Annotated in this window: 61 protein-coding genes (2 of these 61 running past the window's edge); all 61 read left to right on the top strand. The window is 48.4% G+C overall.

What is annotated here, in order from left to right; all coding sequences use genetic code 11:
* On the top strand, positions 1 to 554 hold the end of the coding sequence (trmFO, locus tag M2277_RS00840) for an FADH(2)-oxidizing methylenetetrahydrofolate--tRNA-(uracil(54)-C(5))-methyltransferase TrmFO (protein ID WP_370511096.1). Its footprint begins 781 nt before the window's first position; 554 of the gene's 1,335 nt are visible here — the last part of the coding sequence; its start codon lies beyond the left edge, outside the window; its stop codon occupies positions 552 to 554.
* A gap of 27 nt (positions 555 to 581) precedes the next feature.
* Entirely contained in the window at positions 582 to 1,124 is a 543-nt protein-coding gene (gene hslV, locus M2277_RS00835) for an ATP-dependent protease subunit HslV (protein ID WP_006211334.1), read from the top strand.
* 48 nt (positions 1,125 to 1,172) lie between these two features.
* Positions 1,173 to 2,579 (top strand): ATP-dependent protease ATPase subunit HslU, encoded by a 1,407-nt coding sequence (hslU, locus tag M2277_RS00830; protein WP_076150442.1) that lies wholly within the window; start codon positions 1,173 to 1,175, stop codon positions 2,577 to 2,579.
* A 458-nt stretch (positions 2,580 to 3,037) separates the two neighbouring features.
* The gene (gene flgB, locus M2277_RS00825) at positions 3,038 to 3,445 is read left to right on the top strand and encodes a flagellar basal body rod protein FlgB (protein WP_036642060.1); all 408 of its coding nucleotides are present in this window, start codon (positions 3,038 to 3,040) and stop codon (positions 3,443 to 3,445) included.
* Positions 3,446 to 3,450: 5 nt separating this feature from the next.
* Positions 3,451 to 3,900 (top strand): flagellar basal body rod protein FlgC, encoded by a 450-nt coding sequence (flgC, locus tag M2277_RS00820; RefSeq protein WP_006211331.1) that lies wholly within the window; start codon positions 3,451 to 3,453, stop codon positions 3,898 to 3,900.
* Between the two features lie 42 nt (positions 3,901 to 3,942).
* Positions 3,943 to 4,251, top strand: coding sequence for a flagellar hook-basal body complex protein FliE (gene fliE, locus M2277_RS00815; protein WP_006211330.1), 309 nt, complete (start codon positions 3,943 to 3,945; stop codon positions 4,249 to 4,251).
* A gap of 34 nt (positions 4,252 to 4,285) precedes the next feature.
* Positions 4,286 to 5,866, top strand: a complete 1,581-nt coding sequence (fliF, locus tag M2277_RS00810) for a flagellar basal-body MS-ring/collar protein FliF (protein ID WP_036642061.1) — start codon at positions 4,286 to 4,288, stop codon at positions 5,864 to 5,866.
* Positions 5,867 to 5,877: 11 nt separating this feature from the next.
* Positions 5,878 to 6,894: a flagellar motor switch protein FliG gene (fliG, locus tag M2277_RS00805; RefSeq protein ID WP_036642439.1), complete on the top strand. Its 1,017-nt coding sequence runs from the start codon at positions 5,878 to 5,880 to the stop codon at positions 6,892 to 6,894.
* Positions 6,887 to 7,741 carry a FliH/SctL family protein gene (locus M2277_RS00800; protein ID WP_006211328.1) on the top strand — a complete coding sequence of 285 codons (855 nt, stop codon included), beginning with the start codon at positions 6,887 to 6,889 and terminating at the stop codon, positions 7,739 to 7,741. The genes fliG and M2277_RS00800 overlap by 8 nt, the downstream gene beginning before the upstream one ends.
* On the top strand, positions 7,725 to 9,044 hold the full coding sequence (fliI, locus tag M2277_RS00795; protein ID WP_280753932.1) for a flagellar protein export ATPase FliI: 1,320 nt from the start codon (positions 7,725 to 7,727) through the stop codon (positions 9,042 to 9,044). The genes M2277_RS00800 and fliI overlap by 17 nt, the downstream gene beginning before the upstream one ends.
* 9 nt (positions 9,045 to 9,053) lie before the next feature.
* Positions 9,054 to 9,497, top strand: a complete 444-nt coding sequence (fliJ, locus tag M2277_RS00790; RefSeq protein ID WP_006211326.1) for a flagellar export protein FliJ — start codon at positions 9,054 to 9,056, stop codon at positions 9,495 to 9,497.
* A gap of 39 nt (positions 9,498 to 9,536) precedes the next feature.
* Complete coding sequence (locus M2277_RS00785) at positions 9,537 to 10,469, top strand: MotE family protein (protein WP_040680752.1); 933 nt, start codon at positions 9,537 to 9,539, stop codon at positions 10,467 to 10,469.
* 47 nt (positions 10,470 to 10,516) lie between these two features.
* Positions 10,517 to 11,860, top strand: a complete 1,344-nt coding sequence (locus M2277_RS00780) for a flagellar hook-length control protein FliK (RefSeq protein ID WP_148246923.1) — start codon at positions 10,517 to 10,519, stop codon at positions 11,858 to 11,860.
* A 20-nt stretch (positions 11,861 to 11,880) separates the two neighbouring features.
* Positions 11,881 to 12,447 (top strand): flagellar hook capping FlgD N-terminal domain-containing protein, encoded by a 567-nt coding sequence (locus M2277_RS00775; RefSeq protein WP_006211323.1) that lies wholly within the window; start codon positions 11,881 to 11,883, stop codon positions 12,445 to 12,447.
* A complete protein-coding gene (locus M2277_RS00770; protein ID WP_006211322.1) occupies positions 12,444 to 12,833 on the top strand; it encodes a TIGR02530 family flagellar biosynthesis protein in 390 nt (129 codons plus the stop codon). Before M2277_RS00775 ends, M2277_RS00770 begins: the two co-directional genes overlap by 4 nt.
* Positions 12,834 to 12,911: 78 nt before the next feature.
* The gene (locus M2277_RS00765) at positions 12,912 to 13,736 is read left to right on the top strand and encodes a flagellar hook-basal body complex protein (RefSeq protein ID WP_006211321.1); all 825 of its coding nucleotides are present in this window, start codon (positions 12,912 to 12,914) and stop codon (positions 13,734 to 13,736) included.
* A gap of 51 nt (positions 13,737 to 13,787) precedes the next feature.
* Complete coding sequence (locus tag M2277_RS00760; protein ID WP_006211320.1) at positions 13,788 to 14,012, top strand: flagellar FlbD family protein; 225 nt, start codon at positions 13,788 to 13,790, stop codon at positions 14,010 to 14,012.
* Positions 14,009 to 14,473, top strand: coding sequence for a flagellar basal body-associated FliL family protein (locus M2277_RS00755; protein WP_006211319.1), 465 nt, complete (start codon positions 14,009 to 14,011; stop codon positions 14,471 to 14,473). Before M2277_RS00760 ends, M2277_RS00755 begins: the two co-directional genes overlap by 4 nt.
* A 35-nt stretch (positions 14,474 to 14,508) precedes the next feature.
* Complete coding sequence (gene fliM / locus M2277_RS00750; protein WP_036642066.1) at positions 14,509 to 15,507, top strand: flagellar motor switch protein FliM; 999 nt, start codon at positions 14,509 to 14,511, stop codon at positions 15,505 to 15,507.
* The gene (fliY, locus tag M2277_RS00745) at positions 15,497 to 16,756 is read left to right on the top strand and encodes a flagellar motor switch phosphatase FliY (RefSeq protein WP_006211318.1); all 1,260 of its coding nucleotides are present in this window, start codon (positions 15,497 to 15,499) and stop codon (positions 16,754 to 16,756) included. The genes fliM and fliY overlap by 11 nt, the downstream gene beginning before the upstream one ends.
* 29 nt (positions 16,757 to 16,785) lie before the next feature.
* A complete protein-coding gene (locus tag M2277_RS00740) occupies positions 16,786 to 17,151 on the top strand; it encodes a response regulator (protein ID WP_006211317.1) in 366 nt (121 codons plus the stop codon).
* Positions 17,152 to 17,162: 11 nt separating this feature from the next.
* Positions 17,163 to 17,687, top strand: a complete 525-nt coding sequence (locus M2277_RS00735) for a FliO/MopB family protein (protein WP_006211316.1) — start codon at positions 17,163 to 17,165, stop codon at positions 17,685 to 17,687.
* A complete protein-coding gene (gene fliP / locus M2277_RS00730; protein WP_006211315.1) occupies positions 17,684 to 18,436 on the top strand; it encodes a flagellar type III secretion system pore protein FliP in 753 nt (250 codons plus the stop codon). The genes M2277_RS00735 and fliP overlap by 4 nt, the downstream gene beginning before the upstream one ends.
* 40 nt (positions 18,437 to 18,476) lie before the next feature.
* On the top strand, positions 18,477 to 18,746 hold the full coding sequence (gene fliQ, locus M2277_RS00725; protein ID WP_006211314.1) for a flagellar biosynthesis protein FliQ: 270 nt from the start codon (positions 18,477 to 18,479) through the stop codon (positions 18,744 to 18,746).
* Between the two features lie 11 nt (positions 18,747 to 18,757).
* The gene (gene fliR, locus M2277_RS00720) at positions 18,758 to 19,546 is read left to right on the top strand and encodes a flagellar biosynthetic protein FliR (RefSeq protein ID WP_006211313.1); all 789 of its coding nucleotides are present in this window, start codon (positions 18,758 to 18,760) and stop codon (positions 19,544 to 19,546) included.
* A 20-nt stretch (positions 19,547 to 19,566) separates the two neighbouring features.
* Positions 19,567 to 20,655 (top strand): flagellar biosynthesis protein FlhB, encoded by a 1,089-nt coding sequence (flhB, locus tag M2277_RS00715; RefSeq protein ID WP_036642441.1) that lies wholly within the window; start codon positions 19,567 to 19,569, stop codon positions 20,653 to 20,655.
* A gap of 24 nt (positions 20,656 to 20,679) precedes the next feature.
* On the top strand, positions 20,680 to 22,713 hold the full coding sequence (gene flhA / locus M2277_RS00710) for a flagellar biosynthesis protein FlhA (RefSeq protein WP_006211311.1): 2,034 nt from the start codon (positions 20,680 to 20,682) through the stop codon (positions 22,711 to 22,713).
* Positions 22,710 to 24,149 carry a flagellar biosynthesis GTPase FlhF gene (gene flhF, locus M2277_RS00705; protein ID WP_280753931.1) on the top strand — a complete coding sequence of 480 codons (1,440 nt, stop codon included), beginning with the start codon at positions 22,710 to 22,712 and terminating at the stop codon, positions 24,147 to 24,149. The genes flhA and flhF overlap by 4 nt, the downstream gene beginning before the upstream one ends.
* Positions 24,146 to 25,036: a MinD/ParA family protein gene (locus tag M2277_RS00700; protein ID WP_006211309.1), complete on the top strand. Its 891-nt coding sequence runs from the start codon at positions 24,146 to 24,148 to the stop codon at positions 25,034 to 25,036. Before flhF ends, M2277_RS00700 begins: the two co-directional genes overlap by 4 nt.
* Before the next feature lie 37 nt (positions 25,037 to 25,073).
* Positions 25,074 to 26,408: a protein-glutamate methylesterase/protein-glutamine glutaminase gene (locus M2277_RS00695; RefSeq protein WP_036642076.1), complete on the top strand. Its 1,335-nt coding sequence runs from the start codon at positions 25,074 to 25,076 to the stop codon at positions 26,406 to 26,408.
* Positions 26,409 to 26,431: 23 nt separating this feature from the next.
* On the top strand, positions 26,432 to 28,501 hold the full coding sequence (locus tag M2277_RS00690) for a chemotaxis protein CheA (RefSeq protein ID WP_148246926.1): 2,070 nt from the start codon (positions 26,432 to 26,434) through the stop codon (positions 28,499 to 28,501).
* A 51-nt stretch (positions 28,502 to 28,552) separates the two neighbouring features.
* The gene (locus tag M2277_RS00685; protein ID WP_006211307.1) at positions 28,553 to 29,014 is read left to right on the top strand and encodes a chemotaxis protein CheW; all 462 of its coding nucleotides are present in this window, start codon (positions 28,553 to 28,555) and stop codon (positions 29,012 to 29,014) included.
* 36 nt (positions 29,015 to 29,050) lie between these two features.
* The gene (locus M2277_RS00680; protein WP_152826462.1) at positions 29,051 to 29,644 is read left to right on the top strand and encodes a chemotaxis protein CheC; all 594 of its coding nucleotides are present in this window, start codon (positions 29,051 to 29,053) and stop codon (positions 29,642 to 29,644) included.
* Positions 29,637 to 30,134: a chemotaxis protein CheD gene (locus M2277_RS00675; protein WP_006211305.1), complete on the top strand. Its 498-nt coding sequence runs from the start codon at positions 29,637 to 29,639 to the stop codon at positions 30,132 to 30,134. Before M2277_RS00680 ends, M2277_RS00675 begins: the two co-directional genes overlap by 8 nt.
* A gap of 2 nt (positions 30,135 to 30,136) precedes the next feature.
* On the top strand, positions 30,137 to 30,547 hold the full coding sequence (locus M2277_RS00670) for a hypothetical protein (protein ID WP_036642078.1): 411 nt from the start codon (positions 30,137 to 30,139) through the stop codon (positions 30,545 to 30,547).
* A gap of 15 nt (positions 30,548 to 30,562) precedes the next feature.
* Positions 30,563 to 31,351, top strand: a complete 789-nt coding sequence (locus M2277_RS00665) for a FliA/WhiG family RNA polymerase sigma factor (protein ID WP_006211303.1) — start codon at positions 30,563 to 30,565, stop codon at positions 31,349 to 31,351.
* Between the two features lie 30 nt (positions 31,352 to 31,381).
* Entirely contained in the window at positions 31,382 to 32,791 is a 1,410-nt protein-coding gene (locus M2277_RS00660; protein ID WP_280753930.1) for a DUF342 domain-containing protein, read from the top strand.
* Positions 32,792 to 32,848: 57 nt separating this feature from the next.
* Positions 32,849 to 33,157 (top strand): hypothetical protein, encoded by a 309-nt coding sequence (locus M2277_RS00655; protein WP_006211301.1) that lies wholly within the window; start codon positions 32,849 to 32,851, stop codon positions 33,155 to 33,157.
* 25 nt (positions 33,158 to 33,182) lie between these two features.
* Positions 33,183 to 33,719, top strand: coding sequence for a hypothetical protein (locus M2277_RS00650; RefSeq protein WP_040680748.1), 537 nt, complete (start codon positions 33,183 to 33,185; stop codon positions 33,717 to 33,719).
* Entirely contained in the window at positions 33,716 to 34,315 is a 600-nt protein-coding gene (locus M2277_RS00645; RefSeq protein ID WP_063480021.1) for an endolytic transglycosylase MltG, read from the top strand. Before M2277_RS00650 ends, M2277_RS00645 begins: the two co-directional genes overlap by 4 nt.
* A gap of 237 nt (positions 34,316 to 34,552) precedes the next feature.
* A complete protein-coding gene (rpsB, locus tag M2277_RS00640) occupies positions 34,553 to 35,251 on the top strand; it encodes a 30S ribosomal protein S2 (protein WP_036642081.1) in 699 nt (232 codons plus the stop codon).
* Positions 35,252 to 35,485: 234 nt separating this feature from the next.
* Entirely contained in the window at positions 35,486 to 36,136 is a 651-nt protein-coding gene (gene tsf / locus M2277_RS00635) for a translation elongation factor Ts (protein ID WP_006211298.1), read from the top strand.
* 297 nt (positions 36,137 to 36,433) lie between these two features.
* The gene (pyrH, locus tag M2277_RS00630; RefSeq protein WP_006211297.1) at positions 36,434 to 37,162 is read left to right on the top strand and encodes a UMP kinase; all 729 of its coding nucleotides are present in this window, start codon (positions 36,434 to 36,436) and stop codon (positions 37,160 to 37,162) included.
* Positions 37,162 to 37,716, top strand: coding sequence for a ribosome recycling factor (gene frr, locus M2277_RS00625; protein WP_006211296.1), 555 nt, complete (start codon positions 37,162 to 37,164; stop codon positions 37,714 to 37,716). Before pyrH ends, frr begins: the two co-directional genes overlap by 1 nt.
* Before the next feature lie 73 nt (positions 37,717 to 37,789).
* Positions 37,790 to 38,557, top strand: a complete 768-nt coding sequence (locus tag M2277_RS00620) for an isoprenyl transferase (RefSeq protein ID WP_036642083.1) — start codon at positions 37,790 to 37,792, stop codon at positions 38,555 to 38,557.
* A gap of 20 nt (positions 38,558 to 38,577) precedes the next feature.
* Positions 38,578 to 39,378, top strand: a complete 801-nt coding sequence (locus M2277_RS00615) for a phosphatidate cytidylyltransferase (RefSeq protein ID WP_280753929.1) — start codon at positions 38,578 to 38,580, stop codon at positions 39,376 to 39,378.
* A gap of 17 nt (positions 39,379 to 39,395) precedes the next feature.
* Complete coding sequence (locus tag M2277_RS00610; protein WP_280753928.1) at positions 39,396 to 40,535, top strand: 1-deoxy-D-xylulose-5-phosphate reductoisomerase; 1,140 nt, start codon at positions 39,396 to 39,398, stop codon at positions 40,533 to 40,535.
* A gap of 137 nt (positions 40,536 to 40,672) precedes the next feature.
* Positions 40,673 to 41,941, top strand: coding sequence for an RIP metalloprotease RseP (rseP, locus tag M2277_RS00605; RefSeq protein WP_370511098.1), 1,269 nt, complete (start codon positions 40,673 to 40,675; stop codon positions 41,939 to 41,941).
* Between the two features lie 210 nt (positions 41,942 to 42,151).
* A complete protein-coding gene (gene proS / locus M2277_RS00600) occupies positions 42,152 to 43,609 on the top strand; it encodes a proline--tRNA ligase (RefSeq protein WP_006211292.1) in 1,458 nt (485 codons plus the stop codon).
* Between the two features lie 230 nt (positions 43,610 to 43,839).
* On the top strand, positions 43,840 to 48,156 hold the full coding sequence (locus tag M2277_RS00595) for a PolC-type DNA polymerase III (RefSeq protein WP_280753927.1): 4,317 nt from the start codon (positions 43,840 to 43,842) through the stop codon (positions 48,154 to 48,156).
* A 179-nt stretch (positions 48,157 to 48,335) separates the two neighbouring features.
* Positions 48,336 to 48,797 (top strand): ribosome maturation factor RimP, encoded by a 462-nt coding sequence (gene rimP / locus M2277_RS00590; RefSeq protein ID WP_006211291.1) that lies wholly within the window; start codon positions 48,336 to 48,338, stop codon positions 48,795 to 48,797.
* Between the two features lie 32 nt (positions 48,798 to 48,829).
* Positions 48,830 to 49,927, top strand: a complete 1,098-nt coding sequence (gene nusA, locus M2277_RS00585; protein ID WP_006211290.1) for a transcription termination factor NusA — start codon at positions 48,830 to 48,832, stop codon at positions 49,925 to 49,927.
* Positions 49,928 to 49,952: 25 nt separating this feature from the next.
* Positions 49,953 to 50,264, top strand: a complete 312-nt coding sequence (rnpM, locus tag M2277_RS00580; protein ID WP_006211289.1) for an RNase P modulator RnpM — start codon at positions 49,953 to 49,955, stop codon at positions 50,262 to 50,264.
* Positions 50,257 to 50,580 (top strand): L7Ae/L30e/S12e/Gadd45 family ribosomal protein, encoded by a 324-nt coding sequence (locus M2277_RS00575; protein WP_172964039.1) that lies wholly within the window; start codon positions 50,257 to 50,259, stop codon positions 50,578 to 50,580. Before rnpM ends, M2277_RS00575 begins: the two co-directional genes overlap by 8 nt.
* Positions 50,573 to 53,239, top strand: coding sequence for a translation initiation factor IF-2 (gene infB / locus M2277_RS00570; RefSeq protein WP_036642094.1), 2,667 nt, complete (start codon positions 50,573 to 50,575; stop codon positions 53,237 to 53,239). Before M2277_RS00575 ends, infB begins: the two co-directional genes overlap by 8 nt.
* An 18-nt stretch (positions 53,240 to 53,257) precedes the next feature.
* Positions 53,258 to 53,611, top strand: coding sequence for a 30S ribosome-binding factor RbfA (rbfA, locus tag M2277_RS00565; RefSeq protein ID WP_006211285.1), 354 nt, complete (start codon positions 53,258 to 53,260; stop codon positions 53,609 to 53,611).
* Between the two features lie 83 nt (positions 53,612 to 53,694).
* Complete coding sequence (locus M2277_RS00560) at positions 53,695 to 54,672, top strand: DHH family phosphoesterase (RefSeq protein ID WP_036642095.1); 978 nt, start codon at positions 53,695 to 53,697, stop codon at positions 54,670 to 54,672.
* Complete coding sequence (gene truB, locus M2277_RS00555) at positions 54,669 to 55,580, top strand: tRNA pseudouridine(55) synthase TruB (protein ID WP_006211283.1); 912 nt, start codon at positions 54,669 to 54,671, stop codon at positions 55,578 to 55,580. Before M2277_RS00560 ends, truB begins: the two co-directional genes overlap by 4 nt.
* A gap of 35 nt (positions 55,581 to 55,615) precedes the next feature.
* Positions 55,616 to 56,569, top strand: a complete 954-nt coding sequence (locus tag M2277_RS00550; protein WP_006211282.1) for a bifunctional riboflavin kinase/FAD synthetase — start codon at positions 55,616 to 55,618, stop codon at positions 56,567 to 56,569.
* 164 nt (positions 56,570 to 56,733) lie between these two features.
* On the top strand, positions 56,734 to 57,003 hold the full coding sequence (rpsO, locus tag M2277_RS00545; protein WP_006211281.1) for a 30S ribosomal protein S15: 270 nt from the start codon (positions 56,734 to 56,736) through the stop codon (positions 57,001 to 57,003).
* 405 nt (positions 57,004 to 57,408) lie between these two features.
* Positions 57,409 to 57,671, top strand: partial view of a polyribonucleotide nucleotidyltransferase gene (gene pnp, locus M2277_RS00540; protein ID WP_006211280.1) — the beginning only. It continues 1,843 nt past the right edge of the window; the window shows 263 of its 2,106 coding nt (coding positions 1-263); it begins with the start codon at positions 57,409 to 57,411; its stop codon lies off the right edge, out of view.

The following is a 57,671-nucleotide window of genomic DNA, read 5'->3' as shown; positions in this document are numbered from 1 at the left end:
AGCTTCCGCACGCGGTTGTGCAGCTGCGTCAGGATAATGCAGCGGGAACTCTGTATAATCTTGTTGGCTTCCAGACCCATCTGAAGTGGGGCGAGCAGAAGCGGGTCCTTTCCATGATTCCGGGACTAGAGAACGCTGAAATCGTACGATATGGCGTTATGCACCGGAATACGTTTGTTAATTCGCCTAAGCTGCTCGAACAGACCTATCAGGTAAAGACCAGACCTAATCTGTATCTGGCAGGACAAATGACAGGCGTTGAGGGCTATGTGGAATCAGCAGCATCCGGCTTGATTGCAGGAATTAATGCAGCAAGAGCAGCACAAGGGCAGGAGGGTGTCGTTTTCCCTCAGGAATCAGCTATCGGCAGCATGGCATACTACATAACCCATGCAGATCCTGATAATTTCCAACCGATGAATGCGAACTTCGGTCTTCTTCCGAATCTGGAGAAACGCATACGTAACAAAAAGGAAAAAAATGACGCTCTTGCTAACCGTGCTCTTGACGGAATTCGTGTATTTATTAATGCTAAAGAACTAAATACGATGTAACTTATTTCTAAGGGAGGTCCTGCCATCATGGAAATGACTTTTCACGCCACAACGATTTGTGCTGTTCGGCATAATGGCACAGCTGCCATTGCCGGTGATGGTCAAGTCACATTCGGTGAAAGTGTAGTCATGAAGCAGACCGCCAAGAAAGTGCGCCGTCTTTACCGGGGACAAGTTGTCGCCGGTTTTGCCGGTTCTGTGGCGGATGCTATTACGTTGTTTGAGAAATTCGAGGGCAAGCTGGAGGAGCATCATGGCAACTTGCAGCGTGCCGCTGTCGAACTTGCGAAGGATTGGCGTCAAGACCGAGTGCTTCGCAAGCTTGAAGCTTTGATGATTGTTATGGATAAAACGGGGATGCTGCTGATCTCTGGCGGCGGAGAAATTATCGAGCCGGATGATGATGTGCTGGCCATTGGCTCAGGGGGCAATTTTGCATTGTCGGCGGGACGTGCGCTTAAGCGCCATGCGGGGCATATGGAAGCAAAAGACATAGCCAGAGAAGCGCTTCAAATCGCTTCAGAGGTGTGCGTCTATACTAACAGCAATATTATTGTCGAAGAGCTGTAAGAATGCCATATAGCAACAAATAGCCATATCAGGGTGGAGGTATTCGCGATGAGTAAAGAATCGATGACGCCTAGACAGATTGTATCCGAACTGGATAAATACATCGTAGGCCAGAAGGAAGCTAAAAAATCAGTCGCCGTTGCACTTCGCAATCGTTATCGCCGCAGTTTGCTTACCGATGACGAGCGGGATGAGATCGTACCGAAAAACATTCTGATGATCGGACCTACCGGCGTGGGTAAAACGGAGATTGCTAGAAGACTCGCGAAGCTCGTCCATGCGCCTTTTGTGAAGGTCGAGGCCACAAAGTTCACGGAGGTTGGCTATGTTGGCCGTGACGTGGAGTCAATGGTACGGGACCTTGTGGAAACTGCCATACGCATGGTGAAGCTGGAGCGCACGGAGCAGGTGAAGGACAAAGCCGAAGAATTGGCAAATGAGCGGATCGTACAGCTGCTGGCGCCATCAACCAAGGGGCAGAAGAGTCAGCGTAATCCATTCGAAATGCTGTTTGGCGGAAACAATAATGATACACAGGCGGAAGAAGAGGATTCGGCAGATAAGGACGTAAGTCTCAAGGAGAAACGCAGGCAGGTCCGGTTTAATCTCCTGTCGGGCAAACTTGAGGATGACACGGTAGAGATTGATGTGGAGGATGCTGCTCCCAACATGTTTGATATGTTTGCCGGCCAAGGGAATGACCAGATGGGCATGAACATGCAGGAGATGTTTGGCAACCTCATGCCGAAGCGGACCAAGCGACGCAAACTATCCGTCAAGGAAGCAAGGAAAGTACTCACACAAGAGGAAGCAGGTAAATTGATTGATATGGATGACGTCATCCAGGAATCAATACGCCGGGCTGAACAATCGGGTATTATCTTTATTGATGAGATCGATAAGGTTGCGAGTCAAGGCAGACAATCGGGACCGGATGTCTCCAGAGAAGGCGTTCAGCGCGATATTTTGCCGATTGTAGAGGGTTCAACGATCATGACGAAGTACGGTCCGGTAAAAACGGATTTCGTGCTGTTTATCGCTGCAGGCGCATTTCACATTGCCAAACCATCGGATTTGATTCCGGAGCTACAGGGACGTTTTCCGATCCGGGTAGAGCTGAGCAGTTTGACTTTGGACGATTTTGTGTCGATTTTGACAGAACCGAAAAATGCGTTAACGAAACAATATGTCAATCTGCTGCGAACGGAGGATCTTGAAGTGGAGTTTTCTCCTGAGGCGATTCGGGAAATTGCCCAGATTGCTGCATCAGTGAATCAGAACACGGAGAATATCGGTGCACGCAGACTTCATACCATATTGGAGAAACTGCTTGAAGACCTCTCGTTTGAGGCACCTGAGCTTACGCTGGACCGTATGGTGATTACGCCGGAATATGTCCGGGAAAAGCTCGCAGGTATCGCCCAGGATCGGGATTTAAGCCAATATATCCTGTAGTTGCAGCCATATAGGCCTATTAGCCGAGTAAACGCACGGAGATAATTGTCGATATTCATCGTGAAACCTCGCAGCAAGTTGTCGAAGAGCTTTCGCATGTTGGAAGGTGCCGGGACGGTTTTCGCAATTTTTTGTGAATTTCTCTAAATGTTCCGGGACCTATCGTTTGGGGAAAAACGATTAAAATTTACAGAATTAGTGGTACGATTTGCAATAATATAGAAAAAAACCGAATAAAAATGAATACAAAGCCCTTCTTTTTGGTAAAAGATAGGGCTTTTTTCTTATTGTAAAAAGTCCCAATCTTTAAGAAACTTAGTTTATGTGACATCATGTTGTCTTTTTCTACTTAAGACCTAGGTTAGTGCGTACGGATTATATTCTTTGTCGAAAAAAGAGGATTTAGCTGGGAAGAGTGGAATATCTTCTTGCAAAGTCCAGTCAGGAGGAATGAGCTAGTGAATCTGTTGAACAATAGTTCTTTTCAACGGCTTCAAAGCGGTTTGGATGCGGCAAATCTCAGAAACAATGTGATTGCGAACAACATCGCGAACGTGGATACTCCTCATTTTAAGCGATCCGAGGTATCCTTTGAGAGTCTTCTGAAAAAGGAAATGGATGGAGCCGATTTATCGCTTCAGGGCAGAAGAACGGATCCCCGACATTTTGTTATTGGTCCTACAGGGGGAATTCCCGACGCTTCAGTCATGAAGGATGGAAGCAGCTCTATGAACAACAACCAGAATAATGTCGATGCAGACAGAGAAATGTCGCTGCTTGCAGAGAATCAGCTTCGTTATAATTCATACATACAAGCTGTAAATGAGCAGATTCGAATGATGCGTACAGCTATTGAAGGGAGATAGGGTTCATGAATATTAGCAATAGCTTTGGGATTAATGCATCAGCTCTTACAGCACAACGGCTTCGAATGGATGTCATCTCCTCCAACATAGCCAATGCGGAAACCACTCGCGCGCGAATCGAGAATGGACAAGCCGTTCCGTATCGCCGAAAGACTGTTGTGTTTCAGCCGCAGCAAGAATCGTTTGAAGGACTTCTCAGAGCTCAGATGAGTGGTCAGGATGCGGGGCAAGGAGTAAAGGTTGCGGCAGTGCAGGAAGATCAAGCGCCGCTGAAACGGGTATATAACCCTACTCATCCCGATGCAAATACAGAAGGTTATGTCTTTATGCCTAACGTGGATATAACGAAGGAGATGGTGGATATGCTTGCAGCCACCCGTTCTTACGAAGCTAACGTAACAGCGATAAATGCTTCGAAAGCCATGATCATGAAGGCATTAGAGATTGGAAGATAAGAAGATAAAATACATAAGCACACATAGTAGGAGGACAGAATTATGATTCAAAACGCAATGTTCAGTGTTCAGGGCGTACAGCCACTTCAACTACAAGAGCAAGTGAAAAATGGAGCGACTCCTTCTGAATCGATCCGCGATTTTGGTTCTTACCTGAATGAAGCACTGAACTCTGTGTCAGCACAGGAACAGAATGCACATATGATGACCGATAAATTAATGATTGGACAAGTAAACGTAGATCAGGCGATGATATCCGCCCAACAGGCTCTGTTGAGCATTCAGCTCACAACACAGGTCCGAAACAAAGTGGTAGAAGCCTATCAAGAGATCATGCGCACGCAAATCTAAATGTTTCTAGCAAAGTTTCGGATGGGGTGACAATGTGAACGAGAGAATCGCCCAGTATCGGGAAAGAATGACCCAATATTGGAACCAATTCAGCAACAAACAAAAAATAATGTTAATCGCTACAATAGCATTTGTTCTGATTGCTCTGATCGTACTAACGATGCAGTTCTCTAAGACGAAATACGAAGTAGCATTCCGGGATTTGAATTCCAGCGATGCCGCGGGAATCATCAGCCACCTGGAGACCCAAGGAATTTCTTATAAGCTGAGTGAGGATGGCAGAAGCATCCTGGTACCTAGCACGAGTGCAGCTAAAGTCCAGATTGATGTAGGCTCACAAGGACTTGTGCAGAATGGTACGATCGGATTCGAAACCTTCGAGAAGAATGCGTCAGCCATCGGAATGACCGATAACGAGTTCGAAGTGAAATATGTAAATGCACTGAACGGCGAAGTAGAACGGTTGCTTGAGAAGATGCAGGGCGTTCAAGATGCAACCGTGCTATTAAACCTTCCCAAGGAAAGTGTATTTGCGAAAAACGGGAACGAAGATAAAGCCAGTGCTTCCGTAGTTGTGCAATTTAAGCCGGGCTATCGTCCTAATCAGGAAGTCATCGACGGCTATTACAACCTCGTGAAGACTGCGATTCCAAACTTGCCGGTTGAGAATATTACAATCACCAATGACGAAGTCGAGTTGCTCGCAACAGCTAAGGGCGGTCAAGGCGGATTGATTGGCAAGGTGGAAGAGAACTTTGCTCTTCAGAAAAAATTCGAAAGCGAAGTTAGGCAAAATGTCCAGCAATTTCTATCGCAGTACATGGGTTCGAATAAAGTGAATGTTCTCGTCGCTTCCAAACTGAATTTCGATCAGGTGCAGAGCAAGGAAAACATCGTAACCCCTGTGGATGAAGAAGAAATGAAGGGGATTGAGCTCAGTGTTCAGGAAATCCAGAAGAACTATTCGGGAACCAGCAGTCCGACCGGCGGAGTGGCCGGTGTAGGCCAAGAGGCTGTTCCAGGATATCCAAGCGACTCTGGAAGCGGTGAAACGAACTCGGAGGAGCTCTCCAAAACGGTTAACTACGAAGTTAACCGGATTACCAAGGATATCATTGCAAGCCCATATACTGTTAAAGATTTAACCATTAATGTCTCGGTTGAACCACCTGCGGGACAACAAGCTTTAGACGATCCTACAAGAACGGCTATTCAAAACATTCTGGTCAACATTGTAAGAGCATCGCTTGCAGATTCGGGTTCTACTTATACAGACGCTGATCTGTCCAAAAAAGTTTCGGTTAATTCACAGGTATTTAATGTAAATCCGGATGAAAATACAAAAACTGTTTTTTCTCAGCCTGTATTATGGGGAATTGGTATTGCTGCGTTAGCATTGATTGCGGGGGGAGCCTACTTCTTTATCCGCCGACGCAGACAACAGCAGGAAGAGCTTGAAGATGACATTCAGCTTCCGCCAGTTACAGAATTCCCATCAATAAATCTCGAAAGTATAACCAATGAAAGCCAGGTTCGTAAGCAGCTCGAAACCTTGGCGAAGAAGAAGCCAGATGAATTCGTGAATTTACTTCGCACATGGCTAGCTGAGGAATAGAGGTGGAAGCATTGGCTAAGGGAAATAACCAAATGTTAAGCGGACGTCAAAAAGCAGCTATACTGCTCATTACACTTGGCCCGGAAGTGTCTGCTCAAATATTTAAGCATCTTCGAGATGATGAAATTGAACAATTAACACTAGAGATCGCGAACGTTCGCAAAGTCGACAGTGTCGAGAAAGATAGCATCATTCAAGAATTCCATCAGATTTGTTTGGCCCAGGAGTACATCTCCCAAGGCGGCATTAATTACGCTAAAGAAATTTTGGAGAAGGCGCTTGGTCAACAAAAAGCGATGGAAGTGATCAACAGATTGACCGCAACGCTTCAGGTAAGACCGTTTGACTTCGCCCGCAAAGCGGACCCAAGCCAAATCCTGAACTTTATCCAGAACGAAAATGCACAAACGATTGCTCTCGTATTGTCTTATCTCCAATACGAGCAGGCCTCTGCGATTTTGTCCTCGCTTCCGCAAGAGAAGCAGGCAGAAGTTGCCCGCAGGGTAGCTGTGATGGACAGTACTTCTCCTGAAGTCATCTCCCAGGTCGAGCGTGTGCTTGAACAGAAACTTTCAGCGACGGTGACTCAGGATTATACAAGTGCCGGCGGCATTGAGTCCATCGTTCAAATCCTGAACGGGGTTGACCGCGGAACGGAAAGAACGATCCTCGATTCCTTGGAAATCCAGGATCCCGAGCTTGCAGAAGAAATCAAGAAGCGGATGTTTGTTTTCGAGGATATCGTCAATGTGGACAATCGCTCTATACAGCGTATTATCCGCGATGTCGAGAATGCGGATTTGCAGCTTGCGCTCAAGGTGGCAAGCGAAGAGGTGCGCGATGTTATTTTCCGCAACATGTCCAAGCGTATGGCCGAAACCTTCCGCGAAGAAATGGAATACATGGGTCCGGTGCGGCTGCGTGATGTTGAGGAAGCTCAGACTCGGATTGTAAGCACGATCCGAAGACTCGAAGAGGCGGGCGAGGTCATTATAGCCCGTGGCGGAGGAGATGACATCATTGTCTAACTTGATCAAATCGTCCCACTATAAACCGATGGATGTGTTGAAAGAGTTGGATCTTGCTCGTCGTTACGCTTCACCAACCGAGGAAACGGTCGAGGAGTATGCTCCTCCGACTGCGGAGCCGGCAGTTGTGCAGACGCTGGCTGAAGCCGAACGTTTGAAGCATGAGATGCTGAAGGATGCCCAAGAGTTTGCCGAAAGGCAAATACGGGAGGCTTCGGAAGAAGCGGAACGGTTATTGACCGAAGCGCAGCAGCAGATTGAAGCATGGTGGACTGAACGCAGGCTTCAGGATGATGATTTGTCTGAGACGCTGAAGATGGAAGGCTTTAATCAGGGATATGCTGAGGGCTCCGCCAAGGCAGAGCTTGAGATGAAGGAACTGATGGAGCAGGCGACGGTTCAAGCTAGCGAATTGCTCCAACTGGCTCACCAGGCCAAGGACGATTTAATTCAGGAGGCGGAGCCGTTTCTGGTGGAGCTCAGCTGCAGCATTGCCGAGAAGGTGCTGGATCATCAGTTAACAATCGAGCCTGACTTTACCCTGGAGCTCATTCGGAAGAATCTGGCCCGCAAACGGGAAAAAGGAATCATCTCGCTCTGTGTGGCTCCCGAACAGTTTGAATTTGTCTATGCGGCACGGGAAGAACTCGGATTATCAATCGATTCCCAGGCAGAGCTTCAAATTCTGCCGGATTCTACGGTGAAGGATCGCGGTTGTGTGATCCGCTCCTCATTCGGAAGTGTGGATGCCCGCATCGATACGCAGCTGTCCGAGATTAAAAAAGAACTGGTGCGGTTCGCTCTTGATGACGAGGAACGGAGAAATCAAGATGAAGAAGCTGAATAGCGCACGATATATGGATCATTTAAGGCATTTAGATCCCGTTCGAATCAACGGCAAAGTAACTCAGGTTATCGGACTGATGGTGGAATCCGAAGGCCCGGACGCAAGCATTGGCGATGTGTGCTACATCTATCCCACGAAGCAATCCAAGCCGCTCAAGGCTGAGGTCGTTGGCTTCAGGGATAATAAAGTGCTGCTGATGCCGCTGGGCGAGCTTCATTCCATCGGCCCTGGCTGTGATGTGGTCGGCACCGGGAAGCCACTGAGTGTGCAGGTAGGCTCTGAGCTGCTTGGCAAGGTGCTGGATGGATTAGGTCAGCCGCTGGACGGTTCCATCATTCCAGCTCGCATGCCTCATTATTCAACCCATAACGTTCCACAGAATCCGCTCAATCGGCCGAGAGTTCAGGAACCGATCAGCATCGGTGTTCGAGCGATTGACGGACTGCTCTCTATCGGCAAAGGGCAGCGGGTCGGTATTTTTGCCGGGTCGGGTGTCGGGAAGAGTACCTTGATGGGGATGATTGCAAGAAACACCTCTGCCGATGTTAATGTCATTGCCTTGATCGGAGAACGCGGTCGAGAGGTGCTTGACTTCATCGAGCGGGACCTGGGACCTGAGGGGCTAAAGCGATCCGTCGTGATCGTTGCAACTTCAGATCAGCCGGCCCTCATCCGCATTAAAGGAGCTTTAATCGCCACAACGATTGCCGAATATTTCAGAGATCGTGGGCTGAATGTGATGCTGATGATGGATTCCGTTACCCGGTATGCAATGGCACAGCGCGAAGTGGGGCTTGCCGTAGGGGAACCGCCCGCGATGCGTGGTTACACTCCCTCGGTATTTGCAAGTCTGCCTAAGCTGCTGGAACGTGCAGGAACTGGGCCGACAGGCTCCATTACTGCCTTTTACACGGTGCTTGTAGATGGCGACGATATGAACGAACCGATTGCTGATGCGGTTAGGGGCATATTGGACGGCCATATCGTGTTAAACCGGAATATAGCAAATAAAGGGCATTTTCCGGCTATCGACGTGTTGGCAAGTATCAGCCGGGTGATGAAAGATATCTCGCCTGAGGAGCAAGTTGACGCTTCCGAGAATGTAAAACGACTGATGGCGGTGTACAAGGATTCCGAGGATTTGATCAATATCGGAGCCTATCAAGAAGGCTCGAATGCCGATATCGATGAGTCCATCGAATATATCGGGCGAATATGGGATTTTACGAAGCAAAAAGTGAATGAGAAAACAACATTGAATGAGGTTCAGGAACGTTTGATTTCCGAGTTTTCAAGGAGATGACTTTGAAGAATGAAATTTCATTATGCATTCCAGAAAATCGTAGACCTGAAAAGCAACGAGAAAACACAAGCCGAATGGATGCTGTCAAGTGCCATCGGAAAACTTCAGGCGGAAGAGAATAGTCTGAATGAGCTGTATGCGATGCGGGATCAAATGTATCACGCTCAACAAGAAGCAGCATCGCGCTGCGTACCTGTAGCTGAAATTCGAAATATTCAGGTTTATGCAGAGCATCTGGAAGAATGCATTGAGCGGAAACGGGATGATATACGGCTCGCTCATGTCAATGTAACGAAGAAACAGAAGGTGTTATCCGACAAGATGCTTGATGAGAAAGTGTGGCTGAAGGCAAGAGACAAATCCCAAGAAAAGTTCCGGCATGAAAGTCTCCTTCGGGAACAAAACGAGCTGGACGAAATGGCGACGGTACGTTTTGCGATCAAAGCCCGTTAAGGTCTGCAAATACCGCTGGGTAATGACCGCGAAGGAGGAATGAGAGTGTCACGAAAAGATATGCCGCTTGACAAAGAAGAATCAAGTGGAGGATTTGAACGGATATTATTGATTTTAGTGCCGGCTATATTCACAATCGTCCTGCTGGGGGCTCTTGCGGTATTTTTCAGAGCCGATGTCCGGGATGGACTCATTGATGTAGCTAACAAAATTCCAATTGTGAAGAATTGGGTTCCTGATCCGGTACTTACTCCGGAAGAACAGAAACTTAAGGAAGCGAAGCAGCAGGAAGAAAGTGCGGAAGCAACGATTGTAGAGCTTAAGAAGCAGCTTGCTGAACGCGAAGAGACATTAAATGAAGTAACCGAGCAAAAAGCAACACAGGAAAACAAGGTAAAAGAGCTGGAAACCCAGATTGATTCAATGCAAAGCACGGCGGCTAGCGGCGAGGCGCCAGAGGAAGATGCGTACACGATGCAGATTCGCGAGTTGTCCAAGCTTTACGCCGATATGAGCCCGAGCAAAGCGGCACCGATCATGCAGAACTTAACGCTGGAAGAAATGGTGCTGATGCTCAGCCAGATGAAGAGCAGCAACCGGGTCGCTATTCTTCAAAAGATGGATCCAAAAACAGCAGCGGATGCAACCATGATGCTGAAAGACGCAGAGACATCCGAGGATATGGCCATTGCGGCTCTGCAATCCAGGGTCAAGAAGAATGAAACGGAAGCTGCGCAGAAGAAGACATCCGATAATCTGGACAAAAACCAGTTGAATCAGACGTTTGCCGGAATGACACCTGCCAATGCTGCCGAGCTGTTGATGCAAACGTACAAGATCAGCCCCGCCAAGACAATGACCATTCTGAATACGGTGGATGATGCTACACGTTCACGAATTTTAAATGCAATGTCTTCAAAAGACGCGGAGCTGGCAGCTAAGATATTAAATCGCCTGATGGGCTCTAAATAAGCTCTGAAATGAATCTCCATCCTTGGGAAAGGAGGTGAAATAAGACGATGACAATCATGGTACAGAACATGTCTACATCCGTAAGCAGCTCTTCTGGCAGCGGGAAGGCAAGTGCGGCTGGCCAAGCGGCAGCGGGCGTTTCCTTCGATTCAACCCTGGCTTACCAGATGAACAGCAGTGGTAACAGCGCTTCGACCGCTTCAACTGAAGTCGCTGCAAAGCTGGAATCCCTGCTCGCGAATTATTCATCGGAAACGGATGAATCGCTGGAAGGCTTGATGGAACTGCTTCAAGGCCTGCTTCAGGAGCTTGACTCCATGGACCAGGCATTAAACGAGGACCCTTCCTTGCTCCAGGAGCTTCAGAACTGGCTGACACAAGCTAATCAGTTGTTAAGCGGAGCTGCTTCTCAAGCACAAGGAAACACGGATGGAAATGAAATGTCCTTATTGGCTTCGAGTCCGGATACGATTCGATTTGTTGTACAGGATACGATTAGCCAGCTGGCATCCATGCTCTCTAAATCCGGCAAGCTGGATTTGAACACCGAGGCAGCCGTAAAACAGCTGGTCCAATCCTTCCATAGTCTACTGGGTCAAGGAACGGGAACGGCAGAGAGCAAGGCCAACGGGAATTTTAACAGCATTTTAAACCAGAAGCAGCCGGATGCAATTTTACCTAATGCATCCACGAACACAGCCGGTCAGTCGACTTTGTCCCAAACGACAGGGTCAGCTAATGCCAATTGGGCTTCCTTGACAACCAAGGCCAGCTCTGACGGCACAGGAACGGAGTTCGTTATGACCGAAGGAGATTCACTGTTGGAGCAAGGACCGGTTACTGCGGGTCAACTAGCCCTGCGTTCCGGAACACAAGTTGCAGTGAAACCTGCAGCACCGCCGGTGCCTGTAGAGCATTTCTCGAGCGAAATGACCTCCTTCATCATTAATAAGATGGAAATCGTGAAGCAAACCGGGTTCACGGAAGCAAGGATCTCCTTGAATCCAGAGCATCTGGGACAAGTCGATATTAAGCTTACGATGCAGAACGGGCAATTGATTGCACAGTTCATGACCAAATCAACGGATGCGAAGGAGTTGATTGACCAGCAAATGGCACAGCTTCGGAGCGCGTTGCTGGCACAGGGACTTCAGGTAGAAAAAATAGAAGTCACACAGAGCAGCCAGCCTTCGACGTCGAATCTTTATCAGGACGGCCGCCAGCCTGGATCAGGACAGCAGCAGTCACAGCATCGCTCGAAGGAGAAGGACGGGCCTTCCGATGATGCCGTATTAGCAGCAAACCTGACGGAAGAACTGAACGAATGGATAGCAGAGCATCAAGCGGAAGTAGAAGGCGTGCAAACGGGAACATTTACCGCTAAAGCCTAACAGTGAGGAGGTGAGCTTGGATGGCAACAGAGCCGGTATCTACTAAAAATATGTGGCCTAACTACGCCAAAGGGAATGTCAGTAACAAAAACGGAAATGGTCAGGAGCTTGGAAAAGATCAGTTCTTGAGCATTTTGATTACACAGCTGCGGCATCAGGACCCGCTTCAACCGATGCAGGACCGGGAGTTTATCGCCCAAATGGCCCAGTTTACTTCCCTGGAGCAATTGATGAATATCAATACGCAATTGACTGCAATGAGCCAGTCTTTGGGCGCAGCTTCAAGTTTGATCGGCAAACAGATCAGCTGGATGTTTAAACCGGAGGATGGATCGGAGAATACGGTCATGAAGAGCGGTATCGTTGATTCGATCATTGTTCGTGACGGTATTCATTATGCAAAGATCGGGGAAAGCGAAGTAGCCCTTGATCAGATTTTGAAAATCGAGAACGCTCCAGCCGGGAATGATCCGGAAATGCCGAATCCAGGTCCATCGGAACCGGGAACAAGCAATCCTGATCCGACAGAACCTGAAGCCGAGTCACCCGCACAAGATGAGATTGAGTCCGGGGGGACAACGCCATGAGCGACCGTATGATGATTGGACAGCTATATCCTGGGAAGATACATCCCGCCGCGCTTCATAATGATCGAAAGCAAGTGCAGGCTCAGTCCAGTCCACCAGCGGGTACGTTTCAGGAGCTGCTGAATGAGAACCTTCTTAAAATCAGTAACCATGCTGCCAAGAGGCTTGAGCAGCGCGGAATTGAATTAAAGGGAGATCAGCTCGAACAGATCCAGAGCGCAGTGGAAAAAGCTGCAGCCAAGGGCAGCAAGGAATCACTCATCCTCATGAAGGATATGGCACTTATTGTAAATATTCCGAATCGGACCGTGGTCACTGCGATGGATGGTAAGGCGATGAAGGATAATGTGTTCACGAAAATCGATAGCGCGGTCATTATTTCATAAATAAATCTGGCTGGCCCGTGAGGAAGCCAGGCGGCCGCTGATCGACAGAGGCGGTCCACAACAGAAGGAGGAAAATCGATGTTAAGATCCATGTATTCCGGCATTTCCGGAATGAGAGGTTTCCAAACCAAGCTTGATGTCATTGGTAATAACATTGCCAACGTAAACACGGTTGGGTTTAAAGCGGGACGTGTAATGTTTAAAGATATCCTTAGCCAAACGATGTCCGGTGTTACACCGGGAACCGACGATCCATCCGGTGGTGTAAATGCGAAGCAGATCGGTCTTGGTGTGTCGATCGGATCGATCGATACCATGCATACGCCAGGCAGTGCCATGACAACCCATAACCCGACGGACCTGAGAATTGACGGAGACGGATTTTTCATGGTGAAGCTTAGCGAGGATCAAGAAGTACCTTTCTTGACTCGTGCAGGCGACTTCCATGTCGATGTAGCGCGTAACCTGGTTACTTCAGACGGAATGCTCGTTCTCGATTCAGCGGGTGATCCTATTCAGCTGGGTGATGACGTTACGGCATTCACGATTGCTCAGAATGGCGCTATTATACAGAAGCTGAGTGACGGGACTACTGAAGCGGGAGCTATTATCGGCGTTGCAAAAATTCCGAATCCGGAAGGTCTGGAGAAAATCGGAGGCAATATGTATCGCGTGACCCTGAATGCAGTACCTGATGGCGATGTGGCTGCCGTTATGTTTGAAGGGAACGACGCTGAAGAAGGAACGGGTGCGATTATTGCCGGCCAGCTTGAAATGTCCAACGTTGATCTGACAAGTGAATTCTCAGAAATGATTGTCGCTCAGCGTGGTTTCCAAGCCAACTCCCGGATTATTACAACCTCGGATGAAGTGCTTCAAGAGGTTGTCAATCTGAAACGATAAGGATGGGTAGGGAGGGGCAACCCCCTCCCTAATTAAACAAGGAGGCTGTCCATGATATCGGTAACGAGGTTAAACGGTTCGCAGTTGTGGCTTAACGCTCTGTTGATAGAAATGGTTGAGGAGACTCCGGACACCTACATTACATTAATTAATGGAAAGCGAATGATTGTGCTTGAAAGTGCAAATGAAATCATCTCTTCCATTAAAGCGTACCATCACGAGGTAGGCATTCACCAAGCCACCATTAAAGTGCAGCAATTGGAGGAACCTTCATGAAAAAGATGCTCCCCTGGTTAATTACGATTCTGTTGTCCATCACGTTGATTGTTCTGGCGATATTCTTGTTGTCGAACAAGCTGGTTGGAGATAACGAAAAGGATACTGCCTCCGGGAACGGATCTGCCCTGTCGAAAATGTCGGCTGATGAGATCGTGAAGATGACATCGGAAATTACCGGCATCAAGACAAATATCGCTGATCCTGGATATATTGCTCAGATGGCCTTTGCTTTTCAGTTGAGTGACAAGAAAGCAAAGGAAGAATTCGACAAAATCAAGGAAATCAAGATCAAACCGATTATTATCAAGACGTTAGTCGACACGAAACCCGAATTGCTTAACGATTCCAAGGGACGAGAGCAGTTTATCGCTAAGCTGCAGAATCTGATCAATAAGTCGTTAACATCCGGGCGCTTAATTCAAATCGAAATGACAGATGTAATGATCGTTGAAATCTAATCGGTTCGTCGGACAACCTGTAAGGGGGTGAGTAGATGGTTGATGTTTTATCGCAGAATGAGATCGATGCCTTATTGGCCGCTCTCTCTTCAGGGGAAATGGATGCTGAAGAACTGAAAAAAGAGGAAACACAGAAGAAGATTCGCTCTTATGACTTTAAGAGGGCTCTCCGGTTTTCGAAGGATCATATTCGAAGTTTGACCCGGATTCACGAGAATTTTGCACGATATTTAACAACCTACTTCTCGGCGCAGTTACGTACTTTTGTGCAAATCAATGTGGTACAGGTTGAACAGCTACCATATGATGAATTTATCCGTTCTATACCTAAAATGACAGTTCTTAATATATTTGAGGCAGAACCTCTGGTAGGCCGCATGGTGCTCGAAGTACATCCGAACATTGCCTACGCGATGTTGGACCGCTTGCTGGGAGGAACGGGAATTGCTCCGTCTTCGATCAGCTCGATGACCGAGATCGAAACGATTATTATGGAGCGGATATTCAGCCGGGCATTTGACAGCCTGCAAGAAGCGTGGAAAACGGTGCTGGACATATCGCCGCGTCTTGAAGCGCTGGAAACGAACCCGCAGTTTATGCAGATCGTTTCTCCGAACGAAACCATTGCACTGATATCGCTTAGTACCAAAATCGGCGACACCACGGGAATGATTAATCTGTGTATTCCGCATGTTGTACTGGAGCCGATTATGTCGAAGTTATCCGCGCACCAATGGTTCATCTCGGAGAAAAAGGCGAGTGTGCCGGAGGAAGTGGATGCTCTCAAACAGCGTGTAAGCAAAGCCCAGCTTTCCATTGTTGCCGAGCTTGGCGTGTCACAGCTGACGGTATCCGAATTTTTGGGTCTGAGTGTCGGAGATGTCATTTCATTGAACAAACCGATGCATGATGGACTATCCATCAAGGTTGGCGACAAATTAAAGTATATTGGCAGTCCCGGAACGATAAAAGATCGGGTTGCTGTACAAATCGATGAAATTGTCATCGAAGGAGCTGAAGAATTTGACGAGTAAAGATTATTTATCCCAGGAAGAAATCGACGCTTTGTTAAAACAGTCGGAAATGGCATCACCAGCATCAATTCCTTCGGCGGCGACTGTCGATGATGTATTAACACCTCTAGAGCAGGATGCACTGGGTGAGATAGGCAATATTACCTTCGGCAGTGCTGCAACGGCTCTGTCCACCCTGCTGGGCAAAAAAGTAGATATCACGACACCTAAAGTGTCGATCATTAAACGAAGCCAGTTCGAAGAAGAATTTCCGAAGCCACATGTAGCAGTACATGTTACTTATGTAGATGGATTCGAAGGGATTAACTCCCTTGTCATTAAAACACGCGATGCTCAAGTCATTGCAGACCTGATGTTAGGCGGGGAAGGAAACCCCGTGGAAGAGGAACTGAACGAAATTCATATCAGTGCCGTTCAGGAAGCCATGAACCAGATGATGGGGTCTTCCGCAACGAGCATGTCGACGATTTTCAACCGGTTTGTCAATATATCTCCACCGGGCATTGACATTCTGGATATGGCGAATGGGGAAGGAGTAAATAACCTTCCGCAGGATGAAACACTGATTAAGATTTCATTCCGATTAATTATCGGTGAACTTATTGATTCAACCATCATGCAGCTGCTTCCCGTTCATTTTTCCAAGGACATGGTCCATATGCTTATCAACGGAACAGAAGAGCCTCAGCCTGCGAAGCAAGAAGCCGCACCAACAGTGGAAGCACCGGTTAACACGCAGGAACCGGCTCAATCACCAGTCGATCCAGGGTATGCGAATGAAACGGGGCATGGATATGATTATGGACAAGGCTACCAGCAGCCTGCACAAGGTCATGGAGGACCCATTCCGCAATCCATGCCGTATGGCCAGCCTCAGATGCCTTATCAAGGGCATCCACAGCAGTATGGCGGAATGCCAAATCGTAATGTAAATGTGCAGCCTGTGCAGTTCGCTAACCTGCAATCTGCACCGTACACCCAGGTGGATGAAAACAATCTGAACTTACTGATGGACATTCCCCTTAAAGTCACCGTAGAATTAGGAAGGACTCAAAAGCAAATTAAGGATATCTTGGAAATGTCGCAAGGTTCGATTATCGAGCTGGACAAGCTGGCCGGTGAGCCTGTAGACATCCTTGTCAATCATAAATTGATTGCCAAAGGTGAGGTCGTCGTTATCGATGAGAACTTTGGTGTGCGTGTGACGGATATCGTAAGCCAATGGGACCGGATTCAAAAATTACAATAGCACAAACATTTTAGGGAGGATTTTTATCAATGGCTAACCGAATTCTGATTGTGGACGACGCTGCATTTATGAGAATGATGATCCGTGACATATTGGTCAAGAACGGATTCGAGGTTGTGGGGGAAGCACAGGACGGTGCACAAGCAATCGAGAAGTTTAAAGAACTCCGTCCAGATCTGATCACGATGGATATTACGATGCCTGAAATGGATGGTATCGCGGCACTTAAAGAAATTAAAAAAGTTGATGCGAACGCAAAAGTGATTATGTGCTCCGCCATGGGTCAGCAGGCAATGGTGATCGATGCGATTCAGGCAGGAGCGAAAGACTTTATCGTTAAACCGTTCCAATCGGATAGAGTAATTGAAGCCATCAATAAGACGCTTGGCGTATAAGGGTATCTCTTATGATGATGGCAGCTTCTGATGGATTAAGCTCAAGTAGTACTACCGGGTATTATTTACAGTTGTTTTATGTCTTTATCGTTCTTGCCATCATCGTTGCGTTGATCGTGTTCCTGATTCGCTTTCTGAGTAAAAAGAATCAGAGCTGGATGCAGGGCCGTTCTATTCGCACATTGGGTGCGGTTGGGATGGGCCCTAACAAATCCCTTCAGATCGTTGAGATTGGGGGCAGCATCTATGTGATCGGAGTTGGCGAAGACGTCCGGTTGGTGGACAAAATTTCTGATCCAGCAGAGGTTGCTCTTATCCTAGCAGCATTTGAACAGGATTCTGGAATACATAATGGGGCGCTGCCGCCTTTTATTTCGAAACTGGCGGCAAAACTCCGTAAAGAAAAACCACCGGAAGAAATTGAATTGGACGATACATCTTCATTTCATGAAGTGTTTGAATCCAAGCTGCGCAGCGTACCGAACCGGAAAGAAAAGGTCGAAGAATTGCTGCGGGAGGATCATAAGGATTCATGAATAAAAAGATCTCTTACACTATCGCGATTTTTATATTGTTTGGATTTTTGTTTTCTCATACGGCATTTGCGGATCCCATTCCGAACATTGATATTCAAATCGGCAATGAAGGAGACACGCCGGGGACAAGCTCCTTGTCTTTGATACTCCTGATCACGATTCTTAGTATTGCACCAGCAATTCTGGTTCTGATGACAAGTTTCACACGGATTGTGATCGTGCTTGGTTTTGTCCGTACTTCACTCGGAACCATGCAAACCCCGCCGAACCAAGTGTTGATCGGCCTGGCGCTCTTCCTTACCTTATTTGTTATGGCACCGACGTTGTCATCCATAAATGACGTTGCGCTGCAGCCTTATCTTAAAGGTGAGATTAGCCAGACGGAGGCACTGGATAAGGCTCAGGATCCAATGAAGAAGTTTATGTTCTCCCATACGCGGGAAAAGGATCTTCTTTTGTTTATGAATTACACAGGTGCGGAGAAGCCCGAAACCTACGAGGATATCCCATTAACGGTTTTGGTACCGGCATTTGCCATTAGTGAGCTGAAGACAGGCTTTCAAATGGGCTTTATGATATTTATCCCTTTTTTGGTCATCGATATCGTTGTTGCCAGCGTGCTGATGGCGATGGGGATGATGATGCTGCCGCCGGTCATGATCTCGCTGCCATTCAAGATTTTGCTCTTTGTTCTGGTAGACGGCTGGTATCTGGTGGTTAAATCCATGCTGATGAGCTTTAACCCATAGCAATAAGCGGCAAGTAATTCGAATACAGGGGGACTAAGCCGTGAGCTCTGAATTTATTATCGGTCTGGCAGGACAAGCGGTCTATATTGTGCTCCAGGTGAGCGCACCGATGATGGTTCTCGCACTTGTTGTCGGACTTATCATCAGTATTTTTCAAGCAACAACGCAAATCCAGGAACAGACGCTGGCTTTTGTGCCAAAAATTGTTATCGTTCTCGTATCATTATTGCTGTTTGGTCCTTGGATATTAACGACGTTAGTGGATTTTACCCACGGTATTTTGGACAATCTCTACAAATATATCGGATAGGCTGAGTGTCCATGGAATGGTTGCAGCAAAGTTTACCTGTTTTTATGCTTATTTTTTGTCGAATAACATCTTTTTTTGTAATTTCGCCTGTGTTTACTTCTCGGAGTGTTCCTACTTCGTACAAGATAGCCCTTTCGGCTATCATCGCCCTGATCGTCTATTTTTCATTCGGGCTTGGCGAAGTGGTTCCGCAGGATCTGTCCTACGTCATATTGATTGTCCAGGAAGTATTGGTGGGACTGCTTCTTGGTTTTACTGCTTATCTAATTATGGCCGTTGTTCAGACAGCTGGGGCATTAATTGATATTCAGATCGGATTCAGTATGGCGAATGTCATTGATCCATTCACAGGTGCCTCAACACCTTTGATCGGTAACTTCAAGTACTATCTGGCTTTATTGGTGTTCTTAAGCATGAACGGCCACCATTATCTGCTCGACGCCATCATGTACAGTTATGACTGGATTCCGATTACAGGCGATGTGTTTGGAAAGATTCATGACGGCAATGTAACGGATTTTCTCGTTCGAACGTTCTCGCACTCTTTTGTGCTGGCACTTCAAATGGCAGCTCCGCTGGTAGCAGCCCTGTTCCTGACCGATGTAGGACTTGGCTTTCTGGCAAGAACGGCTCCGCAGTTCAATGTTTTTGTTATCGGCATCATTATCAAAATCATCGTTGGACTCGTGCTGTTGATGCTGCTCATGCCCATGCTTGTATCACTGTTTGATCATCTGTTTGCCAAAATGTTTGAAGCGCTCCGGCAGCTGCTCGGTGTTGTTGGCGACGGGCCGACATAAGGAGGATGGAGATGAAGCGGATGTCATACCGGTATCCGGTCGACTTACAATTGTTCGCTGGCGAAAAGACGGAGAAAGCGACACCGAAGAAACGTCAGGATACGCGTAAGAAAGGCCAAGTTGCCAAGAGCATGGAGGTATCGGGTGCATCGGTTTTGCTTGCGGCTTTTTTTTGCCTGTTAATCTTCGGCGGTTATATGAGAGACCATACCGTTCGATTATTCACCGATGTCTATATTAATCGGCTCTCCATGGACGTTACAAAAGACAATGTGATGCAGCTGTTTGGAGAATATGGCATTCAAATCTTGCTTCTGCTGGCTCCATTATTTATTTCGATTTTTGTGATTGCGCTGATCTCCAATTATTTGCAAGTCGGATTTATGTTGACCGGTGAGCCTCTGAAAATGAAGTTTGAAAAATTAGACCCAATCAAAGGCTTCAAAAACATATTCTCCATGCGTTCTTTGGTTGAATTTTTGAAGTCGGTCATTAAATTGACCATCATCGGTTATCTGGTTTACAGCACCTTATGGGCTGCCAGAGAGGGATTATCCTCCTTGTCAACCATGGGTCCCGATGCCATATTTCATTTCGTTGCGGATATCACCATGTCTCTGGGATTTAAGATTGCGATTGGCCTCATAATCCTGGCCGTTCTGGATTACATGTACCAAAGGTATGATTATGAAAAAAACATTCGAATGTCCAAGCAAGATATTAAAGATGAGTACAAAAAAATGGAAGGCGATCCGCTCATTAAAGGAAAGATCAGGGAGCGCCAGCGTCGGATGGCACTTCAGCGGATGATGCAGGAAGTTCCGAATGCCGACGTTATCATCACGAACCCGACCCACTTTGCAGTGGCTATCAAGTATGACGGTTCCATGATGGAAGCTCCGCAGATCATTGCGAAGGGCCAGGATTTCATGGCCTTGCGGATTAAAGAAATAGCGAAGGAACACGGAATTATAACGATGGAAAATAAGCCGCTGGCACGAGCTTTGTACCAACGGTCGGAAATCGGGGATTCGATTCCGGGAGACCTGTTCCAGGCCGTAGCTGAAGTGCTGGCCTATGTATATAAACTAAAAGGTAAAGCGAAATAACTAGGGACCGGAGGCGTCAGTGCAGTGAAAATAAAAGATCTATCTGTCCTTGCGGGTGTCATTGGCATCGTACTCATGATGATTCTTCCGATCCCGATATGGCTGCTCGATGTACTGCTTATCATCAATATTTCGCTGGCGCTTATTATTCTGCTGGTGGCCATGAATACCAAGGAAGCACTGGACTTTTCGATTTTTCCTTCCTTATTGCTCATCACGACACTCTTCCGAGTAGCGCTGAACATTTCGACAACCAAGCTGATTCTGTCGGAAGCAAATGCAGGGGAAGTTGTTGCCACATTCGGTAAATGGATAGCAAACGGCGAAATCGCGATTGGATTTATCGTCTTCCTGATCCTCGTCGTTGTACAGTTCATCGTCATTACCAAAGGTTCGGAGCGGGTGGCTGAGGTTGCGGCAAGGTTTACACTCGATGCGATGCCAGGTAAACAGATGAGCATTGACGCGGATCTGAATGCAGGTTTAATCAATGAGCAGCAAGCCAGGGAGCGAAGAAGTAAAATCGAGCGCGAGGCGGATTTCTACGGAGCCATGGATGGTGCGAGCAAATTCGTCAAAGGTGATGCGATTGCAACGATTGTCATCATGCTGATCAACCTGATTGGTGGCTTTATCATCGGGATCTCGATTCACGGCATGTCCTTCGGTGATGCGATGAGTACTTACTCGATCCTGACGATTGGGGATGGACTGGTCAGTCAGATTCCGGCGCTTCTCATCTCGACTGCAGCCGGTCTGATTGTAACAAGAGCATCATCGGAAGGGAATTTGGCCGAGGATCTCACAGGACAGCTCTTCTCCTATCCACATCTGCTATATATCGTAGCGGGAACCGTGATGTTTCTGGGGCTCTTCACTCCGATTCATCTGATTACAACCGCTCCGATCGCCATTATATTGTTTATTGCAGCCAGAACGATGCAAAACAATCTGGACCGCAAGCAGGTCGAAGTGGAGCAGCTTGAGGAGGAACAGCAGATCGAAGAAGTTCGAAGTCCGGAAAGTGTGATCAACCTGCTTCAGGTCGATCCGATCGAATTCGAATTCGGTTATGGATTGATCCCGCTCGCCGATGCGCAGCAGGGCGGGGATTTACTGGATCGAATCATTATGATTCGGAGACAATGCGCACTGGAGCTGGGTCTTGTGGTGCCGGTTATCCGAATTCGCGACAATATTCAACTAAAACCGAACGAATATGTCATAAAAATAAAAGGGAATGCTGTCGGCGGCGGTGAATTATTATTAAATCACTATCTCGCGATGAGTCCTGGATACGAAGACGATTCTGTGACGGGAATCGAAACAACGGAACCGGCATTTGGACTGCCTGCACTCTGGATAGACGAGGCCATGAAAGAACGGGCGGATCTCGCTGGCTACACCGTAGTGGATCCACCTTCCGTTGTTGCAACACACCTTACCGAATTGATTAAGAGACATGCCCATGAGCTGATTGGACGCCAGGAAACCAAGGCGCTGGTGGACAACATCCGAGAAAGCTATCCGGTGCTTGTGGACGAGCTCATTCCTTCCGTTCTGACGATTGGGGAGGTGCAGAAAGTATTGGCGAAACTCCTTCGCGAGAAAATTTCAATCCGGGACATGGTCACAATTCTCGAAACCCTTGCGGATTACGGTCATTATTCCAAAGATCCTGATGTTCTGACTGAATATGTAAGGCAGGCCCTCTCGCGGCAGATTACTCAGCAGTACGCTCAGGAAGGCGAGGCCATGCGGGTCATTACGGTTGGACCTCAGCTGGAGAAGAAGATTGCCGAAAGCGTTCAGCAAAGCGACCAGGGGAGTTATCTCGCGATGGACCCGGTATCAACGCAGAGCGTATTTCAGAAGCTCAGTGAACAGGTGAACCGGATCATCCAGATGGGACAGCAGCCTGTGCTGCTTACATCTCCAGCCATAAGGATGTATTTGCGTCAGGTCATTGAACGCAGCATGCAGGATATCCCGGTATTGTCCTACAGTGAGCTCGAGCCAAACGTCGAAATTCAAAGTGTCGGAGTGGTGAACTTATGAGAGTAAAAAGGTATATCGTCGACACGATGCCTGAGGCGATGCAGCATATTCGCACTGATTTGGGTGCGGATGCCGTCATACTGAGCACCAAAGAGACAAAAGTAGGCGGATTCCTGGGAATGTTTACCCGAAAGAAAATTGAGGTTATCGCTGCGATAGAGCAGGCGGAGAAATCCAAAGGCTCTGCCCCGGCCGAATACAAAATGAAGCATTCTCTACCGACAGCAGCTGTACCTAAGGCCTATCAGCGAACAGCCGAAATTTCGAGATCCGGTTCGCAGACTGAATCTCTTCAGGTGAGCAATACGACCGTAGATTCCGTTGTATCACAACAGACTGACTCTAATCGTTTCGCCGAATTGCTAAGCCAAGCTGCGGCTTCACAGGAAATTGCCGCTCAGCCAAAGAGCGAGGACAGTTTGGGGCAGCAGCTGACAGCTGCACCGGTGAGCGTTCGAAACGATGATACGGTGATAATCGCTGACTCTGTTCAGAGCACTGATTCATCCCGCCCAGAGCAGAAGGAATCCTTAAGCTCCCGCCTCGGTATAAGCGAATCGGAGCAAAGAGTCCTTGAGGAGCTTAAGGAAATGAAAGAATGGATTGCGAGATTGTCGAGGCAAAATCTCGAGGCGCAGCATCTCCCGGAACCTCTGCATTCCTTACGCGATCTGCTGCTGAAGCAGGATCTCTCGGCCAAGCTGACGGAAGAGTGGCTTATGGCTGCAGAAGAGGCATGGACAGCGAACCATATGCAGTTAAGTGATGCCGAGCTCCAGGATGTGATCTACAAGCAGGCGGCGGCGTTCATTGAGGGACGCATCGGCGGCGGCGTGCAGCCTGAGACCAGGATTGTATACATTGCCGGCCCGACCGGTGTTGGCAAGACTACAACGATTGCGAAGATTGCAGCGGAGCAGCTGTTTCGTCATCAGCGCAAGGTTGGCTTCATTACTTCGGATACGTATCGAATCTCTGCCGTTGAACAGCTCCGAACTTACGCATCGATTCTTAATGTGCCGATGGAAGTTGTGCAATCTCCCGGGGACATGCAGCGTGCGCTTCAGAAGCTGCAGGACTGCGATTTGATATTAATGGATACAGCCGGCCGTAACTATCGGAATGAATTGCTCGTCTCGGAGCTTCAGAGCCTGTTCTCCCATTCCGATCAAAGTGAAACCTATCTTGTTCTCAGCTTGACCTCCAAGAGCAGCGATATGATTGAAATTGCGGATCATTTCAACAAATATGCACTGGATAAGGTGATCTTCACGAAGATGGATGAAACCGGAAGTTATGGTTCCATGTTTAATCTCATCGATGCTCATGACCTTCGATTGTCCTATATGACCAATGGTCAAAACGTACCGGACGATCTGCTTATGGCCGACAGTGAACGATTATGCAATCTCCTGCTGGGAGAGATTCGTACATGACGGATCAGGCTCATTCGCTTAGACAGCTCGTTTCGGCCCAGCAGACGGGGGACAGCTCCAAGGTACCATCAACAAGAACCGCCAATATTATTACGGTCAGCAGTGGTAAAGGCGGGGTAGGAAAATCCAATTTCACGTTGAATTTCGCTCTGACTTTGCAATCCATGGGCAAAAAAGTATTGGTGTTTGATGCCGATATCGGGATGGCGAATATCGATGTTCTGATGGGTGTCAGCTCGCGGTATAGTCTGTATCATCTCATACGCCGGGAGAAGAGCATCGAGGAAGTGATTCAGTACGGGCCGAACAAACTTCCTTACATAGCGGGCGGATCCGGTCTTGCGGACATGCTCTCGCTGTCCGAAGAGGAAATGGATTATTTTATTTCCCAGATTGAGCGTATTTCATCAGAGATGGATTACATCATCTTTGATACCGGAGCCGGATTGTCGAAGGAAAATATGAAATTTATAACCTCGGCGGATCAATGCCTCGTCGTAACAACGCCGGAACCTACTTCAATCACCGATGCTTACGCGCTGATCAAGGTGGTGCACGGAACGGAATCCAAGGTTCCGTTCAGCCTGATAGTCAATCGGGCGGGGGATGAGATTGAGGCTCGTGAAGCAGCGGGCAAAATCATTTTGACTGCCCAGCGATTTCTGGATCTGGATATCAAGCTGCTTGGTTCGATAGCAGACGACACGCATGTTGTGCAGGCTGTTAAGCGGCAGATCCCTTTTACAGCAGCATATCCACGATGCAACGCCTCCAGTGATATCAGGCGCATCGCACTTCGTTACATGACCGCTCCTGCTGCCACGGAGCCTGAAGCTCCGAAGGGAATCAAAGGATTTATGCATCGTTGGCTCAAACGTACGAAATGATTCTTATTTGGAATAATGGAAACTGAGGTGGACATCTATGAAGCCCTTTCGTGTGCTGGTGGTGGACGATTCCGCATTTATGAGGAGAATCTTCTCCGATTTCATCGAACGAGACCCATCCTTTCAGGTTGTCGGAACAGCCGACAATGGGCGGGATGCCGTTGAGAAAGTAAAGGCATTGGATCCGGATGTCATCACGCTGGATGTAGAAATGCCGGAAATGAACGGGCTTGATGCTTTGAGGCTGATTATGGAGACAGGTCCTCGTCCGGTAATCATGCTATCCGGCATTAATGAGCAAGGCATGAGGGAAACCATTCTTGCCCTTGAGGCGGGTGCATTTGATTTTATACGAAAGCCTTCCATTTCTAATGCGCTTGACATTGAACAGGTGCGTTCAGAATTAATGAAGCAACTGAATGCGGCGATGCAGGCAAAACAGCGGAGGGCATTGTGGGAAGAAGAAGAGCAGAGACGACAGGGTGCGGACATATCGGTTCCTCTTTCGCCAAAGCCTTCTGACAAAACGCTGAATAAGAAGCCGCAGATGAAGGAAACGAGACGAACGATCGGCGGAGCCGAGGAGCGCGTTAAGCTTGCGGAGCTGCCCCGAACCCGGGTTCCTCGCCCTGAGGAGGATAAACTGGCACGTGCGGAGGCATCGGATGCTTCCAAACCGAGACGCAAAAAGGTTGATCGTAAACCTGTGGCGGACAGTTCTTCAGCAGCACTGCCGGAACACGAGATTCACCCACCGCGCGAAGTGAAGCTTCAGCCGTCCAACGAACTGACGGATCTGGTTGCGGTTGGCTGCTCAACGGGCGGTCCGAGGGCATTAAAAGCATTTCTCGAGCAAATTCCCGGTGACTTCTGCGCTCCGATTGTCATCGTTCAACATATGCCGCCGAATTTTACCAAGTCGCTTGCGCAGCGTCTGAATTCATTCAGTCCGCTGGAGGTGATGGAAGCAGAACAAGGCATGGTACTGGAACCCGGCAAAGCCTATATTGCCCCGGGTGGCAGCCACATGAGGGTGTTTCGCTCGGAAAGCGGTGCGTTCCAGATCAGGGTAAGTCAGGATGAAACCCGCAATGGTCATCGTCCATCCGTTGATGTGTTGTTCGAATCTCTGCTGCCGCTCACCATGGTTAAGCGTCATGCGGTGCTGATGACCGGTATGGGGAGCGATGGAGCGAGAATGATGAAGAAACTGTACGATACGGGGGTGAATTCCACCTTTGCAGAGAGTGAGCAAACCTGTGTCGTATACGGTATGCCGAGATCGGCTGTTGAGCTTGGATGCGTAAACCATGTACTGCCACTCCATGATATTGCACCTAGATTGGTTCGAGCTGTAAATAACGGAAAGTGAACTTGAGGAGGAGGTGTCTCTCAATGGACATGAATCAATATTTGACAATGTTTATTGATGAGTCAAATGATCATCTGCAATCATTAAATGAAAACATGCTTCAATTAGAAAGTAACCCGGACGATATCGGGATCGTACAGATTATTTTCCGATCAGCGCATACGTTGAAGGGTATGGCGGCAACGATGGGATACGAAGATCTGGCTTCCCTCACCCATCAGATGGAAAATGTGCTGGATCTTGTCCGGAACGAAAAGTTGAAAATGCAGGATTTTATCTTTGACACGCTCTTCAAAAGCTTGGACGCCCTGGAATCGATGGTGCAGGATATTACAGAAGGCGGAGACGGCAAGGCGGACGTATCCGCTATTGTGGCTTCCTTGCAATCGATTGTACGTGGTGAAGGAGCATTGCCTAACGGTGGAATTGCTGATGAGAGCCATTCCGCAGCAGCTGTGCAGGGGATTGAATTGGATGAGTTTCAATTTTCCGTTCTCGATCAGTCGATTTCAGAAGGACATAAGGTTCTCTATATACAAGTGACATTGCGAGAGGATTGCCAGCTCAAGGCGGTTCGGGCCTATATGGTATTCGAAACGCTTGAAAGATCCGGGGAAATCGTTAAGACCTATCCGGATGTTCAAGAGATTGAACAGGGTGAATTCGATCGCGTATTTTCGTTGTATTACATAACGCAAAGAGATACAGAAGAAATTGAAAGCCAGATTTTGGGCGTTTCAGAGATTGAGACAACCTCCGTTGTTGCGCTGGATCATGAAACCTTGCAGCAGATGGTACAGGAAAGTGCCGCTACAGCGGAAGCTGTTAAATCCGTAGATGCGGAGACGGCTCCGGCGGCAACAAAGCTAGCGGAAACCAAGAGTGCCCCGTCTCCGGCCAAAGAGTCCAAGGCATCCGCCCGAAATGCTGGGGGGGGCAACCCGTCCAGAACGATAAGGGTTGATATCGAGCGGCTGGACGTATTAATGAACCTGTTCAGCGAACTCCTTATCGACCGGGTGCGGCTGGAACAGCTGGCCATCGAATCGAAGAATCAGGAGTTGACGGATACGGTTGAGCATATGAGCCGAGTCAGCAGCGACTTGCAGAATATTGTTCTGAAACTTCGCATGGTACCCGTAGATACGGTGTTCAACCGTTTTCCAAGGATGGTTCGCGACCTTGCCAAAACATTGGATAAGAAGATTGACCTGATTATTACGGGAGCCGACACGGAGCTGGATCGAACGGTCATTGATGAAATCGGAGATCCATTGGTTCATTTGCTGCGCAACTCGGCTGACCATGGTGTCGAACCTGTAGCAGACCGCATCGCGGCGGGCAAGCCGGAAACCGGTACCGTTCATCTGCGAGCATTCCATAGCGGCAACAATGTCTTCATCGAGATCGAGGATGACGGTCGCGGAATCTATCGGGAGAACATTCTGAAGAACGCGCTGAAAAAAGGGGTTGTCACCGAAGCCGAAGCTGCGTCCATGTCGGATGATGAGGTCAATCAGCTGCTGTTCGCACCAGGATTCAGTACGGCTGAGAAAATATCCGATGTATCCGGCCGAGGGGTAGGATTGGATGTCGTTAAATCCAAAATCGTTGCCTTGGGCGGAAACGTCACAATCTATTCGACGCCAGGAAAAGGCACTAATTTTTCCGTGCAGCTTCCATTAACGCTGTCGATCATCGCCGCCATGCTGATTCGGATGGGATCCGAAAAATATGCGATTCCGTTATCCTCAATAGTTGAAACGGCCATTATCAAACGAGGGCAGATCAAGCAAGTACACGGCAGCCGGATGATCCAGTTCCGTGAATCGCTGATTCCGGTCATCTCGCTCAGCCGATTGTTTGAAGTTCCGGATTTTGATGAAGAGCTGGAAGAAGAAACTGAAATTGTGGTGATCCGCAAAGGAGACCGACTGGCAGCACTCACCATTGATGACTTTATCGGTCAGAGCGAAATCGTCATTAAAAATCTGGGCAAATATCTTCCCGCCATTCAAGGGATATCCGGCGCAACCATCCTTGGAGATGGACAAGTCGCGCTCATCATTGATGCAAATGCATTTATCAAATAATGGGATGTCATCTAACTCGGCAGGCCACACATTTTGAAGGAGGACTTACTCATGGGAGAAGAAATCAAGGTTATCGTCTTTAAACTTGGCGAGGAAGAATACGGCATTGAGGTGGACAAGGTTCAGACCATTGAACGCATGATGCCGATTACGCGTGTTCCCAAAACCTATGCTTTTGTAAAAGGGGTTATCAATCTGCGCGGCGTCGTCATTCCGGTTATCAATCTGCGTGGCAGATTTGGTCTGGGGGAAATCGAGGCTACCGATCAGACACGGGTTATTATCGTAGCGGTCAATGACATGCAGGTCGGTTTTATTGTAGATTCGGCAAGCGATGTTATCGATCTGAATACGGACAGCATTGATTCGCCGCCTGAGGTTGTGGGCGGAATCAAAGCGAAATATCTTCGGGGTGTCGCGAAGGTAGGAGAGGAGCGCCTTCTCGTTATGCTGAATTTGTCCGAAGTGTTAAACAAAACGGAGATCATTCAGCTGGAAGGTCTTGAGGAATAGACAGTGGAGCTGTTTAAGCATAGCAAGGAAATTAAAATGGATGTTCTGAAGGAAGTCGGAAACATCGGAGCGGGCAATGCGGCAACTGCCCTCTCCCGCTTGCTTAACAAACCTATTGATATGGCAGTTCCCCAAGTTCAGCTGCTGCCGTTTGAACAGATCGCGGAAAGTGTAGGCGGTAGTGAACAACTTGTTCTTGCCGTATTCTTGCGGGTGGAGGGAAGCGCGCCGGGAAATCTCTTTTTTATCATGAGTCCGGAAGCGGGGAAGAACCTGCTGCAGAATCTGGCAGGCATCGAAGTGTCGGAGGAGGAACAATTCTCTGAGATGGAGCAGTCTGCGCTGTGCGAGATCGGAAATATTTTGTCGGGATCGTATTTATCCTCGCTGGCCGATTTCACCAATCTGTCCATGACGCCTACCGTTCCTGCGTTAGCGATGGACATGGCGGGTGCGATCTTAAGTTATGGATTGATACAGTTTGGTGAGATGGGAGACGATGCCCTCTTAATCAACACGACGTTTCTAGAAGGGCAGAACGAGGTGGAAGGTCAATTCTTCCTGATTCCCGATCCACAATCATTTGCTCAAATATTCGAAGCTTTAGGAGTGCCTTTAGAGCATGATTGAAGAACAAAGCATAGTGAAAGTAGCGATGGCGGATCTGAACGTCGCAGGTCCAAACGGTATTTTGCGTACAACCGGTCTGGGGTCATGTGTCGGACTTACGTTGTATGATCCGGTGACGAAGATCGGTGGCATGGCGCATGTGATGCTCCCCTCTTCAGCGATTGCCAGAGAAGGGCAGCTAAACCTGGCGAAGTACGCGGATACGGCTCTTCCTATTCTGCTGAACAAGATGAGGAATTTGGGAGCTTCGCCAGCACGCATGGTAGCCAAAATGGCCGGCGGAGCCCAGATGTTTGCTTTTGCCGGTTCCGGTGATACCATGCGCATCGGACCTCGCAATGTGGAGTCGTGCAAAGCAGGCCTGGAGCAGATGGGCATTACGCTGATCGCGGAGGATACCGGAGGAAATTATGGAAGAACCGTTGAATTGGACTGTGCAACGGGTAAATTTACAATACGCAGTGTACAAAAGGGCATAAAGGAATTGTAGCCATGATGGGAAAACTCGGTTTTTATATAATGACTGGAATTGCCGGTTTTGTGTTTACTTTTATTTTTACCATACGTAACAATCTGTGGATGACCAGCATGTATCGGGCTCTCCTTGCATTTGCGATCTGGTTTCTTCTGGCGTTCGCGCTGAAATGGATATTTGCTGCCATCATTGCACCGAGAGCTGATAAGAATGGATCTGGGAACTCAAAGGCGCAGAGCGAGCAGGAGAGAGGAACCGTTCTTGATTTATCCACACCTGATGAGGATCGGGAATTGATGGATCTTATTCATTCCGAATCCGGCAGCAAAGAGAACGGTGACTTTGTTCCGCTGAATCCTCCCAAGCTGGTTTCAACGAAAGATCCTGAAGAACTGGCCAAGGCCGTTCGTCACCTTACGGATAAATAAGGAGGGTGAAGGCAATTGGACGAACGAAAAGCTTCTGTGCTGAACCATATGGAATTATGGAGCGCATGGAAGGAAGACGGAGACCATGAAGCGAAGAAGAAACTTATCGAATATCATCTGCACATCGTTGATTATGTTTCAAGCCGTTTAGCCATCGGTCTTCCGAAGAACGTTTCCAAGGGAGATTTGGCCAGCAATGGGGTAATGGGTTTGATTGACGCCATTGAGAAGTTCGATTATAAACGAGGCTTGCAATTCGAAACCTATGCCTCCTGGCGTGTGCGAGGTGCTATTCTGGATTCGCTGCGCCAAGGGGACTGGGTGCCGCGTTCGGTTCGTGAGAAGGCGAAGAGAATTGAAACTGCATATCAGCAGTTGGAACAGAAGTATTTACGCAGCGTCAGTGACTCTGAGATGAGTGATTACCTTGACGTGACCGAGAAGGAGTTCCGGCACATGCTGCAGGAAGTGGCGGTCATGACACTGACATCTTTGGAGGATCCGATCCGCGAGGAGGAGTCTGAGACCCGAATGTCGCTCCTGGTTGATGAGAAAGCGAAGAATCCGGATCACAAGGTCCATGAATTTTATCTGCGAGAAGCCCTGATGAAGGGAATCGGTAAATTGACCCCGAAAGAGCGGACTGTAGTTTCCTTATTATATTATGAGGATTTATCACTCAGTGAAATTGCTGAAGTGATGTCGCTATCACCTTCACGAATATCACAGCTTCATTCCAAGGCGATTTTGAGACTTCGGGGCGCGCTCGATAAAGATCGGGATTTGCTGATGCAAAACGACTGACGCTTGCCATTTATGAAGGGGGTTCCTGGATTGTCTGTAGATTATGCATTGGATCAGTACTTTAGCGTTACGCTATCGGATGACAAAGTCGTCGCCTATATACAGTTCACCAACTGGGAGAAGGATTTCTCCTGCTCTGTAGAAGCTCTTGAACAATTTCTGAGAAGCCACCAGGTACGATACGGACTTCAACATGATACGTTGCGACGAATCGCAGATCATTCGGAGGAATATCAATATAGTAGAACGCCGATTGCAATGGGAACGGAGCCTATGCACGGACAGAACGGCAAAATAGAGTTCACCGTTAATTTGGGGAATCAGACGAATCTGAAGCCGCTGGAGATCGAAGATGGCAAAGTCGATTATAAAGAAGTGATTCGTTTAAATAATGTGAAGAAGGGCCAATTGATTGCAACCCGAATCCCGCCAACGAAAGGAGTTCCTGGCACTGCGGTTACCGGTGAGGAAATTCCGAGTAAACCAGGCAAGGAAGCTCATTTCAAAGTGGGGAAGAACGTTGTGGTCAATGCTGAGAAAAGCGCAATGTATGCGGCGCTGGACGGGCTGCTGACCAAAACGGAAAAGGGAAAAATCAATGTGTTTCCGGTATATGAAATCAATGGCGATGTTGACTGCAGTATTGGCAACATTGACTTTGTCGGTACGGTGGTCATTCGCGGGAACGTTCTTACCGGATTCAGAATCAAGGCAGCAGGGGACATTCGTGTTACCGGCTTTGTGGAAGGCGCAGAGCTCGACGCAGAGGGCTCCATCGATATTTCCGGGGGAATAATCGGATATAATAAGGGGTTTGTAAAGGCTGGACAGGATGTCAAGAGCTCGTTTATCCAGGATGGAAATGTTATAGCCGGTGCTAGCGTATTTGTCTCGCAGAGCATTATGCACTCCAATATCCGTGCGGTTCAGAACATCGAGTGCAACGGCATGAAGGGTCTCGTCGTAGGCGGCGTCCTGCAGGCCGGGGAGAAAGTAGTAGCCCGGACGATCGGAAATACCATGTCGACTGCTACCGTCATCGAGGTTGGGGTTCTTCCCGAACTGCGGAATGAACTGGCGGATCTGAGAGCGCAGCTGAAGCTGTCGATTGAGAGTATGGATAAAACGGATAAAGCACTTTATCTACTGAATCAGTTGGCTTCGTCAGGCCAGTTGTCGCCAGACAAACTCGCGCTGCGCATTAAGCTGAATGCTACCAAGAAATCGAATGTGGCCGAACAAGCGGATATTAAAGACCGTATGCTCGAAATCGAGAAGATGCTTGAGGATACTGGCAAAGCGAGAGTTAATGTGGTAAAGACGATCTACGGCGGCGCCAAAATTGTCATCGGGAGGTATACCCGATTTGTTAAGGACCCCACACAGCGGGTTTCTTTTTACTATCATGAAGGAGATATCACCATGGTGCCGTTATTGTAGGGTAGAACAGACATATTAAATGCTTGTGGATATGATCCTGGCTATGAGGTGATTCCATTGAGTTTAAAATCGGTAGAAATGCAAATCGCAGTACCAAGAACCAACGAAGCGGGCAAAATCCATAATGAGTTCCAGCAGCGCCCCATGAACGATCAGACATTGCTTGCCGGGGAACAGATCAAGAACAGCCGCGCGGAAGCACAGCGAAGCACGGAAGTTAGCGAGACAGCGGAGACAGCTGTTCGTGATGACGGGAGCCGTCAGTCTCCAGGACAGCAAGAACGGGGATCATCCGAGTCGGGCGAATCTGTGGAGCAGCCGGCGGAGCATCCCTATAAAGGCAGGAATTTTGATGTTTCTCTCTAGATAATTTATTGGCACAAAGGAGTTAATGGATTTGGGACCGTGGATATATATCGTGCTGCTTGGCGTAGCGGCGGTGCTGTATGCTTTTATGCTGCCGAAACGCCGTGAAGAGAGTGTATCCAGCGAGCGGGTTGTAAAAGAAGTGGAGAACACGCTTGAAGGGTACATGGCGGAAATCCAGAACGAGAACGAGCAGCTTGTAGAGCTGGTAAGTCAAATGAAGCAAGAGCTTCGTGCAAAGCAGCAGGAACAGCAAGAGCAGGTGAGTGATTTGCGTCAACGCATGCTTGTAATGGAGCAGAAAATGATTGAATCCGAAACCCGTCTTCGAACGACGGAGGACAAGTTGGTTCATGCCGCTTCCTTGTCTGCAGATCGGGCTGCCGCTTCTTCAGAGGCAGAAGTGTCTCCTCCGGTCGACTCCATCAAATCCAGGTACGCGGAGCTGTTTGATCTGCATGGGCAAGGGAAATCCATCGATATGATTGCCAAGGCGACGGGGCTTCAGCGAGGCGAGGTTCAGCTTATTATTCAATTAGCCAAACAGGAGGAGTCCGCGTGATCAAGAACCGTACATTTATGATGGGCCTTGGCAGCGGTCTTGTTGTCGGCGCGATACTGCTCCAGCTGATGTGGATCGGTCAAGGATCAACCGCATCGGATACAAAGGATTTAACGAAGGAGCAGCTGATGGCTGCTGCGGAAGCTTTGGACATGCAAGTGATTGAACACTCGGAAGAGCTGTTGACCGCGGACCAGTGGGAAGAGAAAAAGCTCAGTGAGCGTTCTTCAGAGACCGAAGGATCGGATAAGGCCAAGGAAATAGGAACTAAGCAGCCGGATATACCGGAACAGCCGGAGAAACCTGAAGCGGATGGCAAAGACCAGAAACCCAAAGAGGTAAACAAGCCGGCGGAGCCGAAGACACCTGTTAAGGCTAATGCCCCCATCAAAGTCAATATTCGAGCTGGAAATAACCTAAGTGATGTGGCAAGTCACCTTTTGAGCGCCGGCGTGATTGACAACAAACAGGCATTCATCAATAAAGCAACGGAGAAAAAAATCAACACATCGATCCAGAGCGGGACCTATTCGTTTACAGCAGGCGAGAGTTACAATTCGATTATTACAAAAATCACAGCAAAACCCTCCAACTAGCATCCTGGTTGAGAGTGGTTTTTTTCTTTATAGGGCCCTGTCCGACCGTTGATCCTCTGAACCTCGTTTAGAACACAAAAGAATTGCAACCTGCCCATGGTTATGTTATAGTAATTGACGGTGTTAAAACACACGCCAGAGTGATTTCGTTGAGGGTGCTTCCAGGATTGGGAGTCTTAATGAAAAATGATCTTGGCGGAGGGACACACAAAAACCAAACTTAGGAGGTGCGTGAAGATGGCAGTAATCTCCATGAAACAGCTTTTGGAAGCTGGCGTTCACTTCGGTCACCAGACTCGTCGCTGGAACCCGAAAATGGATAAATTTATCTTCACTGAAAGAAACGGTATCTACATTATTGACCTGCAAAAAACGGTCAAGAAAGTTGAAGAAGCATTCAACTTCGTGAAAAACGTAGCTGGTGAGAACGGTACAATCCTGTTCGTCGGCACGAAAAAACAAGCTCAAGATTCCGTGAAAGAAGAAGCAGAGCGTTGCGGTATGTACTACATCAACCAACGTTGGCTCGGCGGAACTTTGACCAACTTCGAAACGATCCAAAAGCGTATCAATCGCTTGAAGCAACTCGAAGCTTGGGAAGAAGACGGCACGTTCCAAGTATTGCCTAAGAAAGAAGTCATCCTTCTCCGCAAAGAGAAAGATCGTCTTGAGAAATTCCTGGGCGGTATCAAGAACATGAAGGGTCTTCCAAGCGCATTGTTCGTTATCGATCCTCGTAAAGAGCGCATCGCAGTAGCGGAAGCTCGCAAATTGGGTATCCCAATCGTAGGTATCGTTGATACGAACTGTGATCCGGATGAAATCGACTATGTAATCCCAGGTAACGATGACGCGATTCGCGCGGTTAAATTGTTGACTGGTAAGATGGCTGATGCCGTTGTTGAAGCTCACCAAGGTGAAGAAACAACAGCTTAATCGGGATTAAACGTATAAAGAATGAATTAAATGAAAAGGGTGGTTGGTAGGTGGATAACCTCTCACTGCCCTTTTTTTAAGATGTCAGAGCCAATAACGCTCATCAGTTGCGCTCCTGATTTCGCAAGGAAACGAATACTTAAAGCAGTCTGGCTTCTTGAAGAGCGGGTGTGCAGACATTTTGTCTTCAGGTCAGAAAGCACACTTCATCATACCAATTTGGAGGGAATTCTAATGGCAGTATCAGCTAGTGCGGTAAAAGAACTTCGCGAAAGAACAGGCGCAGGCATGCTGGATTGTAAAAAAGCGCTGGATGAAACAAATGGTGATATCGACAAAGCGATCGCGGTACTTCGTGAGAAAGGCTTGTCAGCAGCAGCTAACAAAGCTGGACGCGTTGCAACTGAAGGCGTTGTAGAATCCTATATTCACGGCGGCGGACGTATTGGCGTTCTCGTTGAAATCAACTGTGAAACCGACTTCGTAGGCAAAACAGATCAATTTAAAGAGTTTGCTCGCGATATCGCAATGCATATTGCTGCTGCAAATCCTAAATTTGTTCGTCGTGAAGAAGTTCCAACGGAAGAGCTTGAGAAAGAAAAAGAAATCTTGAAGAACCAAGCTTTGAACGAAGGCAAGCCTGAGAAAATCGTTGAAAAAATGGTTGAAGGCCGTATCAACAAGTACTATGAAGAGTATTGCTTGCTTGAGCAATCCTTCATCAAGGATCCGGACAAAACGATCAACACGCTGCTTAACGAAAAAATCAGCACGATCGGTGAGAACATCTCCATTCGTCGTTTTGCTCGCTTTGAGCTGGGCGAGGGCCTGGAGAAGAAACAAGACAACTTCGTTGAGGAAGTTATGGCCCAGGTGAATAAATAAGCCGAATAGGCTAATATAAGTATAGAAAAGAGTGGAACACACCTGTGTTCCTTCTTTTTTAAGAGATATAAAAGGCATAAAGAGAGATAAGATTGTTATAAACTCGGAGTGAAGGCTACCCTTATCTCACTAGAAAGAATGGAATCAAGTCTTAATTAGACGACCAGAAGTTTCTACTTGAGACGGATGTTTTTACCCGATTTTTATAAACCGTCAAGCAGTGCCGGTGTGTCTGTCTGTCGTTTTTCAAACGGGCGTCGTATTCTTAGGCGCCGTCTTAAAGTGGAGGGTTATCATTTGGAACAGCCTGTATATAAACGAGTGATATTGAAAGTCAGTGGGGAATCCCTTTCAGGGCAGAATGGATATGGTATTGATGCTGAGACGATCTCATCGATCGCTGAGCAGGTTCGTGAGGTGGTCGAGCTTGGTGTTGAGGTCGCTATCGTATGCGGCGGCGGAAACATCTGGCGTGGTATCGCCGGCAGCGCGAACGGAATTGACCGTGCAACGGCGGATTATATGGGAATGCTCGCCACGGTGATGAACTCTTTGGCTCTTCAGGATGCCCTGGAGCAGATCGATGTGCCGACTCGGGTACAAACCTCTATCTCAATGCAGCAAATTGCCGAGCCATATATCCGCCGCAGAGCCATTCGGCATTTGGAAAAAGGCCGTGTCGTCATTTTTGCGGCAGGAACAGGTAACCCTTACTTCTCCACCGATACGACTGCAGCGCTTCGCGCAGCGGAAATCGAAGCAGAAGTGATTCTCATGGCGAAGAACAAGGTGGACGGAGTGTACTCTGCTGATCCATTTAAGGATGAAACTGCCGAGAAGTACGAGCAGCTGACGTATCTAGACGTATTGAACAAAAACCTTGGGGTAATGGACTCTACAGCTTCATCGTTATGTATGGACAACAACATCCCGCTCATCGTCTTCGCTATCACGGAGCAAGGTAATATCAAGCGCGTCGTTCTGGGCGAGAAGATCGGAACGATCGTTAAAGGGAGTGTAGATTAATGCCGCAATCGGTGAAAAAGAATGCAGAAGAACGCATGGAAAAAGCGATCCTGTCTTTGAAACGTGACCTGGCAACTCTGCGCGCAGGGCGGGCAGCGCCGGCGCTGCTGGACCGGATCACGGTTGAATACTACGGAGCACCAACTCCGCTCAATCAGTTGGCGAACATCAGTACGCCGGATTCCAGAACGCTTATGATTCAGCCCTGGGACAAGTCGTCCTTGGCCGATATCGAGAAAGCGATCATGAAATCGGATATTGGATTGACACCGGCAAACGATGGCAATCAAATTCGTCTCGTCGTTCCTGCTTTGACGGAAGAGCGCAGAACCGAACTGGTAAAAATGACGAAGAAATTCGGCGAAGAAGCGAAAGTGGCCATCCGCAACATTCGCCGCGATGCCAACGATGACATCAAAAAATTGGAGAAAACGGATATTTCCGAGGACGAGTCCCGGAGACATCAGGAAGATATCCAAAAAGCGACGGATAAATTTATCGCAGAAGTCGACAAAGTCCTCGTTGCCAAAGAAAAAGAAATCATGGAAGTATAAGAGACTTGTGGCCCCTCCGGTTTATGGTGGGGTTTGTCTCTTTTTTTGCAGAAAGATGCCTGGAGGAAATGGAATGATCAAACGGGTTCGATCGTGGTTGAATCAGGAGGACAGTCAGCAGACGCATCAGCTCTCTCCGGACAACATCCCTCATCATGTAGCTATCATCATGGATGGTAATGGACGTTGGGCGAAACGGCGCGGTATGCCGCGGATCGTTGGCCATCAGAACGGCATGAAGGCTGTTAAAAGAGCAGCCATTGCTGCAGATGATTTGGGAATTAAAATATTGACGATGTATGCTTTTTCTACAGAAAACTGGACACGTCCGAAGGATGAGGTCGATTTTCTTATGAAGCTTCCGCAAGAGTTCCTGGCTATTGAGCTTGAAGAGCTGATTGAGAAAAATGTTCAGGTCAGAATGATGGGGCATCCGGAAGAACTTCCGTCCCATACCGTGTCCGCGATGGAAGAAGCTGTTGCGAAGACAGCCGGCAATAACGGTCTTGTGCTTAACTTTGCGCTCAATTACGGCAGCCGTAAAGAGATCACGGAAAGTTTTAAAGCGCTTGGACAAGAAATAAGTGACGGAATCCTTCGTCCTGAGGATATTACAGAGGAACTGATTGGCAGGCGGCTCCTCACAGGCGAATTGCCGGATCCGGATTTACTGATCCGTACAAGCGGCGAGCTGCGTCTGAGCAATTTTATGTTATGGCAGCTGGCGTATAGTGAGTTATGGTTTACTGACGCATATTGGCCGGAATTCACCAAGGATCACTTGGTGGAGGCAATAGCCGAATACCAACAAAGAACAAGACGCTACGGTGGACTGTCGTAGCCGATGGAGGATGGAACGTTTTGAAACAGCGATTGATTACCGGAATTATAGCGGGAGCGGTCTTTTTAGGATTATGTTTCATAGGCGGTCTGTGGTACCATCTTCTTATTCTGGCGATGGCACTAATCGGTTATTATGAGTTTCTGCGCATGACCAATACGGTACCGTTCGGAGGAACGGCATGGATAGGGTACGCGGGGGTGCTGTTGTTTGTATTCCCATGGGGTCCGCTTAAGTTGGATTTTCAGATCCCGTGGGAGCATGTTCTGTGGCTCCTGCTGCTCTTGTTTCTGCTGGCGACAGTGTTCACAAAAAATGTGATTGATATTAAGCGGGTCTCATTATTGTTTTTGGCGTCAGCTTATATCGGAATCGGTTTTTCCTTCATTGCCGAATCGCGACATGCTCCTGACGGTCATGGAATATTCTGGACTTTCCTGCTGTTGGCCTCCATCTGGGCAAGTGATGCAGGAGCCTATTTTGTCGGCCGTGCAATGGGTCGCCACAAATTATGGCCTTCCATCAGTCCGAACAAAACCATTGAAGGTGCGGTAGGCGGAGTTGTCATCGCCGTGTTCACTTCTTTGCTCTTTTCATTCTTCTCTGACGGATTCTTGGCAGCTGGACAAGCGATTCTAATCGGGTTGTCCTGCGCCGTAATCGGTCAGCTTGGAGATTTGGTACAATCCGCATATAAACGGGTGTATGGCATCAAGGATTCAGGCAAATTGCTGCCCGGACATGGAGGAATACTGGACCGATGTGACAGTTGGATCGTTGTATTTCCGTTCGTACATATATTGAGTCTCCTGCCTTACTGATGAAAGGAAAGATGTGCATGAAGAAAATCAGCATACTCGGCTCCACCGGTTCCATTGGTACGCAGACCTTGGACGTGGTGAGAATGCATCGGGAAGAATTTCAGGTGGAGGGTCTGGCTGCGGGGGGCAATTCGGATTTGCTGCTTCAGCAGGTTAAGGAATTTGCTCCGCGAAAAGTGTCGGTTGCTTCGAAAGAGCTTGCCGACAAAATCAGACACGAGCTTCCCGCTGGAACAGAAATCTACTACGGCCGTGAAGGGCTGGTAGAGATAGCGGCAGGGACGGACGCGGAGTTGGTCGTTACAGCCGTTGTTGGAAGCATGGGCCTCCCTTCTACGCTTGCAGCGATTGAAGAGGGGAAAACGATCGGACTTGCCAATAAGGAAACCCTCGTGACTGCAGGTCACCTGGTTACTGCTCGTGCGGCGGCCAAAGGGGTAAAACTCCTGCCTATCGACAGTGAGCATTCCGCTATCTTCCAATGCTTGAATGGAGAACGGCAGGAGGATATTGAAAGGATTACCTTGACGGCATCCGGAGGCTCTTTTCGGGATTATACGCGTGAGCAGCTGGTCCATGTCACAGTGGAGGACGCGCTTAAACATCCCAACTGGTCTATGGGGGCGAAAATCACGATAGATTCAGCCACCATGGTGAACAAGGGGTTAGAGGTGATGGAAGCCCATTGGCTTTATCAGATTCCTTATGACAACATTTCCGTTCTTCTTCATCCGGAGAGCATTATCCATTCCTTTGTAGAATTCCGCGATTCCAGCATCATCGCACAGCTTGGCAATCCGGATATGCGGGTACCGATTCAATACGCGCTGACCTATCCGGAACGTTGGTCTTCGCCTGCTCCAAGGCTATCTCTGGCGGAGGCGGGCAAGCTTCACTTCCGGGAAATGGACCTTGAACGTTTTCCTTGTTTAAGGCTTGCTTATGAATGTGGTAAAATGGGTGGGACAGCACCAACGGTATTTAATGCAGCCAATGAAATCGCCGTTGCCCGGTTTCTGCGCAGTGAAATCTCTTTTCTGCGGATCGAAGAGATTATAGAAGAAGTGCTGCATGGTCATGACAACACACCGGAGCCGGCACTGGAGACGATTGAAGAGAGTGATCGGCTAGCACGTGAATTAGCTTCCCGACTATAGGAATTGAAGCTGTTTTTGAAATCTCCCTTGAAAAAAGCTGACGATTTGTGATTCTCTTGTGGACGATAGGAGAATAATGATAATCTATAGGGACATACTGCGTTCTCAGAGGAAAAGGGGGATGTAAAGAATTGGAAATGGTTCGGGTCGTTTTTTTAACGGTGCTCATGTTTTTTGTTATTGTTACCGTGCACGAATGGGGGCACTATTATTTTGCCCGGCGTGCCGGAATATTGGTTCGGGAGTTCGCGATTGGATTTGGTCCAAAGCTGTTCTCATATAAACGCCATGAAACCCAGTTCACGCTTCGTCTTCTTCCATTCGGGGGATATGCCCGCATGGCGGGAGAAGATCCGGAACTTGTCGAGATTCAGGCTGGTCAGACGATTGCGGTTCGATTGAATGCAGAGAATCAAGTGAAGAAGATTTACCTGGATCAACTCGACAACCGCAAAAATGTCATTCGCGGTGAAGTTCAGTTCATGGATATGGTCGATCGTTTATCGGTAAGGCTTGATGTGGATGGTGAATTCCAGCAATATGAAATCCATCCACAGGCGCTGACGGTTGCCAAAGGTGTTGAGACGCAGATCGCACCAAGAGACCGTCAGTTCGGCAGCAAGACCGTTGGTCAAAGAGCGCTTGCGATATTTGCAGGCCCTGTCATGAACTTCATCCTGGCCTTCATCCTCTTTGCCCTGCACATTCAAATGGCCGGAATTCCGGTGGATAATCCAACTTATGTGCAGATTGGCGAGATCACCAAAGGCATGCCTGCAGACGAAGCCGACCTCAAGGAAGGCGACATTATCGAGAGTATTAACGGAACCGCCATTGGTGCCGATTATCAGAAGATGATCGAATTGATTGCGGCTTCCCAGGACAAGCCGATGGAATGGACGGTACGACGGGGAGAGGAATCCTTCGATCTGACATTAACCCCTCGCACGATGGAGGGACAGGAAGGCGGTAAGGTCGGGATTGTTCCTGAACTTCCTACTCGATCCGCCGGTCTAGGTGAGACGATTACCGGCTCCGGGACAGCGATGGTAGACACAACCAATATCATCTTCCAAGGATTTAGGCAGTTGATTCAGAAGTTCTCGATGGACGACCTTGGCGGTCCTGTACGAACGTTTGAGGTCACAGGCCAAATTGCAAAACAGGGCATTGAACAGCTGACCTACTGGGCGGCAATATTAAGCTTGTATCTAGGTATATTCAACCTGCTGCCGATTCCGGCACTGGATGGAAGCCGGCTTGTATTCTTAGGCATCGAAGCTTTACGGGGTAAACCTGTTGATCCGAACAGGGAAGGCATGGTTCACTTTGTCGGGTTTGCAATGCTGTTCCTGCTCATGATTGCAGTAACCTATAACGATATACTACGATTGATTAACGGATAGACCCCAGGTACGGCTCGGTGCGCCAGCCGCATCAGAGCCGTACCTTTTCTATTTCGGGGAGAATCCTAGTGCAGGACATATTTTTACAATTAAACAAGGCTGACTTCAATGTCGGCTTGCTCACACATATTGCCAAAATAACGTAAGTCAAGCCCCTGAATCAGGAGCGAAAGACCACGCGTTTTTATTAATGGGAGGAACACGATTTATATGTCTAAGGAATCGAAGGATAAACAATTCGTGACAGAGATCACGCCGCAAGGGGAGGATTTCTCGCGCTGGTATATCGATGTCATCAAAAAAGCCGACTTGATGGATTATTCTCCAGTCAGAGGATGTATCGTTTTCAAACCGGACGGTTATGAAATTTGGGAGCATATTCAAGCAGAGTTGGACCGTCGCTTTAAGGCAACGGGACACCGGAACGCCTACTTCCCTCTTTTTATTCCCGAGAGCTTTTTCCAGAAGGAAAAGGAGCATGTCGAAGGCTTTAACCCTGAGCTGCCTTGGGTAACGGAAGCAGCTGGCGAGAAGCTTGAAGAACGTCTGGCTATCCGTCCGACTTCGGAGACGATGTTTGGGCATATGTACTCCAAATGGATTCAATCCTATCGTGATCTCCCTGTGCTGATTAACCAGTGGGCGAACGTGGTACGCTGGGAAAAACGCACATTGCCGTTCCTGCGTACAAGTGAGTTTTTATGGCAGGAAGGACACACCGCTCACGAGACGGAAGTGGAAGCCAGAGGGGAAACTATGCAAATGCTCGATATCTACCAGCAGTTTGTGGAGGATTATCTTGCGATTCCGGTCATTAAAGGGCAGAAGACTCCTTCGGAGAAATTTGCAGGAGCTGTTGATACGTTCTCCATCGAAGCGATGATGAAGGACGGACGGGCTGTTCAAGCGGGTACCTCTCACTACATGGGCACCAATTTCTCGCAAGCCTTTGAAATTCAATATTTGAACCGTGAAAATACATTGGAATATGCACATACCACTTCCTGGGGTGTCAGCACACGTCTGATCGGTTCCCTCATTATGGTCCATGGGGATGACCGGGGCTTGGTGCTTCCTCCTAAAGTCGCACCGACTCAAGTAATCATGATCCCGATTGGTCCTCCGAAGACAAGAGAGGCTGTTGTAGGACGTACGGACGAGCTGTTCCGTGAACTGAAGTCCGCCGGTATTCGTGTGCGGGTTGATGACAATCCGGATGTGCGTCCAGGCTGGAAATTTAATGAATATGAAATGCGCGGAGTACCGGTACGTCTGGAGATTGGACCGCGTGACATGGAGAATGGCGTCTGCGTGCTGGTCTCACGCATTACGGGTGAGAAGAAAATAGTAGAGCAGGCAAACCTGACACAGGAAGTGCAGAACATGCTGGAGCAGGTGCACCAAGAAATGTTTGAGCGTGCGAAGCAGTTCCGTGAAGACCATTTCTATTCGGTAGAGACACTGGATGAAATGAAAGACAGCATGGAAGAGAAACGCGGCTTTACATTGGCAGGTTGGTGCGGATCGGAAGCTTGTGAAGATACGGTGAAACAAGAAACCGGTGCTACAAGCCGAAATATTCCTTTTGAACCGGCTGAGAAGAAAACCAAGTGCCTCGTATGTGGTGAAGCTGCGAAGCATACTGTTTTGTTCGCCAGAGCGTACTAGTATATCGATATTATGAATTTAGCGGGATAGGTTCGGCGAAGGCAGGGCTTTCGTCAAGTCCCGGAGTTCATCATCTGGAGTAAGCTTCCGGATGGCAGTATGGCGGACGCTCTCTTTATTGGAGCAGGACGAATGGGTGCTGCCGGCGGAGGCTTTATTCTGTTTTTTTCTGAGAATGTATGCTGGGAGAAGAATTTTTATAGTTTTGTGCATTGCAGGGGGAGGGAACCATGGGCACAACAGAAGATAAAAGGAAGCGATTTGAACTGCTGATGAAGCAGGGAGAAGTTCCGGCCAATCTGGTGGAACCCTATTTTTTGGATGGCGTGATTGAGCAAGTAGAGACAAGCCGGGCGAGCAAGGACTGGAGAATAACCGTTCTTAAGGACACCTTGGTTCCGTCCGAGGTCTACCGTACATTCTGTCTGAGGATTCAGGAGAAGATGAGCCATATCGCCAAGATCAAATTTGTATTCCGGTATGGGAGCAGCGTTCCTGAAGCAGATATCGTGCAAGAATACTGGAGTTTGTTTTTGGAATGGGCCCATCGGGAAATCCCTTCGGTGAATGGATGGATGACAAGGGCCAAACATGAGGTGGAGGATGGACAAGTCCTTCTCTCCATGTCGGACGGCATGTCACTTGAGCTTGCCCGCAAGAAGCAGATCGATTCAGCCATTACCCGTTTCTTCGGACAATACTTTGATCTGACGCTGCGTGTGAAAATGCAGGTTGGAGATAACGGTCAGGCGGCTTATGAGGAGTTCGAGCAGAAGAAGCGTGAGGAAGAGCGCGAGGTCATCGAGCAGATCATGAGCAGCATGGAAGCTGAGCTGGATGCGGAGGATGAGGAAGAGGGCGCGGTTCGGCTGCAGGTCGGGTATGATATCAAGGATCAACCGGTTCCGCTCCAGGAGATCCAAGACGAAGAGAAGAAAATTACGATTCAGGGGACCATCTTCGGATTGGATCGCAAGGAGCTTCGCAACGGCAGTACGTTATTCACATTCTATCTGACAGATTTCAGTGATTCCTTGCAAATGAAAATGTTTGGCAAGACGAAGGACGAACTTAAGGTATTGAGCCTGCTTGAAAACGGCAAGTGGGTGAAGGCGCGCGGACGTGTGGAATATGACCGCTTCATGCAGGTACCGGAACTTGTTATGATTCCGTCGGATCTGGGAGAGGTGCCTTCTCCCCCGAGCCGGAAGGATAATGCAGCCGAGAAGCGGGTGGAATTCCACCTTCACACCACAATGAGCACCATGGATGCCGTCACGCCGATCGACCGGTATATCAAGACAGCGGCCAGTTGGGGCCATAAAGCCATTGCCGTAAGCGATCACGGCGGTGTTCAGTGTTATCCCGATGCAGCCAAGAATGCCAAGAAACACGGGATCAAAATGATGTACGGCATCGAGGCCAATGTTGTGAATGATGCCGTCAACATCGTGGAACAGGCACAGCCGATTGAACTCAGCAGTGCGACTTATGTGGTGTTTGATATTGAGACTACTGGTTTGTCCATCACCGCAAATAAAATCATCGAGCTTGCAGCCGTTAAAATGAACGAAGGTAAAGAGATTGACCGGTACGCTACCTTTGTGAACCCGCACGAGAGAATTCCGTATCACATCCAGCAATTGACCAACATCAATGACGATATGGTTAAGAATGCCCCCGAGCTGGAGCCGGTGCTCAAAGAGTTTGTGGATTTCGTAGGCGATGCCGTGCTCGTGGCGCATAATGCGCGATTTGATATGGGCTTCATTCAGGCTGCATTGAAGAATGCAGGCATGGATACCCTGGACAATCCGTATCTGGATACGCTGGAGCTGGCGCGTCTTGTGCATCCGGGACTCAAGAATCACCGTCTTAACACCATGGCTGACAAGTATAAGGTTCTACTGGAGAGCCATCACCGTGCGATTGATGATACAGTTGCGCTGGCAGGAATTCTGAACGGACTGCTTGGCGATGTGGAAAAAACAAAAGGCGTCAAAATGCTGGACCGCCTTAATGATTATGTTGGGACAGATCTGTCCAACACGCGTCCATTCCACTGCGGTATTTATGCACTGAACATGACCGGCAAGAAAAACCTGTACAAGCTGGTCTCCATGTCCCATACCCAATATTTCAAGCGCGTGCCCTGCATCCCTAAATCCAAACTTCAAGAGATGCGGGATGGGTTGCTCGTGCTGTCCGGCTGTGAAAAGGGAGAGTTCTTCGAAACGGTGCTGAACAAGACGGAGGAGGAGGCCGAAGAAATCGCAGATTTCTACGATGTTCTGGAGATTCAGCCTTTGACGATGTACATGCACCTCGTGGATAAGGGACTGGTCGGCAGCCCCGAAGAGATTAAAACGGCGATTTCCAAAATCGTACGCATCGGGGAGAAGCTGAACAAGCCGGTCATTGCTACAGGGAATGTGCATTATCTCGAACCACGGGACAAGCTGTTTCGGGATATTACCATTCATGGCATTACCGGTTTCAGCCCGCTCAAGGATTTGCGCAAGCCGGATGCCCATTTCCGGACCACGGAAGAGATGATGGAGGAATTCGAGTTCTTGGGTCAGAGCAAATGTTATGAGGTTGTTGTGACTAACACGAACGAGCTCGCGGACCGCTTTGAAGAATTAGAGTTATTCCCGGATAAACTGTTTACTCCAATCCTTGAGGGTGCGGATGAAGAGATTCGTAACACTTGCTACGATACGGCCAAGTCGATCTATGGGGAGAACTTGCCTGAAGTCGTGGTCGCGCGGCTGGAGAAAGAACTGGAGCCGATTATCAAATACGGTTTCTCAGCGAACTATCTGATTTCCGAGAAACTGGTTAAAAAATCGAACCGGGACGGCTATTTGGTAGGCTCGCGGGGATCGGTAGGTTCTTCCGTTGTTGCCACATTCCTTGGCATATCCGAGGTTAACCCGCTCCCTGCTCATTATATTTGCATCAATAGTGATTGCAAGCATAGCGAATGGTTCCTGGACGGCAGCGTGCCGAGCGGTTTCGATTTGCCCGACAAAGCATGTCCGGAGTGCGGAAACATGATGAAAGGCGAGGGACAGGATATACCTTTCGAAACGTTCCTCGGTTTCAAAGGGGACAAGGTTCCCGATATTGACTTGAACTTCTCCGGTGAATATCAGCCGCTTGCCCATAATTTCACCAAGGAGATGTTTGGTGAGAAGAATGTATTCCGTGCCGGCACCATCGGTACCGTGGCAGAAAAGACGGCTTTTGGTTTTGCCAAGAAGTATGAGGAGCACAACAACAAGCGCTGGCGCGGTGCGGAATTGAACCGGCTTGCGTCAGGCTGTACCGGCGTTAAGCGGAGCACGGGTCAGCATCCCGGCGGGATTGTTGTTGTACCGGATTATATCGAGGTGGAAGAGATAACGCCTGTGCAGTTTCCGGCGGATGACGTCAACGCCGAGTGGAAAACAACGCATTTTGACTATCATGCCTTTGAGGCGAATCTTCTCAAGCTGGATATACTCGGTCACGATGATCCGACCATGATGAGAATGCTTCAGGATTTGACCGGGGTGGATCCAACCACCATTCCGATGAATGATCCGAAGGTCATGAGTATGTTCAACTCCACGGAATCCCTGGGTGTAAGGCCAGAGCAAATACGCTCGCCTGTGGCTACATTCGGTGTTCCGGAGATGGGGACAAAATTCGTTCGCCAGATGCTGGTTGAATCCCAGCCATCGAGTTTTGCCGACTTATTGCAAATTTCGGGCCTGTCCCACGGGACCGGCGTTTGGCTTGGCAATGCCCAGGAGTTAATCAAAAATGGCACATGCAACATCAAAACCGTAATCGGCTGTCGTGACGATATCATGTTATTTCTGATCTATAAGGCCGGTATGGACGCAAGCCTCGCATTTAAGATCACGGAAAGCGTGCGTAAAGGTCGGGGGCTGTCGCAGGAATGGATCGACGAGATGAAGAGATGCAAAGTGCCGCAGTGGTACATTGATTCCTGTCTCAAAATCCAGTACATGTTCCCCAAAGCCCACGCCGCCGCATATGTTATTTCAGCGGTGCGAACGGCTTACTTCAAGCTGTATTATCCGATTGAATATTACGCAACGTACTTCTCGGTACGTGCCGAGGATTTTGACATTGAATTATGCTGTCAGGGCTATGAAGCGATATACCGGCGCATTGAAGAGATCGAGCAGCTGGGTTTTGGAGCGAGTCCGAAGGAAAAAGGAATGCTGCCGATTTTGGAGATGGCGCTGGAAATGACCGCAAGGGGATTCAGCTTTAAGAATATCGACCTCTATCAGTCGGATGCGCTAAGATTCAAGGTGGATGGAAATTCACTCATTCCGCCATTCTCGGCCTTGCAGGGGATCGGGGATAACGCGGCCCGCAACATTGCCGCCGCGAGGGAATTCGGCGAGTTCCTCTCCATTGAGGATTTCCAGCAAAAATCGAAGGCGAGTAAAACCGCGGTGGAGCTGTTAACCCAGATGGGCTGCTTCCGTGGTCTGCCGGAGAGTAATCAGTTATCATTGTTCTAATTCTTGTCATTCTTTAATTGCCATGACGCCTTGACAGTCAAGGAGTCATACTTGTCACTATTACCAGACTATGTTATAATTTTTTTGGTAATCATGGAGATAAAACCGTTGTGTAAAGAGTGGGGCAACCCACTCTTTACTCTTTGGTATATAGGAAATGAAGTTGGAGGTTATGTTCTTTGAGCACATCAAAGATTAAAACGACTGTGGAAGAAATGGTGCAGCCGTATTTGAATGAACACGGCTTTGAACTGGTAGATGTGGAATACGTTAAGGAAGGAAGCAACTGGTTCCTGCGCGTGTTTGTTGACAAAGACGGCGGCATTGACATTGACGATTGCGGTTTGATCAGTGAATACTTGAGCCAGAAGCTGGACGAGAACGATCCGATTCCGACAGCTTATTTTCTTGAAGTCTCTTCTCCTGGCGCGGAACGTCCTCTGAAGAAGAAAGAGGATGTTGCGAAGTCTGTTGGCAAGAACGTGTTTGTTACCGTATACGAGCCGATTAACGGATTGAAAGAGTTTGAAGGCAAACTGGAATCCTTTGATAACGAGGAGCTTGTCATTCAAACCGTCAAGAAGCAGTACGTCATTCCATATGCAAAAGTAGCCAGTGCCAGATTGGCCATCATTTTTTAAACGGAAGTTTTGAAAGGGGGAACCGATTTTCAATGAGTATGGATTTTATTGAAGCGATGAACGAGTTGGAGAGAGAAAAGGGCATCAGCAAAGATGTGCTGTTTGAAGCCATTGAAGCGGCACTGATCTCAAGTTACAAACGCAATTTCAACACAGCACAGAATGTCCGCGTTGACATGAATCGTAACACGGGCGTCATCAAGGTGTTTGCACGGAAGCTGATTGTGGACGAGGTTCTGGATCCGCGGACAGAAATTTCACTGCATGCAGCCCGGGAAATCAATCCGCATTTTCAGATTGAAGATATAGCGGAAATCGAGGTTACGCCTCGCGATTTCGGACGGATCGCAGCTCAAACGGCAAAGCAAGTTGTCACCCAGCGCATTAGAGAAGCCGAACGCGGCCTGATCTACAGCGCTTTTATTGACAAGGAAGACGACATTGTAACCGGTACGCTGCAGCGTCAGGATATGCGCAACATCTACATTGATCTTGGCAAGATTGAAGCTGCGCTGCCGCTGACCGAGCTCATGCCGAACGAGAAGTTTAAGCATGGCGACCGGATCAAGGCGTACATTACCAAGGTTGAGAACACAACGAAGGGTCCGCAGATTATGCTGTCCCGTACGCATCCAGGTCTGTTGAAGCGCCTGTTTGAGCTTGAAGTGCCTGAAATCTTTGATGGCGTGGTTGAAATTCGCTCGGTTGCACGTGAAGCTGGATTCCGATCCAAAATTGCGGTGTATTCCCGTAACGACGAAGTCGATCCGGTAGGCTCATGCGTAGGACCGAAAGGTATGCGCGTACAGACGATTGTTAATGAGCTTCGCGGCGAAAAAATTGACATCGTACGCTATTCCGAAGAAGTTGAAGAGTACGTGGCCAATGCACTCAGCCCATCCAAAGTACTTGAAGTCCAGGTATTTGAAGATGAGAAGATGGCACGCGTAATCGTTCCGGATTATCAGCTTTCGCTTGCAATTGGAATCAAAGGTCAGAATGCTCGTCTTGCGGCGAAACTGACAGGCTGGAAGATTGACATTAAGAGCGAAAGTCAAGCGGAACAGGAATTTGGCAGACCGAAATCCCAATCTGGTGAAATGCACCAGGATTCCGTCTCTGTCGATTAATTCCAAGTGACGGGGGGTTGTCGTCTTGAAACAGAGAAAGATACCACTGCGCAAATGTGTAGCGTGCCAGGAAATGATGCCGAAGAAAGAGCTTATCCGGATTGTAAGGACACCTGAGGATGCCGTCCTGATCGATCTCACCGGCAAAAAGTCGGGACGGGGAGCTTATTTATGCGGTAAAGTTTCCTGCTTCAAGCTGGCACACAAAAATAAGTCGTTAGATCGAGCGTTGAAACAGCATGTGAAACCTGAGATCTATGAACAGTTGGCACAGGATTTTATCAAGGTTGAAGATGAATTCCTGGCTGCAAAAGAGAGTGCTGCCGATGATGAATAGGGCGCTTTCTCAGCTCGGCCTGGCCATGAGGGCAGGTAAGGTGGTTACCGGAGATGAGATCGTGCTCAAAGGCATCCGGTCTTCTGAAGCAAAATTGGTTATTCTGGCGGGTGACGCCTCAGATAATACAAAAAAGAAGTTCCGCGATAAATGCGGTTCTTATAAAATCCCTCTGGTAATCGGATTTGACCGGGAAAGTCTGGGCACAAGTGTAGGTAAACCCGAGCGGGTTGTGCTGGCAGTTACGGATCAAGGATTCGCAGAAATGATCTCCAAGAAAATGGAGACAATGTCGGAGGTGGAGTATATTGAGTAAACAAGAAAACAAAGACAATAAACTTCGAGTGTACGAATATGCTAAATCGTTGAACATGAGCAGTAAAGAAATTATTACGATACTTAAGCGTTTAAACATTCCGGTCAATAATCATATGAGCGTAATGGAGAACGATACGGTGTCCAAGGTTGAACAATTCTTCAAAGATATCAAATCCAACGCTGCTGCCAAGCGGGATAGTTCAGAATCTTCCCGAAACGAGAACCGTAAACCTTCGGTTTCCGGAGCCAGTCCGGCTGCAGCGGTATCCAATATTAAATCAGAGGGTACCACCTCTAATGTAAGTACCGAAGGCAGCCGTAATGGGCAGGACGGTATGCGTAATTCAGGACAGCGAGCACCAGGACAACAAGGTCAAAGCCAGCCCAAAAAACAACAGGAAAAGCAGGTAGGTATGAATAGTAGAACTAATCAAAACAACCAGAGTGCTTCAGGTTCCCAGCGTCCCCAAGGAGGACAGGATACCCGAAGAAGTCAGTCTGGCTCCACTCAAGGAGTCCAGCAAAACAATCGTAGCCAAGCATCCAGACCGGCAGGCAGCACGCAGACCGGTTCACGTCCACAGGGCGGAGGTCAAGGGGGTGCACGTCCGCAAGGCAGTAATCAGACTGGATCGCGTCCGCAGGGAAGCAACAACCAAGGCGGAGCACGTCCACAGAGCAAACCGGGTGGAACCGGTGGCGGTTTTTCCAGCTCCAACAACAATAGCAATAACAGCCAGAACCGCGGTTCCAGAACCAACAACAACAATAACAACCGTCAAGATTCCAAGCGATTTGATGACAACAATCGTCAGGGAGGATTCCGTGGCAACAATCGCGGTGGGAAGAACAACCGTGGCCGGAATCAGTATAATCAGCAGCCGCCTCGTGAGAAAATCGACAACACGCCGAAGAAAATTATCGTCCGTGGCAACATGACCGTCGGTGAAACGGCGAAGCTGCTTCATAAGGACGCTTCCGAAGTCATCAAGAAGCTGATTTTCCTCGGCGTGATGGCCACCATCAACCAGGAGCTGGATATCGATACCATTCTGCTGCTTGCTGGGGAGTTTGGTGTTGAAGTCGAAGTGAAAATTCCGGTTGAGGAAGATCGTTTTGAGACCGTTGAAGAAAATGATACTCCTGAAGAATTGAAAGAGCGTCCACCGGTCGTTACGATCATGGGTCACGTCGATCACGGTAAAACAACGCTGCTTGATGCAATCCGCTCAACTAACGTAACGGGTGGCGAAGCTGGCGGCATTACCCAGCATATCGGTGCTTATCAAGTTGAAATTAACAACAAGAAGATTACGTTCCTGGATACACCGGGTCACGAAGCCTTTACAGCTATGCGTGCACGTGGTGCGCAAGTAACGGATATGACCATTATTGTGGTGGCAGCGGACGACGGCGTAATGCCTCAAACGGTGGAAGCTATTAACCATGCGAAAGCAGCTGGACTGCCAATCATCGTTGCCGTGAACAAAATTGATAAGCCGGATGCCAACCCGGATAAAGTGAAACAAGAGCTGACGGAATATGAGTTAGTGCCTGAAGAGTGGGGCGGAGATACCATCTTTGTTAACGTCTCGGCGAAACAGCGCATGGGTATGGAAGACTTGCTTGAAATGATCCTTCTGGTAGCGGAAGTCAATGAATACAAAGCAAATCCTGACAAGCGTGCGCGCGGTACCGTTATTGAAGCTGAGCTGGATAAAGGCAGAGGCCCGGTAGCACGTATTCTCGTTCAGCATGGTACGCTTAAAGTGGGAGACGCGTTTGTAGCGGGCAACTGCTTCGGACGTATTCGTGCAATGGTTAATGACAAAGGCCGTCGCTTAAAAGAAGCGGGTCCTTCAACGCCGGTTGAAATTACCGGTTTGACTGAAGTTCCGGGTGCCGGCGATCCGTTTATGGTGTTTGAAGATGAGCGTAAAGCTCGTAACATCGCTGATAAACGTTCGATTACCCATCGTCAATCCGAGCTGAACACGAACACCCGCGTTACGCTGGATGATCTATTCCAGCACATTAAAGACGGCGAGATCAAAGATCTTAACGTGATCATCAAAGGTGACGTACAAGGCTCTGTTGAGGCACTGAAAGGTTCCTTGAACAAAATCGAAGTGGAAGGCGTTCGCGTCAAAATCCTCCACAGCGGTGCCGGTGCGATCACGGAATCCGATATTATTTTGGCAGCTGCCTCCAACGCGATTGTTATCGGCTTCAACGTTCGTCCGGACGTTCAAGCGAAGCAAACCGCAGAGCAGGAGAAGGTTGATATTCGTCTGCACCGTGTAATATATAATGTAATCGAGGAAATTGAGCAAGCTATGAAGGGGATGCTCGATCCGGAGTACAAAGAAGCCGTGATCGGTCATGCGGAAGTCCGCAGCACCTTTAAAGTGAGTAAAGTGGGTACGATTGCTGGATGTATGGTGACATCCGGTAAAATTGCACGTAATGCAGAAGCTCGCTTGATCCGTGACGGTATTGTCGTTCATGAAGGCAAGATCGATTCCCTCAAGCGTTTTAAAGATGACGCTAAAGAAGTGGCACAGGGTTATGAGTGTGGTATTACCTTGGTAAGCTATAGCGACGTCAAAGAAGGGGACATCATCGAAGCCTTCATCATGGAGACGGTAGAGCGCTAACGAATGAGGTGATCAGAGATGGCAAAAATCAGAACTGGGCGCGTAGGCGAGCAGATTAAAAAAGAGCTCAGCCAACTGATCCAAACGGAAATGAAAGACCCAAGAATCGGTTTTATCACAGTGACCGGTGTTGATGTAACAAATGACCTGTCTCAAGCGAAGATCTACCTGAGCGTACTCGGCGACGATGAACAGAAGGCAGCTTCCTTGAAAGGTCTGGAGAAGGCAAGCGGCTTTCTCCGTTCAGAGCTAGGCAAGCGAATTCGTCTCCGGCATGTGCCAGAGCTGATCTTCAAATTCGATGATTCCATCGCGTATGGCAGCCACATTGAGAAGCTGCTTACCGAAATTGTTGATCGTGAAGAGAAATAGAGTGATTTGATTTACGATCACTAATCGCGGTCTGGTTATGGAAAGTTCGTCGATACACGTGGTTTTTATAAAGGAGAGGGCGAATGCAGACCTATGAACAAGAGCTGCAGCAGGTGAAGTCATACCTGTTGGAGCACGATGATTATTTGGTTGTGTCGCATGTTCAGCCCGACGGAGATGCAGTCAGTTCCACCCTTGCGGTGGGCTGGCTTCTCTCATGTCTGGGCAAGAAATTCACCATGATCAACGAGGGACCCATTCCGAAGCGCATGAGAGCCCTGTGGCACGCGGAAGACATCCTGAATCTGTCCGAACAACAGCCAGGAAGAACATTCTCGCATGTCATTTGTGTGGACTGTGCGGATTTTGCTAGAGTAGGCTATACTCAAAAGGTATTTGCGGATCATGCAAGCATCGTAAATATCGACCATCATCCAACCAATGATCGGTATGGGGCAATCAACCTTGTGGTGCCAGAGGCTGCTGCAACCGCGGAAATCCTGTATGATCTGCTGAATTTGTTTGATGTGAATTGGGATGCCGAGATTGCAACGGCCATTTATACGGGTTTGTTGACGGATACAGGCGGGTTCCGTTATTCCAATACATCGCCCAAGGTAATGAGTATTGCGTCTGATCTGTTGTCCTATGGGGTGAATGGACCGGAAATTGCGGAAACTTTATTGGAAGAAATGACGCTTCCGCAGATGAAGGTTTTGGTTCAGGCGTTAAATACGTTAAGTTTATCGGATGATGGCAAAATAGCATGGGTAAACGTAACCCCTGAGCATATGGAAATATGCGGTGCTGTCAGCGAAGACCTTGAGGGCATCGTCAATTATCCCCGAAACATTCAGGGAGTCGAAGTTGGAATCCTGTTTAAATCTCTGAAGTCCGGAGTGGTCAAGGTAAGCTTGCGTTCAGCCGGAAAAGTTGATGTAGCTGCATTGGCGCAGGTTTTCGGCGGAGGCGGCCACGTACGGGCAGCAGGCTGCAGCGTCGAGGGCGAACTTCATGACATCATTCCAAGAGTGGTAGAGCAGGTGAAATTAAAGTTATGACGCAATTAGAAGGCATTTTGGCCGTTCATAAACCCGCAGGCTGGACATCTCATGATGTGGTAGCCAAAGTCCGGGGAATCCTCCGGATGAAGCGGATTGGACATACAGGTACGCTGGACCCCGAAGTAACGGGGGTGCTTCCGTTATGTCTTGGCAGAGCAACACGGGTTGTGGAATACTTGCAGGAACTGCCTAAGGAGTACCATGCGGTTCTCCGGCTGGGATATTCGACGGACACAGAGGATATTACCGGCAGTGTGACAGAAACGGCAGATGAAGTTCATGTAACGAAGAATGAAGCCATTGAAGCGCTGCAATCTTTTATGGGCCCGATCTCTCAAGTCCCCCCTATGTATTCGGCTGTCAAGATCAATGGCAAACGGTTATACGAACTTGCCAGAGAAGGAAAGACCGTGGAACGCAAGAGTCGTACCGTAACGATTCATGAAATCGAAATGACGGATTTTGATGCTGAGGGCGAGTACACGGACATTTCATTTCGAGTGCTGTGCTCCAAAGGTACATACATCCGTACGCTTTGCGTAGATATTGGACGAAAGCTCGGCCTGCCTTCGGTCATGGTCAAGCTGGAACGTACGGTATCGGCAGGAATCACGGAGCAGCAGTGCTTGACTCTGGAGCAGATTGAGCAGTTCATGAAGGAAGGAACGCTGCATACGAGGCTTATTCCCGTGGACCAAGCGATTCACAATCTGCCGGAGCATACCGTGTCTGAAGAGAAAACGGAAGCTGCATTGCAGGGACAACGATTGTCTTCGAGAGCGGTGGAGCCGGCTGTCGACAGTTCGGAGCCTATTCGCTTGTACGATATAAAGGGAAACTTTCTGGGAATCTATAAGCGCCAGGAGGAAACAGGGGCTATCGTTCCGGTGAAAGTATTTTCCTAAGTATGACTGGATTTAGTGAGTGGAGGTGAGAAATCATGAGAATTGTTTCTTTATCTTATCCTGTATCTGCTGAAATAGCGCATGAAGCAGCCGAGCCGAAGGTTGCCGCAATTGGTCAGTTTGACGGTCTTCATCTGGGGCATGCCAGCGTGCTTTCAACCGCTGTGAATATTGCGCGGGACAATGGAGTACCAGCTGCACTCATTACCTTTTACCCTCATCCAAAAGACGTGATTGGTAAGGGGAGCTACGAGGGGTATCTTACGCCCCAGCCCGATAAGCAGCAGCTGCTTGAAGAGATGGGCATTGATATTCTGTACATTGTTGAGTTCAATAAAGAATTTTCCCAAGTGAGTCCGGAAACCTTTGTTGAAGAGATGTTATTGCCCTTAAATCTTCAAACGGCGGTTGTCGGATTTGATTTCCGTTTTGGTCATAAAGGCGCTGGCGACGCAGTCAAACTTCAGGAGCTTGGTGAAGGCAGAATGACTGTCGTTACGGTTCCGCCATTTTTGGTCGATGGGGAGAAGGTCGGAAGTTCATCTATTCGGATCGCACTGAAAACGGGACAGCTGTCGGATGCTAACCGTTGGTTCGGACGGAATTACCGGATCCGGGGCAGTGTCATTCATGGGGAAAAGCGGGGAAGAAAGATCGGTTTTCCAACTGCTAACCTGGAATTGACGGATCCTTACGTTGTACCGGCGTTAGGCGTTTACGCAGTCCGGGCGCGGACCAATAAGCATGACAACTGGATTCCGGGCGTGATGAACATCGGTGTGAAGCCAACCTTCCATGAAGGAATCACGGAGCCCATCTTCGAGGTGCATCTGTTTGATTTTGAAGGGGATCTATATGATCAAATCATGACGGTGGATATTGTTCAATATATCCGCAAGGAGCATAAATTCGAATCGGTTCAAGAGCTTGTAGAATGGATTCAGAGGGATGCGGTTGAAGCCCGAAGAATATTGAATGTCAGCGAATAAACGATTTGGGACAAATTGTACTGAACTGATTTTCTTTTTCAGGTAAAGTATGCTATACTCTTAGAGGTTGCCCGGAGTGTGGGCAATATTAACCTTGGCTTGGATGTTCGATCTCACCGTCGGTACCTGGGCCAATGGCGATTATAATGAGGGAGGTGAACAGGATGGCATTGACTCAAGAACGTAAACAACAACTGATTGACGAGCACAAAACTCATGAGTCCGATACAGGATCCCCAGAAGTGCAAATCGCTATCCTAACGGAAAACATTACGAACTTGACTGACCACTTGCGTACGCACAAGAAGGATCATCATTCCCGTCGTGGATTGTTGAAAATGGTCGGCCAACGCCGTAAGTTGCTTGCATACTTGAAAAACAAGGATGTTAAACGTTACAGTGCTTTGATCGAGAAGCTTGGATTGCGTCGCTAATCATCCATAAGATGTGCCGAAAACAGCCTGGTTGTCCACTGTCCTTCTTGGAACGACAGCGGCGCAGCCGGGCTCTTTTCTAAGTATTGTACAATTTACTGTTTTCGTGCTCCCCCACAAAGTACTGCGTACGCTTCATAGCCTAAACTCCACTTTGTGGGGTTATCTTAATATATATTCTTTTTTTAGATTGTAGGCGTGTCTGTTCGCTTGAGTTTCGTTTGACGGTTATAACCAGGGATGGTCTATGCGGAGAATGTTCTATACGGTTCGGGTTGTTCCTGTACATAGGTTAGTGATGTTGGACCGATGGATGGCTCTGGTTTGGAAATGTGGACAGCGTTTTGCAAAAAAACATTGATGTTAGAAGATTTCAAAAAATTTATCCCCATGAGGAGGGAATATATGGAAACACGTGTTGAAATGCAGCTTGGCGGAAGACCCCTCGTGTTCGAAACAGGGCGCCTTGCGAAGCAGGCAAATGCGGCTGTTATGGTTCGTTACGGCGAAACAGCAGTCCTGTGTACAGTGACAGCTTCCAGTGAACCGAAGGATTTGGATTTCTTTCCATTAACGGTCAACTACGAGGAGAGATTGTACGCAGTCGGTAAAATTCCGGGTGGATTTATTAAACGGGAAGGCAGACCGAGCGAGAAAGCGATTCTTGC

Origin of the sequence: Paenibacillus sp. LBL, assembly GCF_029893715.1 — a bacterium.
Lineage (GTDB): Bacteria > Bacillota > Bacilli > Paenibacillales > Paenibacillaceae > Paenibacillus_AQ > Paenibacillus_AQ glucanolyticus.
This window is presented reverse-complemented; position numbering and strand designations above follow the sequence as displayed.

Excerpts from the sequence above, each read along its gene's own strand:
- rbfA (WP_006211285.1), top strand. The coding sequence starts at position 53,258 with ATGGCAAAAATCAGAACTGGGCGCGTAGGCGAGCAGATTAAAAAAGAG.
- M2277_RS00740 (WP_006211317.1), top strand. The coding sequence starts at position 16,786 with ATGGCTAACCGAATTCTGATTGTGGACGACGCTGCATTTATGAGAATG.
- flgC (WP_006211331.1), top strand. The coding sequence starts at position 3,451 with ATGAATATTAGCAATAGCTTTGGGATTAATGCATCAGCTCTTACAGCA.
- rpsO (WP_006211281.1), top strand. The coding sequence starts at position 56,734 with ATGGCATTGACTCAAGAACGTAAACAACAACTGATTGACGAGCACAAA.
- truB (WP_006211283.1), top strand. The coding sequence starts at position 54,669 with ATGACGCAATTAGAAGGCATTTTGGCCGTTCATAAACCCGCAGGCTGG.
- M2277_RS00680 (WP_152826462.1), top strand. The coding sequence starts at position 29,051 with ATGGATGTTCTGAAGGAAGTCGGAAACATCGGAGCGGGCAATGCGGCA.
- flhB (WP_036642441.1), top strand. The coding sequence starts at position 19,567 with ATGTCATACCGGTATCCGGTCGACTTACAATTGTTCGCTGGCGAAAAG.
- rseP (WP_370511098.1), top strand. The coding sequence starts at position 40,673 with ATGGTTCGGGTCGTTTTTTTAACGGTGCTCATGTTTTTTGTTATTGTT.
- M2277_RS00595 (WP_280753927.1), top strand. The coding sequence starts at position 43,840 with ATGGGCACAACAGAAGATAAAAGGAAGCGATTTGAACTGCTGATGAAG.
- tsf (WP_006211298.1), top strand. The coding sequence starts at position 35,486 with ATGGCAGTATCAGCTAGTGCGGTAAAAGAACTTCGCGAAAGAACAGGC.
- M2277_RS00700 (WP_006211309.1), top strand. The coding sequence starts at position 24,146 with ATGACGGATCAGGCTCATTCGCTTAGACAGCTCGTTTCGGCCCAGCAG.
- M2277_RS00560 (WP_036642095.1), top strand. The coding sequence starts at position 53,695 with ATGCAGACCTATGAACAAGAGCTGCAGCAGGTGAAGTCATACCTGTTG.
- fliP (WP_006211315.1), top strand. The coding sequence starts at position 17,684 with ATGAATAAAAAGATCTCTTACACTATCGCGATTTTTATATTGTTTGGA.
- fliE (WP_006211330.1), top strand. The coding sequence starts at position 3,943 with ATGATTCAAAACGCAATGTTCAGTGTTCAGGGCGTACAGCCACTTCAA.
- nusA (WP_006211290.1), top strand. The coding sequence starts at position 48,830 with ATGAGTATGGATTTTATTGAAGCGATGAACGAGTTGGAGAGAGAAAAG.
- M2277_RS00610 (WP_280753928.1), top strand. The coding sequence starts at position 39,396 with ATGAAGAAAATCAGCATACTCGGCTCCACCGGTTCCATTGGTACGCAG.
- M2277_RS00685 (WP_006211307.1), top strand. The coding sequence starts at position 28,553 with ATGGGAGAAGAAATCAAGGTTATCGTCTTTAAACTTGGCGAGGAAGAA.
- proS (WP_006211292.1), top strand. The coding sequence starts at position 42,152 with ATGTCTAAGGAATCGAAGGATAAACAATTCGTGACAGAGATCACGCCG.
- M2277_RS00620 (WP_036642083.1), top strand. The coding sequence starts at position 37,790 with ATGATCAAACGGGTTCGATCGTGGTTGAATCAGGAGGACAGTCAGCAG.
- M2277_RS00765 (WP_006211321.1), top strand. The coding sequence starts at position 12,912 with ATGTTAAGATCCATGTATTCCGGCATTTCCGGAATGAGAGGTTTCCAA.
- M2277_RS00670 (WP_036642078.1), top strand. The coding sequence starts at position 30,137 with ATGATGGGAAAACTCGGTTTTTATATAATGACTGGAATTGCCGGTTTT.
- fliM (WP_036642066.1), top strand. The coding sequence starts at position 14,509 with ATGGTTGATGTTTTATCGCAGAATGAGATCGATGCCTTATTGGCCGCT.
- flhF (WP_280753931.1), top strand. The coding sequence starts at position 22,710 with ATGAGAGTAAAAAGGTATATCGTCGACACGATGCCTGAGGCGATGCAG.
- M2277_RS00735 (WP_006211316.1), top strand. The coding sequence starts at position 17,163 with ATGATGATGGCAGCTTCTGATGGATTAAGCTCAAGTAGTACTACCGGG.
- fliJ (WP_006211326.1), top strand. The coding sequence starts at position 9,054 with ATGAAATTTCATTATGCATTCCAGAAAATCGTAGACCTGAAAAGCAAC.
- M2277_RS00760 (WP_006211320.1), top strand. The coding sequence starts at position 13,788 with ATGATATCGGTAACGAGGTTAAACGGTTCGCAGTTGTGGCTTAACGCT.
- M2277_RS00770 (WP_006211322.1), top strand. The coding sequence starts at position 12,444 with ATGAGCGACCGTATGATGATTGGACAGCTATATCCTGGGAAGATACAT.
- M2277_RS00695 (WP_036642076.1), top strand. The coding sequence starts at position 25,074 with ATGAAGCCCTTTCGTGTGCTGGTGGTGGACGATTCCGCATTTATGAGG.
- M2277_RS00785 (WP_040680752.1), top strand. The coding sequence starts at position 9,537 with ATGAGAGTGTCACGAAAAGATATGCCGCTTGACAAAGAAGAATCAAGT.
- fliR (WP_006211313.1), top strand. The coding sequence starts at position 18,758 with ATGGAATGGTTGCAGCAAAGTTTACCTGTTTTTATGCTTATTTTTTGT.
- M2277_RS00675 (WP_006211305.1), top strand. The coding sequence starts at position 29,637 with ATGATTGAAGAACAAAGCATAGTGAAAGTAGCGATGGCGGATCTGAAC.
- M2277_RS00550 (WP_006211282.1), top strand. The coding sequence starts at position 55,616 with ATGAGAATTGTTTCTTTATCTTATCCTGTATCTGCTGAAATAGCGCAT.
- M2277_RS00575 (WP_172964039.1), top strand. The coding sequence starts at position 50,257 with ATGAATAGGGCGCTTTCTCAGCTCGGCCTGGCCATGAGGGCAGGTAAG.
- M2277_RS00690 (WP_148246926.1), top strand. The coding sequence starts at position 26,432 with ATGGACATGAATCAATATTTGACAATGTTTATTGATGAGTCAAATGAT.
- M2277_RS00780 (WP_148246923.1), top strand. The coding sequence starts at position 10,517 with ATGACAATCATGGTACAGAACATGTCTACATCCGTAAGCAGCTCTTCT.
- rpsB (WP_036642081.1), top strand. The coding sequence starts at position 34,553 with ATGGCAGTAATCTCCATGAAACAGCTTTTGGAAGCTGGCGTTCACTTC.
- M2277_RS00755 (WP_006211319.1), top strand. The coding sequence starts at position 14,009 with ATGAAAAAGATGCTCCCCTGGTTAATTACGATTCTGTTGTCCATCACG.
- fliI (WP_280753932.1), top strand. The coding sequence starts at position 7,725 with ATGAAGAAGCTGAATAGCGCACGATATATGGATCATTTAAGGCATTTA.
- hslU (WP_076150442.1), top strand. The coding sequence starts at position 1,173 with ATGAGTAAAGAATCGATGACGCCTAGACAGATTGTATCCGAACTGGAT.
- frr (WP_006211296.1), top strand. The coding sequence starts at position 37,162 with ATGCCGCAATCGGTGAAAAAGAATGCAGAAGAACGCATGGAAAAAGCG.
- M2277_RS00650 (WP_040680748.1), top strand. The coding sequence starts at position 33,183 with ATGGATTTGGGACCGTGGATATATATCGTGCTGCTTGGCGTAGCGGCG.
- hslV (WP_006211334.1), top strand. The coding sequence starts at position 582 with ATGGAAATGACTTTTCACGCCACAACGATTTGTGCTGTTCGGCATAAT.
- M2277_RS00775 (WP_006211323.1), top strand. The coding sequence starts at position 11,881 with ATGGCAACAGAGCCGGTATCTACTAAAAATATGTGGCCTAACTACGCC.